The organism is Streptomyces sp. NPDC001822 (genome assembly GCF_042892135.1).
Lineage (GTDB): Bacteria > Actinomycetota > Actinomycetes > Streptomycetales > Streptomycetaceae > Streptomyces.
The window spans coordinates 437,482-491,870 of the sequence record NZ_JBIATW010000001.1 but is presented as its reverse complement, the minus strand read 5'-3'; the positions used below and the strand labels follow the sequence as shown (position 1 = coordinate 491,870).

General features: G+C 72.1%; 60 protein-coding genes and 2 pseudogenes (1 of these 62 running past the window's edge). 29 read left to right on the top strand and 33 right to left on the bottom strand.

All coding sequences use genetic code 11. The features are described 5' to 3' along the window. The 11 genes from ACFYY2_RS02325 to ACFYY2_RS02275 form a co-directional block, all read right to left on the bottom strand. A protein-coding gene (locus ACFYY2_RS02325) for an MFS transporter (protein WP_388735836.1) crosses the window boundary here: on the bottom strand, positions 1 to 164 show its 5' end (the start). It extends 1,510 nt beyond the left edge of the window; the window shows 164 of its 1,674 coding nt (coding positions 1–164); its start codon is at positions 162 to 164; its stop codon lies off the left edge, out of view. A gap of 169 nt (positions 165 to 333) precedes the next feature. Beyond that, entirely contained in the window at positions 334 to 612 is a 279-nt protein-coding gene (locus ACFYY2_RS02320) for a gas vesicle protein K (protein WP_388735834.1), read from the bottom strand. Further along, positions 609 to 836 carry a gas vesicle protein gene (locus tag ACFYY2_RS02315; RefSeq protein WP_329042494.1) on the bottom strand — a complete coding sequence of 76 codons (228 nt, stop codon included), beginning with the start codon at positions 834 to 836 and terminating at the stop codon, positions 609 to 611. Before ACFYY2_RS02315 ends, ACFYY2_RS02320 begins: the two co-directional genes overlap by 4 nt. Before the next feature lie 2 nt (positions 837 to 838). Next, positions 839 to 1,690 (bottom strand): GvpL/GvpF family gas vesicle protein, encoded by an 852-nt coding sequence (locus ACFYY2_RS02310; RefSeq protein WP_388735832.1) that lies wholly within the window; start codon positions 1,688 to 1,690, stop codon positions 839 to 841. A 19-nt stretch (positions 1,691 to 1,709) separates the two neighbouring features. Continuing rightward, on the bottom strand, positions 1,710 to 2,048 hold the full coding sequence (locus tag ACFYY2_RS02305) for a gas vesicle protein (protein ID WP_388735830.1): 339 nt from the start codon (positions 2,046 to 2,048) through the stop codon (positions 1,710 to 1,712). Beyond that, a complete protein-coding gene (locus tag ACFYY2_RS02300; protein ID WP_388735828.1) occupies positions 2,045 to 3,148 on the bottom strand; it encodes an SRPBCC family protein in 1,104 nt (367 codons plus the stop codon). The genes ACFYY2_RS02305 and ACFYY2_RS02300 overlap by 4 nt, the downstream gene beginning before the upstream one ends. A 6-nt stretch (positions 3,149 to 3,154) precedes the next feature. Then, entirely contained in the window at positions 3,155 to 4,105 is a 951-nt protein-coding gene (locus ACFYY2_RS02295) for a histone protein (RefSeq protein WP_388735825.1), read from the bottom strand. Between the two features lie 7 nt (positions 4,106 to 4,112). Next, positions 4,113 to 4,367 carry a gas vesicle protein GvpG gene (locus tag ACFYY2_RS02290; protein WP_388735823.1) on the bottom strand — a complete coding sequence of 85 codons (255 nt, stop codon included), beginning with the start codon at positions 4,365 to 4,367 and terminating at the stop codon, positions 4,113 to 4,115. Position 4,368: 1 nt separating this feature from the next. Beyond that, positions 4,369 to 5,115, bottom strand: a complete 747-nt coding sequence (locus ACFYY2_RS02285) for a GvpL/GvpF family gas vesicle protein (protein ID WP_388735820.1) — start codon at positions 5,113 to 5,115, stop codon at positions 4,369 to 4,371. Between the two features lie 3 nt (positions 5,116 to 5,118). After that, on the bottom strand, positions 5,119 to 5,565 hold the full coding sequence (gvpJ, locus tag ACFYY2_RS02280; RefSeq protein ID WP_388735817.1) for a gas vesicle protein GvpJ: 447 nt from the start codon (positions 5,563 to 5,565) through the stop codon (positions 5,119 to 5,121). Positions 5,566 to 5,610: 45 nt separating this feature from the next. Continuing rightward, complete coding sequence (locus ACFYY2_RS02275) at positions 5,611 to 5,931, bottom strand: gas vesicle protein (RefSeq protein ID WP_388735815.1); 321 nt, start codon at positions 5,929 to 5,931, stop codon at positions 5,611 to 5,613. Between the two features lie 124 nt (positions 5,932 to 6,055). Here ACFYY2_RS02275 and ACFYY2_RS02270 point away from each other — a divergent pair, with 124 nt between their 5' ends. The 5 genes from ACFYY2_RS02270 (at position 6,056) to ACFYY2_RS02250 (ending at position 9,628) form a co-directional block, all read left to right on the top strand. Beyond that, positions 6,056 to 6,499: a hypothetical protein gene (locus ACFYY2_RS02270; protein WP_388735813.1), complete on the top strand. Its 444-nt coding sequence runs from the start codon at positions 6,056 to 6,058 to the stop codon at positions 6,497 to 6,499. 2 nt (positions 6,500 to 6,501) lie between these two features. Further along, on the top strand, positions 6,502 to 7,521 hold the full coding sequence (locus ACFYY2_RS02265; RefSeq protein WP_388736807.1) for a PHP domain-containing protein: 1,020 nt from the start codon (positions 6,502 to 6,504) through the stop codon (positions 7,519 to 7,521). A 150-nt stretch (positions 7,522 to 7,671) separates the two neighbouring features. Then, the gene (locus ACFYY2_RS02260) at positions 7,672 to 8,634 is read left to right on the top strand and encodes an iron-containing redox enzyme family protein (RefSeq protein ID WP_388735810.1); all 963 of its coding nucleotides are present in this window, start codon (positions 7,672 to 7,674) and stop codon (positions 8,632 to 8,634) included. A gap of 54 nt (positions 8,635 to 8,688) precedes the next feature. Beyond that, positions 8,689 to 9,384: a HemK2/MTQ2 family protein methyltransferase gene (locus ACFYY2_RS02255; protein WP_388735808.1), complete on the top strand. Its 696-nt coding sequence runs from the start codon at positions 8,689 to 8,691 to the stop codon at positions 9,382 to 9,384. Next, entirely contained in the window at positions 9,368 to 9,628 is a 261-nt protein-coding gene (locus tag ACFYY2_RS02250; RefSeq protein WP_388735806.1) for a CDGSH iron-sulfur domain-containing protein, read from the top strand. The genes ACFYY2_RS02255 and ACFYY2_RS02250 overlap by 17 nt, the downstream gene beginning before the upstream one ends. 34 nt (positions 9,629 to 9,662) lie before the next feature. Here ACFYY2_RS02250 and ACFYY2_RS02245 read toward each other — a convergent pair whose 3' ends face one another. Next, the gene (locus ACFYY2_RS02245) at positions 9,663 to 10,901 is read right to left on the bottom strand and encodes an aromatic acid exporter family protein (RefSeq protein ID WP_388735803.1); all 1,239 of its coding nucleotides are present in this window, start codon (positions 10,899 to 10,901) and stop codon (positions 9,663 to 9,665) included. Positions 10,902 to 11,028: 127 nt separating this feature from the next. Here ACFYY2_RS02245 and ACFYY2_RS02240 point away from each other — a divergent pair, with 127 nt between their 5' ends. Together ACFYY2_RS02240 and ACFYY2_RS02235 are read left to right on the top strand one after the other, a co-directional pair. Further along, a complete protein-coding gene (locus ACFYY2_RS02240) occupies positions 11,029 to 11,211 on the top strand; it encodes a DUF6480 family protein (RefSeq protein ID WP_388735800.1) in 183 nt (60 codons plus the stop codon). Beyond that, positions 11,208 to 11,519: pseudogene (locus ACFYY2_RS02235) on the top strand (endonuclease); the annotation flags it as partial. The gene ACFYY2_RS02240 and the pseudogene ACFYY2_RS02235, both read left to right, overlap by 4 nt. Before the next feature lie 65 nt (positions 11,520 to 11,584). Here the strand turns inward: ACFYY2_RS02235 and ACFYY2_RS02230 are convergent. From ACFYY2_RS02230 to ACFYY2_RS02195, 8 genes are all read right to left on the bottom strand, one after another. After that, entirely contained in the window at positions 11,585 to 12,334 is a 750-nt protein-coding gene (locus tag ACFYY2_RS02230; protein ID WP_388735797.1) for a hypothetical protein, read from the bottom strand. A 162-nt stretch (positions 12,335 to 12,496) separates the two neighbouring features. Continuing rightward, positions 12,497 to 12,691, bottom strand: a complete 195-nt coding sequence (locus ACFYY2_RS02225; protein WP_327111797.1) for a hypothetical protein — start codon at positions 12,689 to 12,691, stop codon at positions 12,497 to 12,499. 137 nt (positions 12,692 to 12,828) lie between these two features. Continuing rightward, on the bottom strand, positions 12,829 to 13,719 hold the full coding sequence (locus ACFYY2_RS02220) for a phosphatidylinositol-specific phospholipase C/glycerophosphodiester phosphodiesterase family protein (RefSeq protein WP_388735795.1): 891 nt from the start codon (positions 13,717 to 13,719) through the stop codon (positions 12,829 to 12,831). Positions 13,720 to 13,927: 208 nt separating this feature from the next. Then, positions 13,928 to 15,046 carry an acyl-CoA dehydrogenase family protein gene (locus tag ACFYY2_RS02215; RefSeq protein WP_388735792.1) on the bottom strand — a complete coding sequence of 373 codons (1,119 nt, stop codon included), beginning with the start codon at positions 15,044 to 15,046 and terminating at the stop codon, positions 13,928 to 13,930. Further along, positions 15,043 to 16,242, bottom strand: a complete 1,200-nt coding sequence (locus ACFYY2_RS02210; RefSeq protein ID WP_388735790.1) for an acyl-CoA dehydrogenase family protein — start codon at positions 16,240 to 16,242, stop codon at positions 15,043 to 15,045. The genes ACFYY2_RS02215 and ACFYY2_RS02210 overlap by 4 nt, the downstream gene beginning before the upstream one ends. Continuing rightward, positions 16,239 to 17,207: an NADPH:quinone oxidoreductase family protein gene (locus ACFYY2_RS02205; RefSeq protein WP_388735787.1), complete on the bottom strand. Its 969-nt coding sequence runs from the start codon at positions 17,205 to 17,207 to the stop codon at positions 16,239 to 16,241. The genes ACFYY2_RS02210 and ACFYY2_RS02205 overlap by 4 nt, the downstream gene beginning before the upstream one ends. A gap of 103 nt (positions 17,208 to 17,310) precedes the next feature. Continuing rightward, positions 17,311 to 17,910, bottom strand: a complete 600-nt coding sequence (locus ACFYY2_RS02200; protein ID WP_388735785.1) for a helix-turn-helix domain-containing protein — start codon at positions 17,908 to 17,910, stop codon at positions 17,311 to 17,313. A 35-nt stretch (positions 17,911 to 17,945) separates the two neighbouring features. Then, complete coding sequence (locus tag ACFYY2_RS02195; RefSeq protein WP_388735782.1) at positions 17,946 to 18,902, bottom strand: GlxA family transcriptional regulator; 957 nt, start codon at positions 18,900 to 18,902, stop codon at positions 17,946 to 17,948. 222 nt (positions 18,903 to 19,124) lie between these two features. Between ACFYY2_RS02195 and ACFYY2_RS02190 the strand changes: the two genes are divergently transcribed. From ACFYY2_RS02190 to ACFYY2_RS02180, 3 genes are all read left to right on the top strand, one after another. Then, positions 19,125 to 19,766 (top strand): DJ-1/PfpI family protein, encoded by a 642-nt coding sequence (locus ACFYY2_RS02190; RefSeq protein WP_388735779.1) that lies wholly within the window; start codon positions 19,125 to 19,127, stop codon positions 19,764 to 19,766. 46 nt (positions 19,767 to 19,812) lie between these two features. Continuing rightward, complete coding sequence (locus ACFYY2_RS02185; protein WP_388735777.1) at positions 19,813 to 20,268, top strand: hypothetical protein; 456 nt, start codon at positions 19,813 to 19,815, stop codon at positions 20,266 to 20,268. A 217-nt stretch (positions 20,269 to 20,485) separates the two neighbouring features. Next, a complete protein-coding gene (locus tag ACFYY2_RS02180; RefSeq protein WP_388735774.1) occupies positions 20,486 to 21,259 on the top strand; it encodes a maleylpyruvate isomerase N-terminal domain-containing protein in 774 nt (257 codons plus the stop codon). Positions 21,260 to 21,376: 117 nt separating this feature from the next. Here the strand turns inward: ACFYY2_RS02180 and ACFYY2_RS02175 are convergent, their stop codons facing one another. Further along, the gene (locus tag ACFYY2_RS02175) at positions 21,377 to 22,111 is read right to left on the bottom strand and encodes a PIG-L deacetylase family protein (protein ID WP_388735772.1); all 735 of its coding nucleotides are present in this window, start codon (positions 22,109 to 22,111) and stop codon (positions 21,377 to 21,379) included. Between the two features lie 214 nt (positions 22,112 to 22,325). On the opposite strand from ACFYY2_RS02175, the gene ACFYY2_RS02170 reads away from it, so the two are divergent. Further along, positions 22,326 to 22,898: a rhodanese-like domain-containing protein gene (locus tag ACFYY2_RS02170; protein ID WP_388735770.1), complete on the top strand. Its 573-nt coding sequence runs from the start codon at positions 22,326 to 22,328 to the stop codon at positions 22,896 to 22,898. A 52-nt stretch (positions 22,899 to 22,950) separates the two neighbouring features. On the opposite strand, the gene ACFYY2_RS02165 is transcribed toward ACFYY2_RS02170, so the two are convergent. Next, on the bottom strand, positions 22,951 to 24,252 hold the full coding sequence (locus ACFYY2_RS02165) for an alpha/beta fold hydrolase (RefSeq protein ID WP_388735767.1): 1,302 nt from the start codon (positions 24,250 to 24,252) through the stop codon (positions 22,951 to 22,953). Between the two features lie 297 nt (positions 24,253 to 24,549). Here ACFYY2_RS02165 and ACFYY2_RS02160 point away from each other — a divergent pair, with 297 nt between their 5' ends. Next, positions 24,550 to 25,374, top strand: a complete 825-nt coding sequence (locus tag ACFYY2_RS02160) for an aldo/keto reductase (protein WP_388735764.1) — start codon at positions 24,550 to 24,552, stop codon at positions 25,372 to 25,374. Between the two features lie 100 nt (positions 25,375 to 25,474). Here the strand turns inward: ACFYY2_RS02160 and ACFYY2_RS02155 are convergent, their stop codons facing one another. Beyond that, positions 25,475 to 25,918, bottom strand: coding sequence for a nitroreductase family deazaflavin-dependent oxidoreductase (locus ACFYY2_RS02155; RefSeq protein ID WP_388735762.1), 444 nt, complete (start codon positions 25,916 to 25,918; stop codon positions 25,475 to 25,477). A 321-nt stretch (positions 25,919 to 26,239) separates the two neighbouring features. Between ACFYY2_RS02155 and ACFYY2_RS02150 the strand changes: the two genes are divergently transcribed. After that, positions 26,240 to 27,601, top strand: a complete 1,362-nt coding sequence (locus tag ACFYY2_RS02150) for an FAD-dependent oxidoreductase (RefSeq protein WP_388735759.1) — start codon at positions 26,240 to 26,242, stop codon at positions 27,599 to 27,601. A 162-nt stretch (positions 27,602 to 27,763) separates the two neighbouring features. Here ACFYY2_RS02150 and helR read toward each other — a convergent pair whose 3' ends face one another. Further along, on the bottom strand, positions 27,764 to 29,911 hold the full coding sequence (gene helR / locus ACFYY2_RS02145) for an RNA polymerase recycling motor ATPase HelR (RefSeq protein WP_388735757.1): 2,148 nt from the start codon (positions 29,909 to 29,911) through the stop codon (positions 27,764 to 27,766). 401 nt (positions 29,912 to 30,312) lie between these two features. On the opposite strand from helR, the gene ACFYY2_RS02140 reads away from it, so the two are divergent. The 3 genes from ACFYY2_RS02140 to ACFYY2_RS02130 all read left to right on the top strand — a co-directional run bounded on the left by ACFYY2_RS02140 (position 30,313) and on the right by ACFYY2_RS02130 (position 31,857). Further along, positions 30,313 to 30,933 carry an L-threonylcarbamoyladenylate synthase gene (locus ACFYY2_RS02140; RefSeq protein ID WP_327111826.1) on the top strand — a complete coding sequence of 207 codons (621 nt, stop codon included), beginning with the start codon at positions 30,313 to 30,315 and terminating at the stop codon, positions 30,931 to 30,933. A 107-nt stretch (positions 30,934 to 31,040) separates the two neighbouring features. After that, positions 31,041 to 31,232, top strand: coding sequence for a DUF6381 family protein (locus ACFYY2_RS02135; protein WP_388735755.1), 192 nt, complete (start codon positions 31,041 to 31,043; stop codon positions 31,230 to 31,232). A gap of 235 nt (positions 31,233 to 31,467) precedes the next feature. Next, entirely contained in the window at positions 31,468 to 31,857 is a 390-nt protein-coding gene (locus ACFYY2_RS02130) for a DUF2267 domain-containing protein (protein ID WP_388736806.1), read from the top strand. A gap of 57 nt (positions 31,858 to 31,914) precedes the next feature. Here ACFYY2_RS02130 and ACFYY2_RS02125 read toward each other — a convergent pair whose 3' ends face one another. The 6 genes and pseudogenes from ACFYY2_RS02125 to ACFYY2_RS02100 all read right to left on the bottom strand — a co-directional run. Further along, on the bottom strand, positions 31,915 to 32,928 hold the full coding sequence (locus ACFYY2_RS02125) for an MsnO8 family LLM class oxidoreductase (protein ID WP_388735753.1): 1,014 nt from the start codon (positions 32,926 to 32,928) through the stop codon (positions 31,915 to 31,917). A 159-nt stretch (positions 32,929 to 33,087) separates the two neighbouring features. Beyond that, the gene (locus ACFYY2_RS02120; protein WP_388735750.1) at positions 33,088 to 33,978 is read right to left on the bottom strand and encodes an endo alpha-1,4 polygalactosaminidase; all 891 of its coding nucleotides are present in this window, start codon (positions 33,976 to 33,978) and stop codon (positions 33,088 to 33,090) included. Positions 33,979 to 34,214: 236 nt separating this feature from the next. Beyond that, a complete protein-coding gene (gene manD / locus ACFYY2_RS02115; RefSeq protein ID WP_388735748.1) occupies positions 34,215 to 35,429 on the bottom strand; it encodes a D-mannonate dehydratase ManD in 1,215 nt (404 codons plus the stop codon). A 468-nt stretch (positions 35,430 to 35,897) separates the two neighbouring features. After that, a complete protein-coding gene (locus tag ACFYY2_RS02110) occupies positions 35,898 to 36,614 on the bottom strand; it encodes a hypothetical protein (RefSeq protein WP_388735746.1) in 717 nt (238 codons plus the stop codon). After that, positions 36,611 to 37,324 (bottom strand): DUF2470 domain-containing protein, encoded by a 714-nt coding sequence (locus ACFYY2_RS02105; protein ID WP_388735744.1) that lies wholly within the window; start codon positions 37,322 to 37,324, stop codon positions 36,611 to 36,613. Before ACFYY2_RS02105 ends, ACFYY2_RS02110 begins: the two co-directional genes overlap by 4 nt. A gap of 111 nt (positions 37,325 to 37,435) precedes the next feature. Next, positions 37,436 to 37,636, bottom strand: a pseudogene (locus tag ACFYY2_RS02100) (siderophore biosynthesis protein); the annotation flags it as partial. Positions 37,637 to 37,748: 112 nt separating this feature from the next. On the opposite strand from ACFYY2_RS02100, the gene yhfZ reads away from it, so the two are divergent. From yhfZ to ACFYY2_RS02060, 8 genes are all read left to right on the top strand, one after another. Next, the gene (yhfZ, locus tag ACFYY2_RS02095) at positions 37,749 to 38,687 is read left to right on the top strand and encodes a GntR family transcriptional regulator YhfZ (RefSeq protein ID WP_388735742.1); all 939 of its coding nucleotides are present in this window, start codon (positions 37,749 to 37,751) and stop codon (positions 38,685 to 38,687) included. Between the two features lie 95 nt (positions 38,688 to 38,782). Then, the gene (locus ACFYY2_RS02090) at positions 38,783 to 39,169 is read left to right on the top strand and encodes a transcriptional antiterminator (RefSeq protein WP_388735739.1); all 387 of its coding nucleotides are present in this window, start codon (positions 38,783 to 38,785) and stop codon (positions 39,167 to 39,169) included. Positions 39,170 to 39,242: 73 nt separating this feature from the next. Further along, entirely contained in the window at positions 39,243 to 39,599 is a 357-nt protein-coding gene (locus ACFYY2_RS02085) for a DUF2620 domain-containing protein (protein WP_388735737.1), read from the top strand. 43 nt (positions 39,600 to 39,642) lie between these two features. Then, the gene (locus tag ACFYY2_RS02080; RefSeq protein WP_388735734.1) at positions 39,643 to 40,980 is read left to right on the top strand and encodes a YhfT family protein; all 1,338 of its coding nucleotides are present in this window, start codon (positions 39,643 to 39,645) and stop codon (positions 40,978 to 40,980) included. A gap of 49 nt (positions 40,981 to 41,029) precedes the next feature. Next, entirely contained in the window at positions 41,030 to 41,977 is a 948-nt protein-coding gene (locus ACFYY2_RS02075) for a phosphotriesterase (protein ID WP_388735732.1), read from the top strand. Between the two features lies 1 nt (position 41,978). Further along, complete coding sequence (locus ACFYY2_RS02070; RefSeq protein ID WP_388735730.1) at positions 41,979 to 43,094, top strand: aminotransferase class V-fold PLP-dependent enzyme; 1,116 nt, start codon at positions 41,979 to 41,981, stop codon at positions 43,092 to 43,094. Between the two features lie 2 nt (positions 43,095 to 43,096). Next, positions 43,097 to 44,260 carry an alanine racemase gene (locus ACFYY2_RS02065; RefSeq protein WP_388735726.1) on the top strand — a complete coding sequence of 388 codons (1,164 nt, stop codon included), beginning with the start codon at positions 43,097 to 43,099 and terminating at the stop codon, positions 44,258 to 44,260. A 10-nt stretch (positions 44,261 to 44,270) separates the two neighbouring features. After that, the gene (locus ACFYY2_RS02060; protein ID WP_388735724.1) at positions 44,271 to 45,512 is read left to right on the top strand and encodes a phosphopentomutase; all 1,242 of its coding nucleotides are present in this window, start codon (positions 44,271 to 44,273) and stop codon (positions 45,510 to 45,512) included. Between the two features lie 34 nt (positions 45,513 to 45,546). Here ACFYY2_RS02060 and ACFYY2_RS02055 read toward each other — a convergent pair whose 3' ends face one another. After that, positions 45,547 to 46,818 carry an alpha-L-fucosidase gene (locus tag ACFYY2_RS02055; RefSeq protein WP_388735721.1) on the bottom strand — a complete coding sequence of 424 codons (1,272 nt, stop codon included), beginning with the start codon at positions 46,816 to 46,818 and terminating at the stop codon, positions 45,547 to 45,549. A gap of 129 nt (positions 46,819 to 46,947) precedes the next feature. Here ACFYY2_RS02055 and ACFYY2_RS02050 point away from each other — a divergent pair, with 129 nt between their 5' ends. Both ACFYY2_RS02050 and ACFYY2_RS02045 read left to right on the top strand, forming a co-directional pair. Further along, on the top strand, positions 46,948 to 47,736 hold the full coding sequence (locus ACFYY2_RS02050) for a helix-turn-helix domain-containing protein (protein ID WP_388735719.1): 789 nt from the start codon (positions 46,948 to 46,950) through the stop codon (positions 47,734 to 47,736). Between the two features lie 155 nt (positions 47,737 to 47,891). Next, a complete protein-coding gene (locus ACFYY2_RS02045) occupies positions 47,892 to 48,758 on the top strand; it encodes a SigB/SigF/SigG family RNA polymerase sigma factor (protein WP_388735717.1) in 867 nt (288 codons plus the stop codon). Between the two features lie 149 nt (positions 48,759 to 48,907). Here the strand turns inward: ACFYY2_RS02045 and ACFYY2_RS02040 are convergent, their stop codons facing one another. Together ACFYY2_RS02040 and ACFYY2_RS02035 are read right to left on the bottom strand one after the other, a co-directional pair. Continuing rightward, positions 48,908 to 49,699, bottom strand: a complete 792-nt coding sequence (locus ACFYY2_RS02040; protein ID WP_388735715.1) for an integrase — start codon at positions 49,697 to 49,699, stop codon at positions 48,908 to 48,910. Positions 49,700 to 49,830: 131 nt separating this feature from the next. Further along, positions 49,831 to 50,856 carry a MerR family transcriptional regulator gene (locus tag ACFYY2_RS02035; RefSeq protein WP_388735712.1) on the bottom strand — a complete coding sequence of 342 codons (1,026 nt, stop codon included), beginning with the start codon at positions 50,854 to 50,856 and terminating at the stop codon, positions 49,831 to 49,833. A gap of 324 nt (positions 50,857 to 51,180) precedes the next feature. Here ACFYY2_RS02035 and ACFYY2_RS02030 point away from each other — a divergent pair, with 324 nt between their 5' ends. The 3 genes from ACFYY2_RS02030 (at position 51,181) to ACFYY2_RS02020 (ending at position 54,238) form a co-directional block, all read left to right on the top strand. Next, entirely contained in the window at positions 51,181 to 52,026 is an 846-nt protein-coding gene (locus ACFYY2_RS02030; protein WP_388735710.1) for a DUF4397 domain-containing protein, read from the top strand. A gap of 292 nt (positions 52,027 to 52,318) precedes the next feature. Further along, complete coding sequence (locus tag ACFYY2_RS02025; protein ID WP_388735707.1) at positions 52,319 to 53,809, top strand: FG-GAP repeat protein; 1,491 nt, start codon at positions 52,319 to 52,321, stop codon at positions 53,807 to 53,809. Positions 53,810 to 53,887: 78 nt separating this feature from the next. After that, entirely contained in the window at positions 53,888 to 54,238 is a 351-nt protein-coding gene (locus ACFYY2_RS02020; protein WP_388735704.1) for a hypothetical protein, read from the top strand. Positions 54,239 to 54,389: the final 151 nt, after the last annotated feature.

Below are 54,389 nucleotides of genomic sequence, written 5' to 3'. Positions count from 1 at the left end.
AAGCCGAGCGAACTCTGGATGTGCGGCAGAGCGATGTTGACGATGGTGATGTCGAGGACCACCATCAGCTGACACGAGGCGATGACGAGCAGCGCAATTCCGTTGCCGTGTCCCCCCTTCGGGGATTCGGCAACGGTTGCGGAATGTGATCCGGGATGTGTCATAGCGCTCCGTGCCATACGAGTCGGCATTGCTCGGAATCGTTCACTCGTTGACGTTAAAACGGACCGGACAGGTCCGCCATTCGAACACCGGCGAGGCCCAGCCATGCGGCCAAAGGGCTGATCGGAGCACCCGCAGAGACCCCGGCGCGTCCCTTTGCCCGCGACGAGGTCAGTCGCGGGGCAAGAGCGTGCCCAGCGGACCGAGGTCGAGGTTGAGGTCCTCCGGGCGCACCCCGTGCTGCTCACAGAGCTCGGCCATGCGCTGATCGAGCATCATGAGCGTGGTCCCGATCTCGTCCACCTGACTCTCGGACAGGTCGCCCTGGTCGATGCGGCGGATCGCCTGCCGTTCCATGAGCTGCCGCAGCAGTTCGACCACCGTCAGCACGAGCGCGACGAGGTCCCTGCCGAGCCGGTCGGAGTCGAGGTCGACGCGTGAGTCCGTCACAGCGGCCCTCCGTCCGCCCAGGGCGCGGGCACACGTTCGTTCACGGAGGAGAGGAGGGCGTGCAGGGACAGCCGCACCAACGGCACGTCCGCGATCGCGATGACGAGGTCACCGCTGATCACCACGCCGGTCGCCAGTACCCGGTCGAGCAGGTCGACCAGCGGCACCCCGATGGGTCCGCTCAGCGGCTCGGGGTTGTCCCAGGGCACCACGTCGTGCGGCATCCCTACACCTCCCCGACAAAGGAGTACGGCACCCAGGGCCCCGAGACCTCGATCCGCGCACCGGTCGTCTCCCGCAACGCCCGGACGAGCCGGCCGAACTCGGCGGCCCGGGACTCCTCGACCAGATAGGTGGCGTTCAGTACCTGGACCCGGCAGTCCCCTCCGAGCTCAGGGGCATGCGGCCTCAGCCGGCGACCCGCGGTGGCGACGCCGTGGAACGCGGCGTCCACCGATTCGGCGAGCCGGAGGGAGTCCTCCTGGCGCCGTTCGCGCTGCGCCTGCGCACCGCGCTTGCGCTCCAGATAGGCGAGGCCGGCCCCGGGGGCGGGCCGGGCCCGTCCTCCGGTGGCCGGCGCGCTGCGCGGAGCGGTGTCGGCGGCAGGTGCCGGAAGCTCGGCCGCGTAGACCTTCACACCCCATTCGGAGCGGCCTGCCGTGCGTTCCAGGGCGGTGCGGAAGCGTTCCGTTTCGGCGAGCAGCGCGTGCCGGGCACGCCCTTCGTCGTGATAGAGCGTTGCCAGCGGGAGCGGGACCGTGGGGCAGGAGGCAGCGGCAGCCGACACCACGAGGTGGTGGGCACGCGCGTACTGTTCCAGCTCGGCACGGTCGGACAGCCGGGCCTCCCACACCTCGTCCGTGAAGTCGGCCGCCCGGACGCTCTGCACGAGCGCGGTCAGCTCACCGAAGTGCACCTGCCGCAACGGGCCGCCCCCGGTGACCCCGGACAGACCGAGGACGGCCTCCGGAACCGGGGAACCGCACACGGCGAATACGTAGAGGGCTCTGCCGTCCGCCGACTCGCCCTCACCGGACGTCGTGCTGTCGTCCGTGGGTTCTGGACCCCGCTCCGTCATCTGGCTCGCTTCTCCTTGCTCATCGGTCGGCGGCCTGCGTCTCGTCCTTCGCGGATTCGAGTGCTTCGAGCCGCTCGCGCAGTTCACGGTTCTCGTCCTCCAGGGAATCCCGGGCGGCGCGTGAACTCAGTGCCGGATCCGTCTCCCACCAGTCGATTCCGGCCTTCTTCGCGGTGTCCACGGAGGCGACGAAGAGGCGGAGACGGATGGTGAGCAGTTCGATGTCGAGAAGGTCGATCTTGATGTCGCCCGCGATGACGATGCCTTTGTCGAGGACGCGTTCGAGGATGTCGGCCAGATTGGTGTTCGGGGGCCCCGGAATGGCATAGGCGTCCCGGCCGACGTCGAGATCGGTCACCTCGACGCCCTCCGTCGTGACCGCTTCCGGGGCGCACTGTCCTCCTCGGGTTCCGCCTCTTCCTCCTCGTCGTCGGGCTCCTCCTCCTCATAGTCCTCGTCGTCCTCGTCCTCGTCCGGCTCTTCCTCGTCCTCGTCCTCGTATGCCTCGTACTCCTCGTCGTCCTCTTCGTCTTCGTCGTCCTGCGGCTCTTCCTCGTCCTCGTACTCCTCGTTCTCGCCCTCCTCGTCCTCCTCGGGTTCGGAGTCGTCGGCCCCGTTCTCCTCGTTCTCCGCCTCCTCTTCCTCCATGGCGTCTTCGTGCGACTGCACGACCTCGCCCTCGCGGATCTCACCGCGCCAGCCCTCGGGCTCCTCGTCGGTGAGCGTCACGAACCGCTGGAAGTGCTTGAAGTCGAGTCGCATGCGACGGCCCTGCACACGCCACAGATTGCCGGTCTTCTCGAAGAAGCCGGAGGGGTAGTACTCCACGACCAGGACGATCCGGGTCAGGCTCGGTGCGAGTTCATGGAAACTCACGCAGCCGCGCGTGGAGCCCTTGGAGCCCTCGGAGGTCCACACGATGCGGTCGTCGGGCACCTGCTCCTGGACCGTCGCCTTGAAGCTGCGCGAGGACGGGCCGATCTTGACCTTCCAGTCGCTCTCCATCTCCTCGTCCATGGAGACCGACTGGACGCCCTTGGTGAAGCTGCCGAACTTGTCGTAACGCGTCCAGTGGTCATAGGCGGTTCGCAGAGGCACACCGACGTCGAGGACCTCGATGATGTTCATGGACTTGCCACTGCCGGACTGGCTCTTGCCCTTGCCCCCGCCGAACGCGTCCTTGGCCTTGTCCACGACTTTGTCCTTGACACTCCCGGCCTTCTCGCTGACGAACGCCTTCACGGGTGATTCGCCCTTGAGGACGCGGGAGGCGACCGACGGCAGGCCCCCACCGTTCTCGGCCATGTCGGTGAGCTGGTCCGTGAGACCCGTCAGCTTGTCGCCGGCCTTCTGCGCAAGCTTGTCCGTCTGCGCGCCGAGGAAGCTCGAGAACTCCCCGCGGAGACGGTCCATGCCCGACTCTTCCGCCTCGGGCTCTTCCTTGTCCGTCCTGGCCATGGCTGCCTACCTCCGCCGTCCGCCGCGGGACGCGGCTCGCTTCGATGACGATGTCTTCTTGGCCGAAGCGGACTTGCGCGCCGCCGCCTTCTTGGCCGGTGCGGTCTTCTTCGCCGCCTTCTTGGCCGTCTTCCTGGCCGGGGCGGCCTTCTTCGCCGCCGCCTTCTTCGCAGGTTCCGCCTTCTTGCCAGCGGCCTTCTTCGCGGATGTGGCCTTCTTCGCGGGTGCGGCCTTCTTCGCGGGTGCGGACTTCTTCGCAGTCGCCTTCTTGGCAGACGCGGTCTTCTTCTCAGCCGCCTTCTTCGTGGGTGCGGCTTTGCGGGAAGCGGCCTTCTCGGCCGGTGCCGCCCTCTTCGCCGGAGCGGACTTCTTCGCCGCCGCCTTCCGGCCGTTCCCGCGGCGAGGGCTCGGCGCCGGCTCCTCTTCCTCCTCCGGTTCCTCTTCCTCCTCCGGCTCCTCTTCCTCCTCCGGCTCCTCTTCCTCCTCCGGCTCCTCTTCCTCCTCCGGCTCCTCTTCCTCCTCGTCTTCGTAGCCCTCTTCCTCTTCCTCCTCGTCCTCGGGCTCGCCCTCTTCGTACTCCTCCTCGTCCTCGTACTCCCCCTCGTACTCCTCGCCTTCGCCCTCGTCCTCGTCCTCGTCGCCGCGCCCCCCGAGCCGCGCCGTGCGGTCGCTGAGGGCGTCGGCCAGGGAGTTCATGCCTCGGTCCGCTGCCGCCGTGAGCGCCTTCTTGCCCGACTCGAGCACGTCACCGCGCAACTGTTCCTGCAGCTCGGCGAACTGCGGGACTTCGCTCAGCCTGCGTACACCCTCGGCGGCGAGCTGGCGCGGCTCCAGGCCGAAACGCCTGCCCGCCAGATAAGTCGCGATGGAGAGCGCGAGCCGGCCCTTCTTGGTACGGCCGAGTACGTAGCCGCCCACCAGGGCCGCCGCGAGTGTCGCCTTCGTCTGGTCTTCCATGAGTACGTCACCTTCGATGGTTCGGCGCGGAGCGGATTCGTGCGGCATGCAGCCGGTCGAGCAACTTCTCCTCTTCCCGTTCGAACACCTCCAGGCTGATCCTTCCGTTCTCCAACTCCTCATTGAGTGAGGCAAGTTGAGCTCGAAGAACACCCGGGTCGTGCAACTCGCGGTCGGCCGCCTCGTTCACCTTCTCGGCGACCCAGGCCACACCGCGGACCGGTGCCAGCGGCAGTAGCAGGAGGCCGGAGACCAGTCCCATGTCAGACACCGGCCGATGCACGCGGGGCGCGGGAGGGGACGAAGCTGTAGCAGGGCAGCGGCCCGGCGAGACGGAGGTCGACGCGCTCACGGTGCGCGTCGGCGAAGCGCCGCACGGTCGTGCCGAAGGCGTCGCCGCGGCTCCGGTCGACGAGGAAGGACACGTTGATGACGCACCCGTGCACCTCCGGCCCGGTGGCCACCGCACGTGCCCCGGCGGTGAGTTCGCGCACAAGCTTGGCCCCCGCGTCGGCGGCCCTGCGTGACAGGGCGGTGGCCACGGCCTCACCCAGTCGGACGTTCGCTTCGTATCCGGGGCGCCTGCGGACCTCCTCGCGCAGTCGCCGCACCGTCTTCTCCTCGGCCACGACGGCGGCGAGCGCGTCCTGCGCGGGCAGCGCCTTGAGGTTGAACTCGACCCCGCCGGCGAGGTGCTCGAGCGTCGCCAGGTGCTCCGCCTGCGACCCGGCCAGCGAGTGCCGCAGGGAGTCCTCGTCGGGTGCGATCACCCCGAAGCGCATGGGCAGGACCGGACCGTCGTCGGAGAGCCGCAGCAGAAGGTCCTGGTGTGCCATCAGGTCTCGTCTGCGGGCGCGCAGTTGCGGTGGCGCGTCGCTCACGACCGCCCGAACCTTCCCCTCCCCGACAAGCCTCACCGGGGCCGGCGGGCCGCCCACTCCCGCGATGCCGGGCGGGAGCGCGGCCCGCGCGGGAACGATCGCGTACACGTACACACCGCTGGACGTCACGACTCACGCCTCCGCACGCCGGCGCCGGCTGGATCCGTCGCGTGCGGGCGCCCGGCGCTTCCTCGGACGCTCCTCGCGTGCGTCGTCGTCCTCGTCGTCACCGCCTCCCACCGCCTTGCGCACCGAGTCGCCCACGGACTCCGCCGCCTTGCGGACCTTGCGCTTGCCGACGGACTTGGCCACGCCCCCACCGAGCAGCTCGGGGATGGTGGTGCTGCCCGAGTCGCGCTCCAGGTCGAGCCGGTTGCACGCCTCGGCGAAGCGCAGGTAGGTGTCCACACTCGCGACCACGATGCGCGCGTCTATCTTGAGGATCTCGATGCCGACCAGGGACACCCTGATGAACACGTCGATGACCATTCCGCGGTCGAGGATGAGTTCCAGGACGTCGTAGAGGGTGCCGGCCCTGGGCGGGCAGGGGACGACTTCGTCTGCGTACATGGTGGTCATCTGGCGTCCTTCCGGGTGAGGGGCGAAACGGTGGGGCGAAACGGTTCACTCGTCGGCGGAACCCCGCCGGTAGCGGCGGACCCTGCTGTACTCCATGAGCTCGCCCCGCTCGTCGATCTGCACCTCGTAGGAGGCCAGCAGGCTCGTCGTGTCCGGGATGCGGGGTACTTCGAGGACGTCGACGACCACGCACCATCCGTCGTCGTTCCTGCGTACAGCGGACACGCCCTCAGCCGTGTGGGAAATCAGCCGTTCGAGGCTCTCGCAAGCGGCCCGTGCGGCATGCTCGGGCCCTCGCCGTGACGAGGCGCGGGGGGCTGCGGTCTTCGCTGGGCTCCCGGATCGGGCGCGACGATTCTCTGCCATGCGATCCAGTCTGGTCAGCTTCGGATACACCGCATCTCGGCGCCGCCCGCGAGGCGCGCGGAGGCCTCACCCTTTCGGCCTCCCGGCGGGACGCATCCGCGACGGTGCGTGCAGAGTCGTAGGCATGAGTGACACCTCTGAACCGACCGGGCCCGACGACGAACACGTACGGCCGCACGGGGTGGACGACGCCGCGGTCGAGGCACTGGGAGCGCTGTCTGAGGCGCTGGAGACGGTGGAGCGCGCCCGGGGCCGGCTGTACGACTTCCACCAGCTGACGGGCGGCGCGGACCTGACCCTGGACCGGGCGGTCGAACTGCTCCGAATGGGGGGTTACACGGAGCAGGCCGATCTGGTGGAGCGGGAGATCCTCGGCCGCAACGTGCTTCCGGGGCGCTGGACCTTCCAGGTGGTGGAGGCGTACGACGACACCTACTACCGGCCGTTCGTCGAGGTCGAGCGGCAGGTGCGGGAGGAACTCGCGGGAGGACGGCGCCACTTGTACGAGGCCGGGATGAAGGAGGCCCGCCGTACGCACGGGCACCCCCATCACACCGCGAGGCCGTGACCGTGGATCCGGGGGCAGCCCTGCGGCGGATCGCGTTCCTGCTGGAGCGCTCCCAGGCGGCGACGTACCGGGTGAAGGCCTTCCGCACGGCCGCGGACGCCGTCGGCTCGCTGGGCGGCGACGAGGTGGCGGAGCGAGCGGCCCACGGATCGCTGGAGGCCGTCCGCGGCATCGGGCCCAAGACCGCCCAGGTGATCAAGGAAGCGCTGGACGGGGTGACACCCCGGTACCTCGAACGGCTGGAGGACGAGACGTCGGGACCGCTGGTGTCCGGCGGCGAGAGCCTTCTCGCCGCGATCCGGGGTGACTGTCATCTGCACTCGGACTGGTCCGACGGCGGCAGCCCCATCCCGGAGATGGGGCGTACGGCGAGGGAACTGGGCCACGAGTGGGCCGTGCTCACCGACCACTCGCCCCGGCTGACCGTGGCCAACGGGCTGACGACCGAGCGGCTCCTGCGACAGCTGTCCGTCGTGGCGGAGCTCAACGAACAATGGGCGCCTTTCCGCCTGCTCACCGGCATCGAGTGCGACATCCTCGCCGACGGCTCGCTCGACCAGGACCCCGAAGTGCTGGAGCGGCTCGACGTGGTGGTCGTCTCGGTCCACTCCAAACTGCGGATGGACGCCGCGGCGATGACGGAACGGATGCTCACAGCCGTACGCAACCCCCACGCGGACATTCTGGGGCACTGCACGGGCCGGCTCCTGGGCGGGAAGAAGCGTCCCGAGTCCGGGTTCGACGCGGACCGGGTGTTCGCGGCGTGCGCGGAGTCAGGGACGGCCGTGGAGATCAACTGCCGCCCGGAGCGGCTCGACCCACCGCGTCGGCTGCTCCGCAAGGCGGTCGCCTCTGGCGCTCTCTTCTCGATCGACACCGACGCCCATGCCCCGGGGCAGCTCGACTGGCAGCCCTACGGCTGTGCGCGCGCCGAGGAGTGCGAGGTGCCGGCCGAGCGGGTCGTCACCACCTGGTCAGCCGAGCGCCTGCTGGACTGGACGAGGGACGGGACGCGCTCCTGAGCCCGGCCGGCGCGGAGCGGTGTGCAAGGGCCCCTTGAGCCACGGGCGCCGGGTCGTGGCGGGCAGGACGGGCCGGTCACCGCCGTTCGGCGTACAGTCGATCTACGTCGTCCGTGTGACTCCGGGGCATGAGGGGGCAGGAGGAAACCCATGTCAGGTATCGGCACAGGCCCTTCTCTTCCGCGCACCCGGGGCCCTCTCTCCGACGGCGTGGTCGGCTTCCTGCGCGGCGGCGGGGCACTGCCCGATCCCGCCGGGGCCGGGGACGCCGATCCGTACGGTGACGATCTCCAGCTCGCCCTCTACGTCTGCTACGAGTTGCACTACCGGGGGTTCCACGGCGTACGCCCGGAGCTGGAGTGGGACCCGCCCCTTCTCGCGGTGCGTGCGGCGCTGGAGGACCGTTTCCTGACGGCCCTGCGGCGCGACGCCACGGGATCGGCGGGTCCGGACGAGCTGCTGGACGGGCTTCTGGTGGAACCGGTCCGCGGGAGCGGTGTCTCCTGGTTCCTCCAGGACCGGGGCGAACTGCGCCACCTCCGGGACTACGCGGCCCAGCGGTCCCTCTACCACCTCAAGGAAGCCGACCCGCACGCCTGGGTCCTCCCGCGGCTCTCGGGGCGGGCCAAGGCGGGCATGGCGGCCGTCGAGTACGACGAGTTCGGGGCGGGCCGGGCGGATCGCGTCCACGCCCGGCTGTTCGCCGGTCTGATGGACGACCTGGATCTGGACACCACGTACGGCGGCTACCTCGACGAGGGCCGCGCTCCCATGCTGGCACTGGTCAACATGATGTCCCTGTTCGGCCTGCACCGCAGGCTGCGCGGGGCGCTCGTCGGGCATTTCGCCGCCGTCGAGGTCACCTCCTCCCCCGCGTCGCGGCGCCTCGCGCACGCGATGAAGCGCACGGGCGCCGGACCCGCGGCGGAGTTCTTCTACACCGAGCACGTCGAGGCCGACGCGGTGCACGAGCAGGTCGTACGCCGTGACGTCATCGGCGGCCTGCTCGCGGACGAACCGGACCTGGCGGCCGACGTCGCCTTCGGCATCACCGCCACCTCGTTCCTGGAGGACCGGCTCGGAGAACGGCTGCTGGCCGACTGGCAGGCCTGATCCGACGTCCCGCTCCGGGCACCCCGCACGGCGTAGCAGCGAAGGGAGTCACAGATGCCCGCAGACACGGCCGAAGCAGCCCGTTCCACCCGGTTCTCCTCCCGCCTGATGACACTTCCGGGGGTGTACGCGCCCCAGCACGACACCCGGCTGCTCGCCGCGGCGCTCGACCGGGAGGAGATACACGCCGGCGCCGAAGTGCTCGACCTCGGGACGGGCAGCGGGGCGCTGGCCCTGCACGCGGCGCAGCTCGGTGCCCGGGTGACGGCCGTGGACATCGCGTGGCGGTCTGTGATGACGGCCAGGCTCAACGCGCTCCTGCGGCATCACCGCATCACGGTGCAGCGCAGCGACCTGCTCTCGGCGCTGCCGGGCCGGTCCTACGACCTGGTGATCTGCAACCCGCCCTACGTGCCCTCGCCCGTCGGCCCGCCCTCCGGCCACAGCGCGGCGCGCGCCTGGGACGCCGGCCTGGACGGCCGGGCGGTTCTGGACCGGGTCTGTGCCACGGCTCCCGCGGCGCTGCGCCCCGGTGGCAGGATCCTGATGGTGCACTCCGGACTGTGCGACAGCGCCGTCACCGTGCGCCGGCTGGAGGACGCCGGGCTGCGGGCCCACGTCAGCGTCCGCGCCCACGTGCCCCTGGGGCCCGTCCTGCGGTCCCGGCTGCGGTGGCTGCGCCGGGCGGGTCTGATGGGCGACCGCGACACGACCGAGGAACTGGTGGTCATCCGTGCCGAGCAGCCCTGAGCGCCCCCGGCGGATCTCACTGGAGGACGACGGGCCCCTGCTGGTCGAGGGGCCCGTCGAAGTCACGTGCGCGGACGGCTCGGTCGCCGTGTCGGAACGGTTCGTCGTCGCGGTCTGCATGTGCCGGCGCAGCCGGATGTACCCGTGGTGCGACACCAGCCACCGGCGTCGCGCGAAACCGGCGGACGTCCGGCCTGCCGGGGAACCGTCGGAGACCCGCCCTGCGGGGGAACCGGCGGACTGACCGGCCTCCTCGGGTCAGTCACGGCCTCCTCGGATCAGTCACCGGACCGGATCGGCGAGGGGGCGGCTCCCCGCAGCCGTCGGGAGACCGCTCGCAGGCGGCGGTGGTGTTCGTGCATCTCCGCCGAGCGGCGGTCCAGCTCCTCTGCCAGTCGTTCGGTCCGTTTGTCGATGTCGAGTTCGTCGAGGATGCGGTCGACCTCGGCCAGCAGCGCGCCGTGCAGCTGCCACTGCCTGGGGTGCTCCTGCACGTCCTCGAGCAGGAGGTCCGCCACTCGGTCGCGCGCCCTGCGGCTCCGGGCCAGCGCGTCGGCCAGACGGTCCTCGGCCTCCTCCCCGCTCTCCGCGATCGACGTGGTGATCAGATCGGCGAAGCCCTCGATGGCCTCGGACATGTGAGCGAAGAGTTCCCGCAGGCACGCGGCCACGTCCTCGGGGAACAGTGACTCGTCCGTGCGGGCCTTGGCCAGGTCCGTCAGGGTGCGGGTCAGGACGCGGAGGACCACGGCGCAGATCTCCAGCGTGTCGAGGCCGGTGCGCAGCACGACGCGGTAGAGCAGTCCTTGCCGGACGCGGGGGTTGAGCGTCAGGCTGTCCTCGGCCTGCCGCAGGGACGCGTCGACCTCCACGATGTCGTGGTCCAGCCGGCGGGCCTCGTGCAGGCGCTCGGCGGCTTCCCCGACCGGGAGGTTTCCGCTCACCTCGTCGCCCAGGGCCCGGAACATGGTGCCCATCCGCTCCCCCAGGCCGCCGATCGACGCGCCCGCGGACTCGACCCAGACCGGTGGTGCGAACAGCAGGTTGAAGAGGAGGCCGACACCGGCGCCGATCAGGGTCTCCAGCACCCTCTCCCAGGCGGTGTTGGCGACCTGCGCGACGCCGAGGACCAGCATCGCGCTGATCGCCACCTCGGGCACGAACTCGTTGACCCGTACCAGCCGTCCGATCAGCAGGGCGCTGAAGATGGTCAGCCCGAGGCTCCACCAGCTCAGCCCGACGAGAGAGCTGAACGCACTGGCGATCAGCACCCCGACGACGACGGCGTTCACACGCCGGATCCCGGTGGTGAGCGTGGCGTAGAGCGTCACCTGGACCACGAGCAGGGCGGTGAGGGGGGCGGTGAGGGGCGAGGGGTGGGGATCGGGCAGGACCCACTCGGCCACCGCGAAGGCGATGACGGCCGCCGCCGTCGACCGCAGCGTCTGTGTCGCGGCCGGCTCGGTGGTCCGCTTGACGAGTTTGACGACGGGCGCGGGCGTGGAAACGGCAGGCATTCCTTGACGGTGCCCCGATCCGGGCCTCCCCAGCGCCTACGGGCCGCGCCGGACTCCGTACGGACGCACGCGTGCGTCCATCGGCTGCGGCCGCGCGCTCCGGGCCCTGCGGGTGGATGGTGGATTCATGGCTATTCCACTCACGCCGCCCGGGGAGACCCCTCCCGCCGAGGGCTGCATAAGCGAGGCACACGTCGAGCGCCCGGACGGCGGTATCTGGGAGCACCCCGTCTTCTGGGCCGTGATCGTACTGCTGGGCTCGGCGGTCTTCGCCGGCTACTTCATCGCCCGCATCTTCGGGTTCGCGTGACCTCTCGCCGCCCGCTCGACGAGTTGCTGGAGCGGCACGGCACGACGTACGCGGACGAGGCGGGCGCACGCCTGCGCGACAGGCCCCAGCCCTTGTACAAGCTGCTCGTGCTGAGCCATCTCCTGAGCGCCCGGATCCACGCGCAGATCGCGGTGGCCGCTGCTCGGGCCCTCTTCGCGCACCGGCTGAGCACACCGCGCCGGATGGCCGACGCCACCTGGCAGGAACGCGTGGACGCACTGGGCGAGGGCGGCTACCGGCGCTACGACGAGCGCACGGCCACGCAGCTGGAGGACGAGGCCGTGCTATCCGGCCCTGGTGGCGGCGGCTCTGGTCCGCGGTGCGCTGGACAGGAGCTGAGCGTCTGCCGGGGTCAGGCCTGCGGCCGCCGCTTGCCGGGCTTGGTGGAACGGCCTTCGACAAGGGCCCGCCTGATCCGGGCGGCGGTCGCCCGGGCGTGCTCGGAGGTCGCCGTACGGTCGGCGACCGAGGTCACGAAGCGGTGGGTGGGCCGCAGGCACCGGTCGCACGGCGTGTCCGTGGTGATCAGGTAGCCGTCCTCGCACTGCGGGTTCGTGCAACGGCTCGGACCGACGAGTGCCTCGGCGATCTCCTGCGGGGCCCAGCGGCGCCGCCCGTCCTCGTCCTTCTCGTGCAGGGCGTGCGACCAGCGGACGTTCCACCTGCGCTCCAGCCGCTCCAGGAGCTGGTCGGGAGTGCGCCTGGCCAGCTCCTGGTGGAGCAGGTCGTGGACCGTACGGGGATGGCGGTGGCCGAGCGCCTGGACCAGCGGTTGCGGAAGTGCCTGGAGGATGTAGGCGACGGGGTCGCCGGCCGCCCGCTCGCGCCACCTGCGGCAGGTGCACGGCCCCTCGGCGGGCAGGGCGCGCTGGCACCGGCCGCACCGGCCGCGGCATTCCGCGCAGAGACCGTCGTCGAGTCCGTCCACATGGGGGGCGGGTGCCCGTCCGCAGTCACGGCAGCAGGCGGCGCAGGGACCGCAGAGCCGCTCGTCGCCGAGCTTGGTCGTCCACTGCCGCTGCTGGCAGCGGCAGCACAGGGCGTTGTTGCAGTACTCGTGGTGGGCGGCGCCCGAGTGCCGTCCTGGGGGCGGGAATGACATTGCGGCGTTTCTCCAGTGCGTGGCGTGGAGCGGTCAGGTCCAAGCCATGTCGACGAAGCGCGCGCAGGGGCCTTGAGGACGACCGTACCGCCCCGTGCCGGTGCCGCGTCGCGCTCCGTCCCGATCGGAACGCCATTCTCCCGCACCGGGGCGGCGAGGAGGTCAGGGCCTCAGTCCGCCGACCACGTTCGCGGTGGCGCTGATCCCCTCGTGGATGGTGGGAGCCATGCTCGTACCGGCGAGGAAGAACCCGAGCAGGGCGCAGACGATCGCGTGCGACACCTTGAGCCCGCCGTTCCGCAGGAAGATCACCGCGAGAATCAGCATGAGCAGTACCAGTGAGATCGAAATGGCCATGGCCAACCTCCTCCGCCGCGCCGCAATTGCGGCATTCGGCGGCCAGTGTGGCGCAGCGCGGGGGCCGTTCGGCGGACCGGCGTGTCCGCCGAACGGGTGTTCACGCACGGTCACCGGAGGCTGCGGGCGGGACCCCGTCAGCCGCTTCGGCGACCGGTGCCTCCGCGCCGCCGGAGGAAGGATTCGAGCCCTTCGAGATCGTCGCTGTTGAGGTGGTCGACGCCGGCGGCGACGAGCTCGGTCCAGACCGCGTCACGCTCCGGCCCCGGGGTGTCCGGGGTGCCCCAGAAGCGGACCCGCCGGCCGGCGGCATGGGCCGTCGAGACGAAGGTGCGAAGCCTCTCCCGTTCGGCTGCGGGGAAGGGCCCTGCCCCCGTCCAGGTGAAGCTCTGCGTCCAGTTGCCGCTGATGAGCGGGATGAAGGAGGCGGGAGCCGGGGTGCCGAGATCGTCCGGCCTGCCGTCGTAGAAGGCGTAGCGGGTGGACTGCGCCTCCATCGGGACGCGGGCGGCGCGGTCGCCGGAGACGACGGCTGTCACGGCTGCCGTCCGGACGCGTCCGTGGGCGAAGTGGCTGAGCATGTGCCGGTGGCTCCGGAGCACCCGGTCGAGCGCGAGGTAGGTGGCGGCGCCCTCGGTCTTGATGTCGATCAGCAGTTGCAGCGGCTCGTGGTGTCCGGGGTGGACGGATCCGTGGTTGGCGCGTACCCGGGCCGCCAGGGGATCGAGGTAGAGGCCGGTCAGGGTGCGCGCGGGGTCGAGGCTTCCGGCCTCGTGGGCGACGAGCAGTTCGCCGTCGACGAGGAAGATGTCCGCCTCGACGCTGGTGAATCCGTGTGCGAGCGCGTCGTGGAGCGGGCGCGGATGCAGGTAGTCGTTGTGCGCGTGGGCCCGCGCGAGCGGGCGGGGGCCGCGGGGCCGGGTCTGCGCCGCGGGAGCCGCGGTTGCCGTCTGGGCGGGGATGAACACGCCGGCGGCCGCGGTGGCGAGAGCGGTGGTGACGACGCTGCGACGGGTCAGGTGTGCCATGGGGGTCTCCTGAGGCGGTCGGGCGGGCAACGCGACGAGTATGGCCGCACGGGCGCCCCGACAGGCAGGTACCTGCCAAGAGTTGGGCAGGCCGTCGTCGGCGGGACAGCCCTCGGTCGTCCGCGATGCGCCTGCCGGTTCCCCCGCGCCCGCCGCGTCCGAGACCGGGCGGGAAGTCGCGTGGCCACGCCTTCCCGCCCGGTCGGGCCTACGGTGCCGGAAGCTCCATCAGCTCGGCGACGGTGTCACGGTGCCGCCCGGCGGAGCCGTACGCGATCGAGTCGGCCTTGGCCCGCTTCAGATACAGGTGCGCGGGATGTTCCCAGGTCATCCCGATGCCGCCGTGCAGCTGCACGCACTCCTCGGCGGCATGGACGGCGACCTTCGAGCAGTACGCCTGCGCCACGGCCACGGCGAGCGCGGCGTCACGGCTTCCGGCGGCCAGCGCGTCGGCGGCGTTGCGCGCGGCGGCGCGCGCGGAGACGACCTCCAGCCAGAGCTGGGCCATCCGGTGCTTGAGCGACTGGAACGAGCCGACGGGCCTGTTGAACTGATGGCGCTCCCGGGTGTACCGGACCGTCTCGGTCAGGCACCACTCGGCCAGGCCCAGCTGCTCGGACGCGAGCAGGCCGGCGCCTGCCAGCAGCCCCCTCGTCACGGCCGCGGCGGCCGGCCCGGCCTCGGCGAGCCGGGTGCCGGTCGCGCCGCTCAGCGTGACCGAGGCGAGCGGGCGGGTCAGGTCGAGGGGGACGAGTGGCCGGACGGCCACGCCGTCGCCACCGGTCTCCACGGCGTACAGCCCCTCGCCGGTGGGCACCAGCAGTACGTCGGCGGCCACCGCGTCGGCCACACCGGTCACGGTCCGGTCGAGCGTGCCCGTCAGTGCCCCTGCGCCGTCGGCCGGTGCCGTGCCGAACGGCAGGGCGAGGACCGCGACCCTGCGCCCGGCCGCGAGATCGGCGAGGAGCCCACCGGCCGGCCCGTCGTCGGTGACGAGCGCGAGCAGCACCTCCGTGGCGACCACGGCACTGGTCAGATACGGGGCCGGTACGACGCTCCGGCCGAGCTCCTCGATGACCACGGCGGCCTCGCGGTGGCTCGCGCCCTGCCCGCCGAGCTTCTCGGGCACCAGCAGCCCCGCGGCCCCGATCCCGGAGGCCAGGGAATTCCACAGCCGCTGGTCGTACGGCGTGTCGGACTCGATCGAGGCGATCACCTCCGGCGCGTCGGCACGGTCCGCGAGCAGCGAGCGGACCGCCGACCTCAGGTCCTCCTCGGCCTCCGAGTAGAGCAGGTCCGGCGCGTGGGCTTCGGTCTGTGCGGTCATCGGGCGAGATCCTTCCAGGCTGCGTCCTTGTCGTTGCGCGGCTCGACGGGGAGGCCGAGCACGCGTTCGGCGACGATGTTGAGCAGCACCTCGCTCGTACCGCCCTCGATGGAGTTCCCCTTCGACCGCAGGTAGCGGTATCCGGCGTCACGTCCGGTGAAGTCGACCAGCTCGGGGCGCCGCATGGTCCAGTCGCTGTACAACAGGCCCTCGTCGCCGAGGAGTTCGACCTCCAGCCCGCTGATCTCCTGGTTGAGGCGGGCGAACGCGAGCTTCATGCCCGAGCCCTCGGGTCCGGGCTGTCCGGCGACGAGCTGCTGGCGCAGCCGCTCGCCGGTGAGCCTGGCCACCTCCGCCTCGACCCACAGGGTGAGCATCCGCTGGTGGAGATCGTGGGTGCGCAGTCCGGGCTGTTCGCGCCAGGTCTTCGCGACGGTGCCGATCATGCCGCCCTCGCGGGGGATGCGGGCCCCGCCGATCGAGACGCGCTCGTTCATCAGGGTGGTCTGCGCGACCTTCCAGCCGTCGCCGACCGGGCCCAGCCGCCTGTTGTCCGGGATGCGTACGCCGGTGAGGAAGACCTCGTTGAACTCGGCCTCGCCGGTGATCTGGCGCAGGGGACGAACCTCGACCCCCGGGTCGGTCATGTCGCAGATGAAGTAGCTGATCCCCCGGTGCTTCGGCACGCCGGGGTCGGTGCGGGCGATGAGGATCGCCCAGCGGGCGACGTGGGCACTGGAGGTCCAGACCTTCTGCCCGTCGACCACCCAGTCCCCCGTCCCGTCCTCGTCGCGGACGGCCCGCGTCGCGAGAGCGGCGAGGTCGGAGCCCGCGCCGGGCTCGCTGAAGAGCTGGCACCACACCTCCTCGCCGACCCACAGCGGGCGCAGGAAGCGATTCTTCTGCTCGTCGGTGCCGTAGCCGAGGATCGTCGGGGCGGCCATGCCGAGTCCGATGCCGATGCGGCGCGGATCGTTGTCGGGGGCCCCGGCGGCGGCGAGTTCGGCGTCGACGACGGGCTGCAGGGAGCGCGGCGCGTCGAGTCCGCCGAGGCCCACGGGGTAGTGCACCCATGCGAGGCCGGCGTCGAAGCGCGCCTCCAGGAACGCGGTGCGGCCGGTGGTGGCCGGCGGGTGGGCCGCCAGCAGTTCCCGGGTGAGACGGCGGATCTGCGCCGCGTCGACGGTGCCGCTCATCGGGCTCCTCCTGCCGGCAGGACGACGATGCGACCGGTGCTCGTCCCGTCCGCGACCCGCTGGACGGCCTGCGCCGCACCGGCCATCGGGACGCGCTCGCTGACGAGTGGTCTGACGGCGCCCTGTTCGGCGAGCTTGGTGAGTTCGTCGTGACAGGCGCGCACCGCGGCGGGGTCCTTGGTGTTGTACAGACCCCAGTGGAGGCCCATGATCGTGTAGTTCTTCACCAGGGCGTGGTTGAGCCCGGGCGCGGGGATCGAGCCGCTCGCGAAGCCGACGACGACGACCCGGCCCTCGAAGGCGATGCACTTGACGGACTTGGCGTAGGCGTCTCCGCCCACGGGGTCGTAGACCACGTCCGCACCGCGCCCCCCGGTGGCCTCCTTCACCGCCGCCACGATGTCCTCGCTCCTGCGGTCGATGACCAGGTCGCAGCCCAGCTCGCGGGCGACGGCGGCCTTCTCGGGTCCGCCGGCCACGCCGATGACGGTGGCTCCGGCCGCCTTGCCCAGCTGGACGGCCGCGCTGCCGACGCCGCCGGCCGCCGCGTGCACCAGCAGCGTCTCGCCGGCCCGCAGGTGCGCACGCCGGTGCAGTCCGAACCAGCCGGTCTGGTAACCGATGTGCAGTGCGGCCGCTTCGGCGTCGTCGAGGGCGTCGGGCGCCGGCAGCAGGGCCGCCTCGTCAGCGACGACGTAGTCGGCGAAGCCGCCTCGCGGAAGGGCGGGGGTGGCGAGCACCCGGCGGCCGTCCTCGGTCGTGCCGCAGATCTCCACCCCCGGGGTGAAGGGCAGCGGGGGCCGCACCTGGTACTGGCCCCGGCACAGGAGCGCGTCGGGGAAGTTGATGTTCGCCGCGCGCACCTCGATCAGCACCTGGCCGTCGCCGGGAACGGGCCGGTCCGTCTCCTCGAGCTCCATCACCTCGCTCGGCTCGCCGTTCCGGTGCACTCGCCATGCCTGCATGAGGGGCCTCCACAACACTGTCGGCATTACCACTGCTCCGGCGCATACTAAGCGGTCGCTTGCCCCTCTGGGAACACCCGCGCGCACACCGGGACCGCCCCGGTCACGGCCGTTTCGGCTTGGCCCTCACGTGCATCCGCTCCCCCTGCGGCCCGAAGAGGCTGAGGAACTCGACCGGCTCGTCGCCCACGGGACCGAACCAGTGCGGCAGGCGCGTGTCGAATTCGGCGGCCTCTCCCGGCACCAGGACGAGGTCGTGCTCGGCGAGCTTGAGCCGCAGCCGCCCATTGAGCACGTACAGCCACTCGTAGCCCTCGTGGGTCCGCTGCTCGGGCACCTCGGTGCAGGGCGCCTCCTGGATCACCTTGTACGCCTGGAGGCCCCCCGGCCGGCCGGTGAGCGGCAGGGACGTCTTCGTGCCCTGGACGATCGGCTTCGCCCGGACCCTCGGATCGCCGACCGGCGGGGCGCCCACGAGGTCGTCGAGCGGCACCTCGTGGGCGCGCGCGATCGGGAGCAGCAGTTCGAGACTGGGCCGCCGGCCGCCCGATTCCAGGCGCGACAGGGTGGAGACGGAGATCCCCGTCGCCTCGGACAGCGCCGCGAGCGTCACCCCACGGTCCTTGCGCAGCCGCCGCAGCCGGGGTCCGACGCCGGTGAGCACGGCGTCCAGTTCGGGGTCGTCCTGGTTCTGTTCCTTCATGCGACCATTGCAGAATCGGCAAAGGCGTTTGTCAATCAGGGTCGTCGGACCGCACCGCGGAAAGCCCGTCGGTACGCGTGAGGGCTGGTCCCCACCACGCGCTTGAAGCGGTCCCGGAATGCCGTCGGCGACCCGAAGCCCACGCGTACGGCGATGTGGTCGACGGCGTGCGGCGTCGTCTCCAGGAGGTGCTGCGCCCGGCGGATCCGCGCCCGGTGCAGCCACTGCAGCGGCGTGGTGCCCAGCTGCTCCCTGAAGCGGCGGTTCAGCGTGCGCGTGCTCATGCCGGCCCGGTCCGCGATGTCGTCCAGCGTGAGCTCCCGCCCGGCGTTCTCCTCCAGCCAGTGCAGCAGCGGTTCCAACTCCGCACCGCCGGGCGCGGGCGGCTGGGCGTGGACGATGAACTGCGCCTGGCCGCCCTCTCGTTCCAGGGGCATCACCGACAGGCGCGCCGCATCGGCTGCGACCGCCGAACCGTGGTCGCGACGGATCATGTGGAGGCAGAGGTCGAGCCCCGCGGCGGCTCCGGCCGACGTCAGGAACTGCCCGTTGTCGACGTACAGCACGTCGGGGTCGACTTCGATCTCGGGGTGTCTCGCGGCCAGGAGCCCGGTGGCCATCCAGTGGGTCGTGGCCTTCAGCCCGTCGAGCAGCCCGGTGGCCGCCAGGACGAGAGCGCCCGCGCAGATCGAGGCAATCCGGGTCCCGCCGGCGGCGGCGGCCCTCAACGCGTCGAGGGTGTGGGGCGGGACGGGGAGCGACGGGTCCGCGCAGCCCGGAACGATGATCGTGTCGGCCTCGGCCAGGGCGTCCAGTCCGTGTGGGGCGCGGAGCACGAACGCCCCCGCGTCGACCTCCTCGGTGGCGGCGCAGACCCGGACCCGGTAGGCGGGACTGCCGTCGGGAAGCCGGGTGCGCGAGAAGACCTCGATGGGGGTGGACAGGTCGAAGGCGATGACGCCGTCCAGCGCGAGTACGGCCACGGTGTGCATGACGCCATCCCATCAGATGCCGGCTTCCGGCCGGGGCCCCATACCTGCCGGGCCACCCGTGGACGCGAGCGTATGGCCAGGTCGGAGGCGTGGAGACGGCGATGGCGAGAATCCGTTGGAAGGTGTCATTTTCGCCACTGCCCTGCTCCTGCCCTGCGCCGTAGCGTCGGCTCCGGCCGTACCGGACCGGGTGCGGCCGCTCACCGAGAGGACACATGCCGGATGCTCGCCCAGATCGTCCTGTTCGACGGCTTCGACCCGCTGGACGTGGTCGCGCCGTACGAGGTGCTGCACGCAGGGGGCCTCGCGGCCGGCGGAGCCCTGACCGTGGAACTGGTGTCGGCGGAGGGCTCGCGCGACGTGCCGAGCGGGATCCCGGCGCTGTCCCTCCGCGCCACCGGCCGGCTCGACCCGGCCCGGGCGCGGCTGGTCGTACTCCCGGGCGCGGCCGGCCGGATGCCCGGGGGTCCGGGTCCGGACGGGGACGACAGCATTCCGGCGGTCCTGGCACGCGCCTTGGGCACCGGGCTGCCTCCGCTGCTCGACGAGGCCATGGGCCGGCCGGAGGTGTGCATGGCGACCGTGTGCGGGGGCTCGCTGCTCCTCGCGATGGCCGGGCTGATCGGGGGGCGCCCCGCGGTGACCCACCACGAGGGCATGGGCGCCCTCGCGGACGCGGGCGCCAGTCCGGTGGCGGCACGGGTGGTGGACGACGGCGACCTGGTGACCGCCGGGGGCGTGACGTCGGGCCTGGACCTCGGGCTGTACCTGCTGGAGCGCGAACTCGGCCCCGAGACCGCGCTCTCCGTGGAGCGCCTGTTCGCTCACGAAAGGCGTGGTGTGGTGTGGCGGTCCGCCGCGTGAGCACCGTCCACCCCGCCCCGACCCCTGGAACGGAACCCAGTCTCCCGTGACCACCTTCCTCCTCGCCGTCCACGTCCTGGCGGCCATCGTGGCTGTCGGCCCCGTGACCGTGGCGGCCAGCATGTTCCCACCCGCCGCTCGGCGCGCACTGGCCGACCCCGCGGACCCACGGGCATCGGCCGTGGTGCAGACCCTCCACCGCATCTGCCGTGTCTACGCCGGTGTCGGCGTGGCCGTCCCCGTGTTCGGGTTGGCGACAGCAGCCGGTCTGGGAGTCCTGCGCGACGGCTGGCTGATCGCCTCCATGATCCTCACCGCACTGGCGGCAGCCGTCCTGGTTCTGCTGGTCCTCCCCCGGCAGGAGGCACTGGCCGTGCCCGACTCCCCGGCAGCGCCGGGCGGAACGCGCCGACTCGGCATGCACACCGGCCTGTTCAACCTGCTGTGGGCGACGGTCACGGTACTCATGATCGTCCGTCCCGGCTCGACCACAGGAGTGTGATCACTCCGCGCCCGCGCCCCTCCGGCAGCAAGTGGACAGCCGGCCTGGCGGTCGCGCCGGTGCCTGGGCCCGGACGGCAGGTCCAACAGAGGTCGAAGTCGCCCTGACCGTGCAGGAGTCAGGGCGGCTTCGGCAGCCGGCGCCCCTCCCGGTCGTCGACGCGTTCGTCCGGCAAATTCGTTATCCGTCGGCCGGAGCGCCGTGATACACCACCGTCGTGCAAAACATCCTGGAGTTCCCCGATGTCCTGCGGCTGATCGAAGACCGCTCGGCCGCGTTCCGAGCCGCGATAGCGGCCGCCCCCGACCTTGACGTCCAGGTCGCGACCTGCCCGGACTGGACGCTGCGCGAACTGGCGCAGCACCTCGGCGACGGCCGCCGCCGCCAGGCCGCCGTCGTCGCGGCGGGCCCGGGCGCCGAGCCCCCGGCGAGGACGGACCCGAAGGGCGCCCCGACCGCGCCGCGCGACCGCGAGGCCCTGGACACCTGGCTCGCCGAGGCGACCGAGCTCATGCTCGACGCGATGCGCGAGGCCGGCCCGGACCGCGGCTGCTGGACCTGGTGGGGCCGCTCGCAGGCCCCGGAGACCAGCGGAGCCGTGGCCCGGCACCAGATCCAGGAGATCGCCGTCCATACCTACGACGTCCAGCTCACCCAGGGGAACGCACGGCCGCTGCCGACGGACGTCGCGGTCGAGGGCGTCGACGAGTTCCTGACGACCGTCTCGGCGACGACCGTTCCCTGGCCGTTCAAGCCGGCGACCATCGACCTGCACACGACCGAGGGCCGCTCCTGGCGCCTGACGCTCGACGCCGACGGCGTCCGCTGCGACGACCTCGCCGCCGACGCGGAGCCGGGCGACATGGCGATGCGATGCACAGCGAGCGACCTGGTCCTCTACCTCTACGCACGCATCCCGCTCGACGGCCTGGAGACCACCGGCGACACCGAGCCGATGGAGCGGCTCGCGGACTGGGACCCGAACGCGTAGACGCGCAGTCGCGACGCATCCGTCGGCGGTGCGCGCTTCCGAGGGCACTGGGCCGGGGGGTGCGGACATCGCGCGGCTGCGGGCCTGCTGTCCGCGGCCGGATGCCCCCGGCCCGGCTCAGCGGCTGAAGACCTCGAACGCGACGGCCGGGCGGCCGCCGAATCGCTCGGCCGCGCCCTCGGTGGCGCCGGCGAGGAACCTGCGGCAGTACGCCTCCGGCTCCTCGTCGGTCAGCACCTCGATGTAGGTGCGGTGGGCGAGGAGCGACCGGACGGCGCGTTCGAACCCCGGGGTCGCGTCGACCGCGTGGGTGGGCCGGTCGGTGCCGGCCACGGCGACCCAGCGCACGCCGTCCCACGGCTCGAGTCCCCGATCCCGGAGTTCGGGGAAGATCCAGCGGTTGCCGGCGTCGCCGGCCGCGTCCAGGGTGGCCCGGCCGACCGCGCGGTGGTCGGGGGTGTTCCAGGCGACGCCGCCCCAGGTGTCGCGGTGGTTGAGGGTGATGAGCAGTTCGGGCCGGTACCGGCGGATGGCCGCGGCGATGTCCCGGCGCAGCGCCGTGCCGTATTCGATGACGCCGTCCCGGTGGTCCAGGAACTCCACGGCGGTGACGCCCACGACCGAGGCGCTCGCCCGCTGTTCCCGTTCGCGCAACGGCGCGCACTCCTCGGGGGCGAGCGTGTCGATCCCGGCCTCGCCCCGGCTCGCCAGGAGGTAGGTGATCTCCCGGCCCTCGTCGGTCCAGCCGGCCACGGCGGCGGCGCAGCCGTACTCCAGGTCGTCGGGGTGGGCGACCACCGCCAGCGCCCGCTGCCAGTCCGCGGGCATGGGTTCCAGCTGCTGCTGTGTCATGCCGCGAAGGCTATCCGGGAAGCGATCACGGATCTGTGCATTCCGGGAGCGGTTCGGGGCAGGTGCGCTGCAGTCGCCCGGTCGGACGCGCCTCGCACCGAGCCGCGCCGAGCCGCAGCGAGCGGGACGAAATACCCCCGGGGGTATTGTTGCCTTCCGGAAGCCGGGACGAGCCGAGCCCCCGCCGCTCCGGCGACCGAAAGGAGTTACGCCCGTGATCAGCCCCGCATCCCTCTCACCCGCCCAGGCCGCGGCCCGTCTGGAGGAGTTCACCGTCATCGACGTACGGGCCCCGGGCGAGTACGCCTCGGGACACGTGCCGGGCGCCCTGAACATCCCGCTCGACCGGCTCGCCGAGGCGCTGCCCGCCCTGAAGTCGGCCTCGGCCCGGGGTTCCCTGCTGGTGGTGTGCGCCTCCGGGGTGCGTTCCGTCCGGGCCTGCGAGATCCTCGCCGACGCCGACATCGACGCCGCCACCCTGACCGGCGGCACCTCGGCATGGGAGGGCGACGGGCGCGGCCTCGACCGCCCGGCGGGAGCGCGGACGACGTGGCCGATGGAGCGCCAGGTGAGGTTCGCCGCCGGGTCGCTGGTGGTGGCGGGCCTGCTGGCCGGCCGGCGCCTCCCCGCGGCGCGCTGGCTGTCGGCCGGGGTCGGCGCCGGCCTCGTCTACTCGGCGGCGAGCGACACCTGCGGCATGGCGGCGGTCCTGGGGAAGCTCCCGTACAACCGCGCGCCGAAGGCGGAGGCCGGACTGATCGCAACCCTGGACGCGCTCCAGGGCTGAGCCCGGACGGCGCCGGGGCCACGCGGGCCCCGGGCGAGCTCCTGCTCCGGCGCTAGCGGTCGCTGTCGCCCCTCACGAGCGCGAGCAGCCGGTCGAGTACACGCGGCCCGCCCGCCCGCACCCCGTCGTGCTCGAACTCGCTGGTCACCCACGTCCGCAGTCCGCGGATCGAGGACGCCGTGCGCAGCGCGTGCTCCGTGTCGACGTACATGTCGTCGTGGTAGACGGCGGCTGCCACCGGCACCTTGTTGGCCGCGAGCCGCTCGGTGTCGTACAGGACGGGCCAGTCGGTCCGGGCCGCCAGCAGTTCGGCCGTCTCTCGCAGCGGACGCAGTGCGGGATCGACGTCGAAGTGCCAGGGGTGGATGCTCTCCCCGGTGAACAGCACCGGCCCGTCGCCGGCCAGGGCGGTGCCGGCGTCGAACTGCGGGAACTCGGCGCGGACGCGTTCGGCCGCCCAGCCGGTGGGCCGCGGGCCCTGCCCGTAGATCGGTTCGTGCATGAGGGCGTACAGCGGGTGCCCGGCGAACGACGTGGCGGTGCGCACGGCTTCCTGGAAGGCGTCGGAGAGCTCGCGTCCGTGTGCGCCGTCGACGAAGGCGTTCTCCAGGAGGTAGTGCAGCTGGTGGCTGCCGTTGCCGCCGCCGAGCATGATGCCCAGCGACTGGAAGCCCTCGGGAGTCAGCCGGTGACCCGCGCTGTCGGGACGGTGCTCCGCGAGGTATGCGGCGATCGCACGGGCGCGGGCCACGTCCTGCGGGTAGCGGGCGTAGTGCGCGGCGACCTTGCGCTCGATGCGCGGGTACGCGGCCCGGTAGACGTCGTCGGCGTGCGCGTCCAGCGACGGCAGCCCGCCGGTGATCAGGACGGTGTGGAGTCCTTCCGGTGCGGCGGACAGGTAGTGCACGGCGCAGAACCCGCCGTAGGACTGCCCGAGGACCGTCCACGGAGCGCCGCCCGTGAGCTGCGGGCGGATCAGCTCGCAGTCGCGGACGATGCTGTCGGCGCGGAAGTGCGCCAGGTAGGCGGCCTGTTCGCGCGGGCCGCCGCGCGAAGGGAGCGTCTGCCGGTTCGCCGGGGTGGAGAGACCCGTACCCCGCTGGTCGAGGAGCAGCACACGGAACTCCCGCACCGCCCGGCCCAGCCATGCCTCGTCACCGATGAACCGCCGGGCACCGAACCCCGGGCCGCCTTCGAGGTACACCAGCCAGGGCAGGCCCTCGCTCGACTTCCCGGAGGCGACGGCCTCGCGGGCGAAGATCTCGATCGCCTCGCCGCCCGGGTCGTCGTGGTCGAGGGGGACCGTGAACCGGTGGTCCGTGAGGACGAGACCGGGCTGGCGATAGCTGTTCAAGGGGACTCCTGCATCGGGTTGTTCCCGACAGTTCAGCACATGCCCGCGCCCTGACCGGTAGCGGGCCGCGCGGGATCCGCCCGGGCGGATCCCGCCGGGCCGCCCGACCGTCGCGGTGACCGGTCCGGGAGTCCGGCGGGAACGTCCGGCCCGGTGAAGCCGGTAGCGCGAGGCGCCGGACGGGCACGGATTCCCTGATGGGCGACGCTTGCCATTAACCCGCGCGTGCAACTATTGTCGACGCCTGTAACCGCCGCACGCGCAGCGGTTTGCCCCAGCGCTACGAGAGGCTCCACCATGCCCACGGTCCCCACCGTCACACTCAACAACGGCGTCAGGATCCCGCAGCTCGGCTTCGGCGTCTTCCAGGTGCCCGACGACGAGACCACCGCGGCGGTCACCGCCGCACTGGAGGCGGGATACCGCTCCATCGACACGGCCACCGTCTACGGCAATGAGGCAGGCGTCGGGCGGGCGCTGGCCGAGTCCGGACTCCCCCGCGACGAACTGTTCGTCACGACGAAGCTCTGGAACGCGGATCAGGGCTACGACGCCACACTCGCCGCCTTCGACGCCTCACTGGCCGCACTCGGCCTCGACCACGTGGACCTCTACCTCATCCACTGGCCGACTCCCGCCCGCGACCTCTACACCGAGACCTGGCGCGCCCTGGAGAAGCTGTACGCCGACGGCCGGATACGGGCCGCGGGCGTCTCCAACTTCCAGCCCGCGCACCTGCACCGCCTGCGCGAGGAGAGTTCACTCGTGCCCGCCGTCAACCAGGTCGAGCTGCACCCGGGCCTCCAGCAGAGCGAACTCCGCGCCGTGCACGCCGAGGCCGGCATCGCCACCGAGGCGTGGAGCCCGCTGGCCCAGGGGGCGCTGCTGGACGACGAGGTGCTCACCTCGCTCGCGGAGCGCCACGGGAGGGCACCCGCCCAGATCGTCCTGCGCTGGCACCTCCAGCTCGGGAACGTCGTGATCCCCAAGTCGGTCACCCCCGCGCGCATCGGGCAGAACATCGACGTCTTCGACTTCGAGCTCTCCGCCGCCGACATGGACGCCATCGCCGGCCTGGACCGCGGCATGCGGACCGGCCCCGACCCGGACGTCGTCAACTGACCCCGGTCCGCGGACATCCACCAGCCGCGCGGACCGGGACCGGCCGGCCCCCCGTGGACGGGGGACCGGCCGGTGCGCCTGCGGACTTCGCCCGGTCGCGTCAGCCCTTCTCGGCCGGGGTGAGGACGAAGACCGGGATCTCCCGGTCGGTCTTCCTCTGGTACTCGGCATAGTCGGGGAAGGCTTCGACGGCCCTGTCCCACCACAGCGCCTTCTCGTCACCCGACACCTCGCGGGCCACCATGTCCTGCTGGACCGTGCCGTCCCTCAGCTCGACCTTCGGGTCGGCGAGGACGTTGTAGTACCAGACGGGGTGCTTGGGGGCGCCACCGAGGGAGGCGACAATGGCGTACTGACCGTCGTGCTCGACCCGCATGAGCGGCGACTTGCGGACCTTGCCGCTCCTGGCGCCGCGCGTCGTGAGGAGGATGACGGGCATACCGCGCAGGGTGGTGCCCTGCGTCCCGCCGGAACTCTCGATGAGCTCGACCTGCTCACGAACCCATGTGGTCGGGCTCGGCTCGTACTCGCCCTCGATCGGCATGGCACCTGTCCTCTCGTCGGAGTGCTGCGTCGTGCCCCCATCATGTCTCCGCCCGCGACCGGTGGCACGCAGAGACACCAGCGGCGAGGCTTCGCGCAGGGTTCCGTCTCAGCCTCTGGAACCACACGGGACGACCCGAGCGGAATCCGCTCACGAAAATGAGTCCGATTCCTACCGTTACATCACGTTATTTCCTTCACGTACTCATGCCCCGCTCCAGGGAGGCCGGAGAACAGGGCATACCGTGGAGAGCAGCGGAGTAAGTCAACCCTTACCCCGCTGCTCTCTGCCCGCGACCGCCGCCCAAAGGAACAACACTCCATGACACGCCCCGTCCGCGTCGCCATCGTCGGAGCCGGTCCCGCCGGAATCTACGCAGCGGACGCGCTTCTCAAGTCCGAGGTCGCCCAGGAGCCGGGCGTATCGATCGACCTCTTCGAACGCATGCCCGCCCCGTTCGGCCTGATCCGTTACGGTGTGGCGCCCGACCACCCGAGGATCAAGGGCATCGTCAAGGCGCTGCACCAGGTCCTGGACAAGCCGCAGCTGCGACTGTTCGGCAACGTCGACTACCCCAACGACATCGGCCTGGACGACCTGCGGTCGTTCTACGACGCCGTGATCTTCTCCACCGGTGCCGACGCCGACCGCGCGCTCGACATACCGGGCATCGAGCTCGACGGGTCCTACGGCGCCGCCGACTTCGTGGCCTGGTACGACGGTCACCCGGAGGTTCCGCGCACCTGGCCGCTGGAGGCCGAGAAGGTCGCCGTGCTCGGCGTCGGAAACGTCGCCCTGGACGTCGCGCGCATCCTCGCGAAGACGGCGGACGAGCTGCTCCCGACCGAGATTCCCGCCAACGTGTACGACGGCCTCAAGGCGAACAAGGCCCTGGAGGTGCACGTCTTCGGACGGCGCGGACCGGCCCAGGCGAAGTTCAGCCCGATGGAGCTCCGCGAGCTGGACCACTCCCCCAACATCGAGGTCATCGTCAACCCCGAGGACATCGACTACGACGACGGCTCGATCGCCACCCGCCGGGAGAACAAGCAGGCCAACATGGTGGCCTCCACCCTGGAGAACTGGGCGATCCGGGACGTCGGCGACCGTCCCCACAAGCTGTTCCTGCACTTCTTCGAGTCCCCCGTCGAGGTCCTCGGCGAGGACGGCAGCGTCGTCGGTCTGCGGACCGAGCGCACCGAGCTCGACGGCACGGGCAACGTCAAGGGCACCGGCCGCTTCACCGACTGGGACGTGCGGAGCGTCTACCGCGCGGTGGGCTACTACTCGGAGGAGCTCCCCAAGCTGCCCTTCGACGTGGTGTCCGGCACCGTCCCGCACGCCGCGGGACGCGTGCTGGCCGGCGGCGAGCCGATGTCCTCGGTGTACGTGACCGGCTGGATCAAGCGCGGCCCGATCGGTCTGATCGGGCACACCAAGGGCGACGCCAACGAGACCGTGGCCTGCCTGCTGGAGGATCACGCGGCCGGCCGCCTGCCCGCCCCCGGACGGCCCGAAACCGATGCGGTCGTGGACTTCCTGGAGCAGCGCGGCGTGCGCTACACCACCAAGGAGGGCTGGCACCGCCTCGACGCCCACGAGCAGGCGCTCGGCGCCGAGCAGGGCCGTGAGCGCGTCAAGGTGGTCGAGCGCGCGGCCATGCTGGACGCCTCGGGAGCCTGACCCCGACCGCTCCGCGGCCCGCGCCCCCGGAACTCCGTGCAGGAGTTCCGGGGGCGCGGGCCGTCGGTCGCCGGGCCACGCGCCATTGGCCGCGGCGCCCTCTCATCGGCCGCGGCGTCCCCGAGTCCGCGGTGGCGGTCACGGCGTGGTCCCGGCCGGACCTCACGGACGGGAGAGGACGACGAGTTGCCGGGTCGCCCGGGTCATGGCGACATAGCGGTCGACCGCACCTTCGACCCCCTCGCCGAACGACTCCGGGTCGACGACTACGACCAGGTCGAATTCGAGCCCCTTCGCCAGTTCCGGGGTCAACGACCGGACGCGGGGTGCCGGCCTGAACGAGGGGTCACCGATGACACAGGCGGTGCCTTCGGCGTGGGCGGCGAGCCACGTGCCGAGGACCGCATCCAGATCCGCCACCGCTCCGTGGACCACCGGGAGACCGCCGCTGCGGACCGAGGCCGGCACGTTGGCGTCCGGGAGGACGGCCCGGATGACCGGTTCGGCCTTCCGCATGATCTCCTGGGGAGTCCGGTAGTTGATGCTCAGCGAGGCCATGGTGATCCGGTCGAGCCCGATCCGTCCGAGCCGGTCCTGCCAGGACTCCGTGAACCCGCGTCTGGCCTGGGCGCGGTCACCGACGACGGTGAAGCTCTTGGAGGGGCACCGCAGCAGCAGCATCTGCCACTCGGCGTCGGTCAGTTCCTGCGCCTCGTCGACGACGACGTGCGCGAAGGGGCCGGCGAGGGGGTCGGACTCGGCACCGTGCCGGGCGTTTCCGTCTACGAGCGTGTCCTTCAGGTCCTGCCCGTTCAGCATCGTCACCAGCCCCTCGCCGTCGTCGTCCGCTTCGAGCAGGGCGTCGACGACCTGGGCCATCCGCTCCCTCTCGGCGGCCAGGGACGCCCTGTGCCGCCTGCTTCGCCGGGACGCCTCGGGATCGCCGAGCCGCTGCCGCGCGGCGTCGAGGAGCGGCAGGTCGGACACCGTCCACGCCTGGGCGTCCGTCCTCTGCAACCGCCGCACCTCGTCCGGGGCGAGCCAGGGGGCGCACGTGCGCAGGTAGGCGGGCACCGACCAGAGGTCGCCGACCAGCTCGGCCGCGTCGAGCAGGGGCCACGCACGGTCGAAGGCGGCGGCCAGGTCCCTGTTCAGGCCCAGCGACCTCCGCAGCTGTTCCTCCGGCGCATCGCCCTCTTGCTTGTCCACGAGGATCGTGATGAGTTCCTCCCAGACCTGGTCGCGCGCCTCGTTGTGCGGGGTGCTCGGTCCCGCCGCTTCGAACGCCAGGGCCCAGTCGTCCGCGCTCAGCCAGATGTCCGACCAGTGGGTCTCGACCGCCATCCCCTCGGACGGCGCCTCCTCGTAGAACCCGACCGCCGCCTCGACGGCCCGCACGAGTTCCGCGGAGGACTTCAGCCGGGCCACCTCGGGATCGGGCTCGCCCGTCGCCGCGGCGCCCTCGGGGACCAGGTCCCGGAGGGTGCAGGTCCGCACGCCCTCCTCCCCGAGACCGGGCAGGACGTCCGCCACGTAACCCAGGTAGGGCTGGTGCGGACCGACGAACAGGACCCCGCCCCTGCGGTTGCCGAGGCGGGGATCGGCGTAGAGGAGGTAGGCCGAGCGGTGCAGGGCCACAACCGTCTTGCCGGTGCCCGGGCCGCCGTCGACGACGAGCGCGCCGCGGGACCCCGCGCGGATGATGGCGTCCTGGTCGGCCTGGATGGTTCCGAGCACGTCCCGCATGCGCGCCGACCTGGTGCCGGCCAGTCCGGCGATGAAGGCGGACTGGTCGTCGAGCGCCGCGTGGCCGGTGAGACCGTCCGGTGTGAACACCTCGTCCCAGTAGTCGCTGATCCGCCCGTCGCTCCAGCGGTACCGGCGACGGCTCGCGAGGCCCATGGGGTTGGCGTGGGTGGCCCCGAAGAAGGGCTCGGCGGCCGGTGAGCGCCAGTCGATGAGCAGCCGACGTCCCGCACTGTCCTTGAGGCCGAGACGTCCGACGTACACGGGCCCGGTCCCGTCCGTACCGGCCATGTGTCCGAGGCAGAGGTCGAGCCCGAACCGCCGCAGTGTGCGCAGCCGGCCGGTGAGCCGGTGGATCTCCGCGTCCCGGTCCATGGCCTGCCGTCCCGCGCCGCCCGGTGCCCGTCGCTCGGCGGCGAGACGGCCGGACAGCTCGTCGGTCAACTGATCAAGACACTCCGCGACGGCGGCGAAGTGCTCCTCGTCGCCGGCGACCAGTGAGGGGACGGCTTTGCGGGCAAGGCGCTCAGGCAGGTCGAACGCGCTGGTGGTCACGGGGTTCACGTCAGCTTCTCCGATTCGGGGGGTCGCTCGCGGAGTGTGCGAGCAGGGGGCGTCCGGACCGCTGCGACCGCGATGCGCGGCGGGCGGCCTCCCCGGCCCCGGAGGGGCATCTCACCGACAACGAGATACGCAGTCACCGCACCCGTTCCGCAGGTCTCCGGGCTTCGGCCGATGATTCTGCGGCAAGGAGGGGGCCTTGCCGCAAGGCCCCCTGTGCGCTATAAGTTGAGAGTGGAAAGAGGTGCATACTCCTTCTTTCCGCCCCTGTCGGCTCCGGGTCGACGCCCGTCCGCTCCGGGTCGCCGCTCCCGTAGGACCACTCTCCGCATCCGATGTGTCCGACGCCGACGTGTGCCTGCCGCAAGCGGAACTCCCGTACCCGCAAGCCGTAGACTCGCCGGATGGCGAAGTACTTCGATGTGCACCCCGAGAATCCCCAACGCCGCACCATCAGCAACGTGGCCGACAGCATCCGCTCCGGCGCCCTCGTCGCGTATCCGACCGACTCCTGCTACGCCCTGGGTTGTCAGCTCGGCAGCCGGGACGGGATCGGCCGCATCCGGTCGATCCGCAACCTCGACGACCGGCACCACTTCACCCTCGTGTGCCAGAACTTCGCACAGCTGGGGCAGTTCGTGCAGGTGGACAACGACGTCTTCCGCTCCATCAAGGCGGCGACACCCGGTAGTTACACCTTCATCCTGCCGGCCACCAAGGAGGTGCCCCGGCAGCTGCTGCACCCCAAGAAGAAGACCGTCGGTGTGCGGATCCCCGATCACGCCGTCACGCAGGCGCTCCTCGCCGAGCTCGGTGAGCCGCTGCTGTCCAGCACCCTGCTCCTGCCCGACGAGAAGGAACCTCTGACGCAGGGCTGGGAGATCAAGGAACGCCTCGACCACGTCGTGGACGTCGTCCTCGACTCCGGCGACTGCGGTACCGAGCCCACCACCGTCATCGACTTCTCCTCCGGAGAACTGGAGATCGTGCGCCGCGGGGCCGGCGACCTCTCCCGCTTCGAGTAGTTCCGTCACGGTCACTCCGCGTTTCCGGCGGCCCCGCTGAGATGCGCGCACCCCCGGGTGCCTGGTTCGGTGGAGGTGTTCCGCCCGCACACCGCCAGGGAGTGATCATGAGTGAGTCGGACGACCTTCGGGGCCGTGCACGGCAGATGCACGACAAGGCGAAGGAACTCGAGTCCGCGGCCGAACAGGCCACGGACGCCGGTGAGCGCCGGCGCCTGCAGGAGAAGGCGCGGCGTCTCGAATCGCAGAGCGAGCAGATCAGCGACATGGCCAGTGGGGACATCTATCCCATCGAGTAGGCGGGCCGTCGAGCCGGCAGGCCGCGCCGTCCTGTCCTCCCGTCGAGCAGGAGGCCGGACGGCCGTGGTCGCAGCGCCGCGGAGTCGACGAGCTCCCCCGGTTGCCGACGGCCGCGCACCGTGTTAGTACCGGAATGAGGTGACATGCGGTGGATACGCGGAGGGCGGGGCACGGGCTTCCCCTCCCCCGCCCCGCTCTCCGCCCGCGCTCCGCGAAGGGGGCCCGGTGACGTACATCAGATGGCAGGCGTTCCTGGAGGCCGTCGAGGAACGCGGGGCGTACCGGTCGGCGCTGGAGGCGGAGCGGGCAGCACGCGTGGTGCTCGCGCTGCTGGGCGCTCACATCGTCGGTGAGGAGCGAAACGAGCTGGCCGCGAGGCTGCCCGAGACCTTCGCACTCATCCTCCTGAACCCCTTGCAGGCCGCGGAACCCCTCAGCCCCGAACGATTCGTGCGCGCGGCCGCCGCCTGGATCGACGGGGCCACCGAGCGGACGGCCGCGTGGGACACGAGCGCGGTGCTCAGCGTGACGGCGGACGCCGCGGGTGACGAACTCCTGGAGCGCCTCCTGCTCCAACTTCCCCCGGGATACGACCTCCTGTTCGGCCACCCCAGCAGCGAATGACCTTCGGGACACGCCCGGCGCGTCCCTCGGCCTTCCGGTCCGCGGATACGCCGACGGCTAGCGGGCCCGCAGACCCGCCAGCTCGGACAGCCGTCGCATGGAGTCCAGCAGGGCTTCACGGTCGTACGTGCTCGTGGTCACCAGCAGTTCGTCGGCGCCCGTCTCCCCGATGACGCGCTCCAGGCCGGCCGACACCGTGTCCTGCGTGCCCGCCAGGTGGCCACGCAGGCCCTCCTCGTACAGTCCGCGCTCCTTCTCCGTCATGGCCAGCGCTTCGATCCGCTCGGCGGACACCAGCGGCGGGAACGACCCACGGGTCCGCGCGACCGCCATGGACCAGGCCTCCGGCACCAGCAGCCGTCCCGCCTCCTCGTCCGTCCCCGCGACGGCGACGGTGCCCGACACGACCACGTACGGCTCGGGGGACCACGCCGAGGGGCGGAACGCGCTGCGGTATCCGTCAACGGCGCGCATCAGCCTGTCGCGGTTCCTGAGATCGCCCACGACGAGGGGCAGCCCGGCCGCGGCGGCGATCTCGGCGCCCTCGCCGATCGCCAGGACGAACGGGGGGACGCGCAGTCCCTCGGCGGGGAGTGCGTGGACCTGGGGGTGGACCTGCTGGCTTCCGTCCATCCAGCCCAGCAGTTCGGCCAGCTGACCGCCGAAGGCCCGCGCGTCCTCCTTGTCCTTTCCCAGGGCTCGGCGGATCCCGTCGGTGAAGCCGACGGAACGCCCCAGCCCCATGTCGATCCGCCCGGGAAAGAGGGAGGCGAGCACGCCGAACTGCTCGGCGACGACGAACGGCTGGTGGTTCGGGAGCATCACACCGCCGGTCCCCACCCTGATCGTGGTGGTGGCCGCGGCCACGGCGGCGGCGAGCACCGTCGGTGCCGAGCCGGCCACTCCGGGCACACTGTGGTGCTCGGACACCCAGAACCGGTGGTAGCCGAGCTCCTCGGCCGTCCTGGCCAGTGCGACCGTGTCCCGCAACGCCTGGGGGGCGTCGTACCCCTCACGCGTGCGCGAGCGGTCGAGGACGGAGATCCGGATCGAATCGAGGAGAGTGCTCACCCCTCTCTCAACGCCGCAGATGCACCAGGATTCCCGGCCCGGCCCGCGCCGCCGGCGCCGGAGGGCCGGAACGGGCTGATCAGCGGGTCCCGGCACGGGCTCCAGTGACCGCCTGCGGTCCGGCCGCCGCTGGGGCTGTCGTGCGATGCGGGGACGTCCTCAGCAGGAGCGGTAGACGTATCCGTCCTCCGAGGCCGGCAGGACGTCGAGGTCACGGAGCACCAGGGAGACCCGGTCCTGCCAGGTCGAGCAGCTCTCGTCGAATCCGACGTCGCCCTCCCCCTCGTACTCGACGGCGAACACGCGGCCGTCGTACGCCTCGGCGTAGGCGTCGCACTCGTCGAACTGGGCGCACTCCTCCGTCACCGCGAAGTCGAATCCGATGGTGCGGTGCCGGGGAAGCAGGTCCGTCGTGTTCTTCTGCCCGATCGCGAGGCCGGACTCGTGCGCCCGTCTGGCCAGCATGGCGGCGAACGCGGCATTCTGAGCACGCGTCAGCTTCCCGTGTGAGCGCTCGTACGAGTCGAGGTTGTCGGGCTCCACGGCCTGGAACCCGCTCTCGGCGCAGCCGTCGACCCAACCGCCGACGATCTCCGCGAGCCTGGTGCGCTTGGCGGCCGTCGAGGTGTCGAGGAGTACCTCGTCCCAGCCCTCGTCGATCACGGGCTCACCGTCATCGTCCCGCAGGAGCAGGTCGGGGTCGGTGTCCTCCCACCGCTTCAGCTCACCGGGCTGGGTCTGGAAGGCGTTGACGTAGCAGACGTTGTAGAGGCCGTCGGCGGGCTCGTCCTCGCGGTCGCGGGACACCGCCTCCACCCCGGGCGGCGGTGCGTAGCCGCCGCCGATCTGATAGTCGAAGGCCATGCCCGCCGTGGGCCGCACCACAGCGGGTGACTCCGCACGCCGTTCGGACGCGGAGCCGCGCGCAGGGCCGTCCGTCACGGCGCAGCCGGCCTGCGCGAGCGTGGCGACGGCGCAGACGACGCCTGCCGCCGCGCGGGCGGTCGCGCGCCGACGGCTGACGGACGGGAACAGGGCACGCACGGCCACGCGGTACTCCAGGGGTCGGGGATCCCGGAGAAGGTCTGCACATGCTCCGGCACCGCTCCTGAGCCTTTCACGGCCTCCGGCCGGGCAGGCGGACGGGTCCGCCGTCCACGGCGAGCGCCAGACCCGGGAACGGCAGACCCGGGAGCGGCGAAGTGGTGTGGTTCACCCGTTCGCTGCCGTGACGTGGACCTCGCCGCGTGAGCCACGCGACCGGGACGAGCGGGTTCCCCGGCCGCTCACCAGTCGTGCACCGTCCCGTCCTGGAGCCGGTTGACGGGGAGGTACGCGGCTTCGTACGGATGCGCGGCGGCGAGCTCCTCGTCGAGTTCCACGCCGATCCCGGGCGTCTCCCCGGGGTGGAGGAAGCCGTCCGTGAACGTGTACGCGTGGCGGAACACCTCCTCGGTGAGCGGGGTGTGGCCCGAGTACTCCTGGATGCCGAAGTTGTGCACGGCCAGGTCGAGATGCACGGCGGCGGCCATACCCACCGGGGAGATGTCCTCCGGTCCGTGAATGGCGCTCCTGATCTGGTACTGCGCGGCGAAGTCGAAGAGCTTGCGCAGTGGGCTGACGCCGCCGAAGTGGGTGACCGCGGAACGCACGTAGTCGATCAACTGCTCGGTGACGAGGGTCTGGTAGTCGTACACCGTGTTGAAGACCTCTCCGACGGCGAGCGGTGTGGTGGTGTGCCGGCGGACGACGCGCAGCGCCTCCTGGTTCTCGGCGGGCGTGCAGTCCTCCAGCCAGAAGGGGCGGTACGGCTCGAGGTCCTTGCCGAGCCGGGCGGCCTGGAGCGGGGTGAGCCGGTGGTGCGCATCGTGCAGGAGGGGAAGTTCGGGGCCGAACTCGGCGCGTACCGCCTCGAACACGGCCGGCGTGTGACGGAGGTAGGCCTCGGTGTCCCAGTCCTCCACCAGTGGCCTGGCCTGCTGGTGGAGCACGGGTGAGCCGTGGTCGTCCGTGCTCGACACGCCGTAGACCGCCTTCAGACCGGGAATCCCGGACTGGATGCGGACCGCCGGGTATCCGTCGGCGAGACGGGCCCGTACCGAGTCGAGGAGTTCCGGGATGTCGCGGCCGTTGGCGTGCCCGTAGGTGCCCACGCGGTCGCGGCTGGCGCCGCCGAGCAGCTGGTAGAGCGGGAGCCCCGCGGCCTTCGCCTTGATGTCCCACAGCGCGACGTCGACCGCGGCGATCGCGGCCATCGTGACCGGTCCGCGCCGCCAGTAGGCACCTCGGTAGAGCGACTGCCAGGTGTCCTCGATGCGATGCGGGTCGAGACCCGCGAGGAGGGGGACGACATGGTCCTGGAGGTAGCTGACCACGGCGAGTTCGCGGCCGTTCAGCGTGGCGTCGCCGAGGCCCGTGAGCCCTTCGTCCGTCGTCAGCTTGAGGGTGACGAAGTTGCGGCCGGGGTTGGTGACCAGGACCTGCGCGTCGACGATCTTCATGGAGACACTTTCTTCCGAATGCGGGGATTACGGACTGTTCAGTCCTCGGTGGCGCCCGAGATGAGGCCCGCCACCGGTGTTTCCGTCGGCGAAGACGAGCGCGACGAGGACGAGCGGTCCGGTCCGGTGCATCGCGTACCGCCCCACCGCCCAGGAGGCCTGCACGGCGATGAGGGCCGGGGCGCGTGGGTGACGGTGGCGCTCAGGCGGTCTTTCCCTCCGCTCCGGCGGCGCAGGTGCACCACGACGCCGACGAGAGCGGACGGCTGCCATCCCCGCAGCGTACAGCCTGGTCCGGGGCCCTATCCGGCCGATCCGGCCCCTCGCCCCGGGCGCCGGACAGGCTGTCGGCGGACGGCCACTGACCCGGGCGCGCACCCGCCGCCGACGACGACGGTCGGCCGCGCCGGGTCCGCAGTCCTCGGAGCGCGTGAGCACGGCCCGCCCTGCAGGGCCCGCACCGCATCGTCAGTGCCCCGCGGCAGCCTTGACCAGGGCGACCGCCACGCCGATCGTCGCGTCGAGCAGACCGGCGAGCAGCGCCAACGGCACGCCACCGCCCAGGCGCAGCCCGCCCGCGCAGCCCCACGCGAAGAGCGAGGCGACCCCGACACCGGCGGCGGTCAGCAGGGCGGCGGACAGGGACAGCACGTCGAGTGCCGCGAGCCCGATCATGACGGCGGGGGCGGCCGCGCACGAGAGCAGCGGGCTGCTGACGTACAGCATCCTGCGCAGGTCCCGGCCCGTGGCGAGGTGGCGGTGCACGGTGCGGTGCGCCTGCTGGTCGGCGACGAGGGCCGCGAGCCAGAGCCCGAGTGCCGTCGTCAGGACCGTGGCGAGCGCCCCCGTGGCACCGGCCTCGCTGAACGACAGCCCGACGACCACGGCGATCATCGTGATCGTGGCGTAGATACGCTCCTTCAGCCGGTCCGCCGTCACGCTCACGTCGGCCCCGGGCTTCCGCCCCGCGCGTCCGCCTTCCTGGTCCTCCGGCACCTGACTCCTCGTCATGTCGTGGGACGGGGCACGCCCGGGCCCGGTGGCGGCACCCGCGCCCCGTACGGCCGCGGCGATCCCGGCCACCAGGATGCCCGTGCCGTCGCCCGGATCGACGGACCACGAGGATGCCCGGCGGCGCGGCGGATCGCTCAGGCGTACCGGAGGGGCGGGGGACCTCCGGGTCACATGCGGGTGGCGCCCCCGCGGTGGCGGGCCCGGTGGAGAAGCGCCTCCACCTGTGCGCCGACCTCGGAGGCGTCGCGCACCGGGGCCGGGAAGAGGAGCCGCGCGTCGCGGTGTCCCTGGGCGTACTCGTAGCGGAGGGTGAAGCCGTAACGGTCCAGGGCGTACGGGCGCACGTCGACCACGCCCCGGCGGACCTCGGGGGCGGCCAGCCGCGCGAGCCGGGCGACGACGTCACGGTGGTCGTCGTCCAGGTGGCCGAGCATCGCCGCCTCCTCCAGGGCCAGTGCGTCGGGTGCGGCGCCGAACACCTCGTCGGGGTGCACGTGTTCCACCCGGCCGTGCCGCTGGATGCCGGCCCGCGCGAGGTCCAGGGTCAGGACCATGACGCCCTCCTGCCGGGCGCCGGAGGGGGTGAGCTCACCCGAGAGCATGACCCGGGCACGGATCCGGTCGCGGGCCCGGACGGGCGCGACGTCCGTGAACTCGGCCAGCGCGCCCAGCGTCCCGTGCGGTGCGCACACCATTTCCACGGCGAGCGGGGTGTCGTCGGGGACTCGGAGCACGAGCCTCCGGTCGTCGACCAGGTGCATGGCGACGAGGTCGTACGACGCACCGGCGGTGGTCAGACCGAGCGAGGTGGCGGCCGCGACGACGGAGCGGATCCGCTCCGCGTGCGAGAGCTCCACGGTACGGGCGGGGGCGACTGTCATACCATCTCCTTAGGCAAGGCTTACCTAAGTTAGCACCTCCTCGGGAGCTTCCGTCCCCGCCCCGCCGAGAAAGCGGAAGACAGGCGGCGGGTGCATGAGGAAGTCACGGTGGGAGATGTGGGTGATCACCGACCGGTGGTCGCGTACGTCACAGTCCGCCACCTCGACGTCCGGCCCGAGGGCGGCGGGCGGGCCGTAGGCATCGGGCCGGTCGGTCAGGAGGGTCACGGACGGTCCGGGGCGCGCAGCGGCCGGAAGGAAGCCGCTGACCACCGAATCGGTCGGGTTGAGGGCGAGCAGGTACGTCTGCATGAGCGGTCCCCCGCCGGGTGACGGAGCCCGGCGGGGCGGCACATGACGCGCACCCCCGCCCGGGCCGCCCGGACCCTTGTCAGTATCCAGAATCCTGTTTACTGTTTGGGCCGTGAACGACTTCGACGCCCGCTTCCTGTCGCGCAACGGCCTCGCCGCCCGGCAGCTCGCGGTCCTGCTCCTTCACCACGAGCCGGACACCCGACTGCCCCGCGTGCGTGACTTCGCGGAGGAACTGGGCTGCGGGAACGGCACCGTCCAAGCGGCCCTCCAGCTGCTGGAGGAGTCCGGCGCGATCTCGACGACCGCACGCGGCCACCTCGGCACGTTCCTGGCACACTCCGACCGGTCGATCCTGTGGCGGCTCTCGGGCATGGGCACCCTGCTCGCGGCGATGCCGCTCCCCTACTCCCGCCGCTACGAGGGTCTCGCGACGGGACTGCGCGGCGCCTTCGAGGAAGCGGGCGCCCCGTTCGCGGTCACGTTCATGCGCGGGGCCGGGGCCCGGACCGCCGCACTCCTGGAGGGCAAGGTGGACCTGGTCGTCCTCTCGCGCTTCGCCGCCGACCAGCTGATCGGCCGGCACCCCGTGGAGCTGATGGCCGACCTCGGACCCGCCACCTACGTCGGGGCGCACGGCATGCTGGTCCGCCGGGGCGTCGACCTGGACGCACCGGGGCTGCGGGTGGCCGTCGACCACACCTCGGAAGACCTGCGCATGCTCGTGGAGCGCGTCTTCGCCGGCCGCGACGACATCGAGTGGCGGGAGGCGTCGTACATGCAGCTGCACGACCTCTTCGCCCGTGACGAGGTGGACGCGACCGTATGGAACCTGGACGAGGCGCGGCACCGGATCGGCGAAGGCGTCGAGGTGCGGCCGCTCGGTGACGAGGTCACGAGGGAGCTGGCACTGCGCAACTCCAGCGCGGCGATCATCTGCCGGACGGACGGCGCGAAGGCGCTGGCCGCGATCCGCGACACGCTCGACCTGTCCCTGGTGACCCGGCTGCAGAGCGACGTACTGAAGGGTGATCGCATCCCCTCGTACTGAGGCGCACCCGACGGCCGGACCGCCGAGGCTCCCGAGAGGGCCGCCCGACATCAGAATACAGAATCCTGGTTTCTGTCGATTTTAGGAGGATCATCATGGACGACCAGCTCGCACTGCGGATCCGGCTCTTCCGCGAGGGCGGCCAGGTCCCGCCCGGGGTGGTCGACTTCGTCGCCGCCGAACTGTCCGCGCTCGAGGACGAGGGGCACGTCGTCACCGAGGCGTCGGCCGGCATGCTGACCAGCCATCTGATGATGGCGCTCGGACGGCTCCTCGACGGCGAATCGATCGAGCAGTTCCCCACCGACGAGCAGGTCGCCTCCGAACTGGCCGGACACCCCGGGGCGGTCGCGCGCGCACGCGCCGTCTCGTCCCGCGCCGAACAGGACCTGGGAGCGGCACTGCCCGAGTCCGAGATCAACTTCCTCGGCATGCACCTGGCGGTGCTCGGCGGGCGTTCCCCGTCCGCCCCCGCCAGTTGACCGGACACCCGGCGGGCAACGGACCTGCTGCCGTGCCCCGCACCGACACAGCCAGACAGAGAGAAGGACAGTCATGACGAAGATCCTCACCGGAGGGGTCGGCAAGGTCGAGGTCACCAAGGCCATCGCCGATCTCGGCATCGACACGCTCGACGTCGTCCAGTCCAGCGACATGGACGCCGCGATGAAGCTCAGGGCCGGACAGGCCGACTACTTCCTCGGTACCTGTCACACGGGCGCCGGAGCCTCCCTCGGCGTGCTCGTCGGCCTCATGGGCAGCGCCGCCTGTCACACCTTCGGACGGGGCGTGCCGACCGAGGAGGAGGCCGGCACCCTGCTGGCGGCCGGCAAGAAGGTCTTCGGCTTCTCGATGGACCAGATCGACGTCATCGCCCCGCTCCTGGCCCGCGCCATCGCGGCCCGCGGCTGACCGCCGCCCCTTCCTCGTCGTCCCGGGCTCCTAGGAGTGACTCGTGAGCACCACACTCGCCGCCGGCGCCGGTCTTGACTTCACACTGGCCCAGCAGCTGACCGTGATAGCCCTCTGTGCGCTGACCGCCTTCATCTCGCACATGGCCCTGGCCGTCTTCAACGACGGGGTGCGTCCCTTCCTGCTGGACTTCGTCCAGGGCCGCACCACCCGCAGCGCGACGACGGCCGTCTCCTTCGGGCTCTCCGCCGGATTCATCTTCGGACTCGGCGCCCCGATGGCTCTCTCCACCGGTGTGCTGAATCCGTGGTTGGTCTTCCTGCCCACGGACATCCTCGGCATGCTGGCGCCGAGGAAGTGGATCGCCCCGATCCTCGGCGCCGCGTGGGGGGCGGTGGTGGTCTTCGGGCTGAACGGCGCGAACGACGCCGCGCACGATCTCCCGGTCGACTTCCTGACGGCGATGCAGCAGATGTCGACGCCGATCCTGTTCCTGTTCACGCTGTTCCCGGTGCTCGCCATCACCAAGCAGTTCGGACGCGGGTGGGGCGGCGTCGCGGGGGCCCTCGAAGTCGCCCTCGTCGTCACGACCATGAAGCTGTGGCCGAACATGTTCGCCGGAGCGCTGGCCATGGCGGCCGGCGTGCTGCTGCTGATCGGGCTGGCCGTCTCCAAGGATCTCCGGCAGCGGCGTGCCGACCGGGAGGCAGGCACCGCCGAACCCGTCCTCGCGGACGACGACCCGATGATGTCTCTGTTCAGCGCGAGCGCGGCCCGTCTGCGCAGGTTCCTGCCGCTGTTCATGGTGCTCGGGGCAGGGGTGTGCGTGCTCGCCCAGATGCACATATTCGGCGGCGGCGAGGCGACGAGTTTCCTGATCGCCAAGGGGCACTACTCCGAGGCCGCCCAGGTCGACTTCTACCGGGTTTTCGGCTTCATCCCGCTGATCGCCACGACCGCCCTGGCCTCCGGCGCGTACGGCATCGCCGGATTCACGCTGGTGTACCCGATCGGCTACCTGATGCCGAACCCGTGGCTCGCCGCGATCGTCGGCGCGCTCGTCTTCGCCGCCGAGGTGCTGGCCCTCACCTGGATCGGCAAGGTCCTCGGCAGGCTTCCGAGTGTCCGGGACTCCTCGGAGCACCTGCGCAGCGCCATCGGGGACACCCTGCAGCTCGCGATCCTCTTCGGGTCGCTGATGGCCGCGAACGCCATGGGCGGCGGGCTCGGCATCCTCCTCGTGGGTGGCCTCTACCTCCTGAACGAGTCGATGGGCCGGCCGGTCGTGAGGATGGCGGCGGCGCCCGCGGCCGTCATCGTCGGCGGCGTCCTGCTGAACGTCCTGTACTGGCTCGACCTGTTCACTCCGGTCAAGGGCTGAACCGCCCCGCGACCCGAACCGGGCCGTACGCGAAAGAGAGACCCCCACGATGAACCGCCCCGCAGCGCGCACCGTGCGCACCGTCTCCGGAGAGCTGGCGCCCGGCTCCGTGCGCGGCCCCGTCCTCGCCCACGAGCACCTCGTCCTCGACCTGGACCACCGGGGCGACGGCGCGGCCGTCCTCGACCCGCGGCGTCACTGTCCAGCTGTGACGGCCGAACTCGCCTCCCTTCGGGAAGAGTTCGGACTCGCGCTCGTCATCGAGCTGACCTGCCGCGGGATGGGCCGGGACATCGGCACCCTCGCGAGGATCGCGGAGGAGGCGCAGGTCGCGGTCGTCGCGGCGACCGGCTGGTACTACGAGCCCTTCCACACGCCGGAGATCGACGGACACGGCGTGGACGAGCTCGCCGGGACCCTGGTCCGCGAGATCGAGGACGGGATCGGCCCGACCGGTATCCGGCCCGGCGTCCTCGGTGAGATCGGCAGCCACGGGGACGTGCCGACGGCCCCCGAGGCCAAGGTGCTCCGGGCTGCCGCGAGGGCGGCGCGGGCCACCGGGCTGTCCGTGGCCACACACGCGCAGCTCGGCCGGGGCGGCCTCGCCCAGCTGGAACTGCTCACCGGTGAGGGCCTGCCCGCCCACCGCGTCAGCATCGGCCACCAGGACCTGCTGGACGAGCCCGGGGTCCACCGCGAGCTCGCCGCGAGCGGCGCGTACGTCGCGTTCGACACCGTGGGCAAGGCGTCCTACCGCAGCGACGGCGACCGGCTGCGGCTGCTGCTGGCCCTGCTGGAGGCGGGTCACGCCGACCGGGTGCTCCTCAGCTGCGACATCTCCCGTCACGGGTACCTCATCGACGAGGGCGGCCAGGGCTACGGGCACCTCTTCCGGGACTTCCTCCCGAAGCTCCGGGCGGCGGGCGCCGACGACGACCTGGTGGATCTGCTGACCCGCCGCAACCCCCTGCGATTCCTGACCGGCGAGGAGCACTGACATGAATCCGGCACTTCCCCGGACGTTCCCCCTGGCGACGGTCCCCCTGGAGAACGCCGTCGCGACACAGTTCCGGCTGATCGAGGCCACGGCCGCCCACTTCGAGGGCCACGAGCTCTTCACGGCCGACGCCGGAGTGGTCCCCGGGCTGGGTCGCCCCCGCGCCACCGCCCGCGTCGAGGCCGTGCTCGCGGACTTCTTCGGGGCCGAGGACGCCGCCTTCGTCCAGGGCGCCGGTACGGGGGCGATCCGGGCGGCCCTCAACGCGGCGGTCCGGGCGGGCGATCCGCTGCTCATCCACAGGGCACCGGTCTACCGGACCACCGAGGTGACACTCGGGGGCATCGGCGTCCGGACCGTCGAGGCGGACTTCAACGACCCGGAGGAACTCGGCGAGGCCCTGTCGTCAGGCATCTTCCGGTGGGCCTACATCCAGCACACCCGGCAGCGGCTCGCCGACTCCTACGAGCCGGCCGAGGTGATCGCCGCCTGCCGGGCGGCCGGGGTCCGCACGATCGTCGACGACAACTACGCCGTCATGCGCACCCCGGCGGCAGGAGTGGAACTGGGCGCCGACGCCTCGTGCTTCTCGCTCTTCAAGCTGCACGGTCCGGAGGGCGTCGGCCTCGTCGTCGGTGCGGGCGACGTGGTCGCGGACGTACGCCGCGACAACTACTCCGGCGGCGGGCAGGTCCAGGGCCACCAGGCGCTCGACGCCCTGCGTGCCCTCACCCACGTCCCGGTCATGTGGTCCGTGCAGTCCCGCGTGGGCGCCGAAGTGGCGGAACGCCTGGCGGCCGGCGAGGTGGAGGGCGTGGCCGAGGTGCGCATCGCCAACGCCCAGGACCGCTGCCTGCTCGTCAGACTCGACCGGCCCGTCGCCCGCGATCTGCCCGCCGTGGCGGCCCGCTTCGGAGCGGCCCCCTACCCGGTCGGCTCCAACTCGCGCTACGAGATCGCCCCCCTCTTCTACCGCATGTCCAGCTCGGCCCTCGATGACTCCCCCGAGCTCGCCGACTGGACCGTGCGCATCAACCCGATGCGGGCGGGCGCCGACCTCGTCATCGGCATCCTGCGCGACTCGCTCGCCGCACTGGCCGCACCGGAGGTCGACTGACCGTGTTCCTCGACACCCTCCTCACCCGCAATCCGGGGCTCGTCGACGCCGCGGCCGCCCTCCACCGGGACGGCGAGATCCCGCCGGACACCTACGTGATGGACCTGGACGCCGTCGAGGCGAACGCGGCGCTGCTGGCGGCCGAAGGCGAACGCCTCGGCATCGGGCTCTGGTTCGTCGTCAAGCAGCTGGGCCGCAACCCGGAGCTGATCCGCGCCGTCGCCCGCCACATCCCGCGCTCCGCCGCCATCGACACGGCCGAGGCCCGGCTCCTGCACGCCGCCGGCGCGCTGCCCGGAAACGTCGGCCACCTGGTCCAGGTCCCCCGGCGGGCGCTGCCCGAGGTGCTGGCATGGCGTCCCGAGGCGGTGACGGTCTTCGACCTGGCCAACGCCCGGGCGGTTTCCGGTGCGGCACGGGAACTGGGCTTCGTCCAGGACGTCCTGATCCGGGTCGAGGGCGCGGACGGCGCGGGCTATCCCGGCCAGGAGGGCGGTGTGCCGCTCGACCGGCTGGACGAGTTCGCCGCCGCCGCCGAGGCGCTGGACGGTATCCGTATCGCCGGGCTCACCGGCTTCCCCTGCGTCCTGTGCGATCCGGCGACGGGCGTGCCGGCCGCCACGGCGACCTTCGACCAGGTGCTGAAGGCCCGCGACCTCCTGGCCTCGCGCGGTCACCACGGCCTGAAGATCAGTGCTCCGAGCGCGACTTCCATGGCCTCGCTGCCGCTGCTGGCGGAACTCGGCGCCACCCACGGCGAACCGGGCCACGCCCTCACCGGCACGACCCCGCTGCACGCCCTCGACCCGGCCCAGCCCGAGAAGCCGGCCTACGTCTACGTCACCGAGGTCGCCCACACCCTGGCGGACGGCCGTCCGGCGGTGTACGGGGGCGGCTTCTACGCCCGTTCGCACATCCGCGGCGCCCATCTGCCGCGTACCGGCACACGCCTGGGCGTGCAGGGGGCGCCCGCCGAGAACATCGACTACTACCGGCTGCTCGACGCCCCCGCCGACGGGGCGGACGTACGTGTCGGGGACACCGCGCTGCTGGCCTTCCGCACCCAGATCTTCGTCACGCGTTCGACCGTCGCCGTGGTCTCCGGACTCTCGTCCGGTACCCCCCGGCTGAACGGGCTGTACGACGCCCAGGGCCGAACCCTGTAAGGAGCACCTCATGGCCAAGACCGTCATCGTCGTCGTCGACGGATTCGGCGTCGGCGCCATGCCCGACGCGGGCACCCTGCGCCCCGGCGACCTCGCCGCCGACACCTGCGGACACGTGCTCGACCACGCGCGCACCGCGCTGGGCCGGCCGTTGCGGCTGCCGGTGCTCGGGGCGCTGGGGCTCGGTCTGGTCCACCCGCATCCTGACCTGGCGCGCCGCACCCACCTGCCGGTGGCCGCGGGCCGGGCCGCACTCGGCTACCCCGGGGCCGACACCTTCGCGGGCCACCAGACCATGATGGGCGCCGACTTCAGCAGGGTGACGGTGGCGCGGCTCGCCGACCACATCGACGAGGTGGCCCAGGCCCTCACCGCGGCGGGACACCGGACCGAAAGGCTGGAAGGACTGCCGCTGCTCGTCGTCGACGGGACCGTTCTGGTCCACGACAACCTGGAGGCCGACCCGGGGATCAACTGGAACGCCTCGGGCCGCCTCGACGACCTCGCCTTCGACGGTCCCGGCGGCATTCTCGCCGTCGCGCGCACCGTGCGGGCCGTCGCACCCGTGGCCCGGGTCATAGCGGTCGGCGGACACGCGGACGGACCGCTGCCCGCGTACGTCCGCCCCGGAGACGGGGGGACGGTCGGTCTGGACACCCCCGCGACGGGTTTCTACCGCAACTCCGGTCTGCAGGTGCGGCATCTGGGCGCTCCCCTCGACCACACCCGCCAGCTGCCCGAACTGGCCGCGCGCGCCGGCATCCCGGTCACCCTGGTGGGCAAGGCCGCCGACATCCTGGTGTGCGGTCCGGCGCTGCGTCACCCGGCCGTGGACACCGCCGAGGTCCTGGCGCGCACCCTGGACGCCGTACGCGCGGAGGGCGACGCCCTCGTGGTGGCCAACGTCCAGGAGACAGATCTCGCGGGGCACCAGCAGGACACCACGCGCTACGGGCGCCTGCTGGAGCAGGTCGACGCCGGGCTCGCCGCCCTCGTCGCGCTGCTCACCGAGCCGGGCGACCGGCTCATCGTGACCGGCGACCACGGCAACGACCCGGCGATCGGCCACTCCCACCACACCCGGGAGTACGTCCCCGTGCTCATCCACCGCCCGGGGGCGGACGGGGTCGAACTGCTGCCGGACGCGGGCAGTCTGGCGGACGTCGGCGCGACGGCCGCCGTGTCGCTGGGCCTGGACCCCGGCGGCCTGGCAGGGGGGCGCCCGCTCCGCACCGGCCGGCGCGCGGCCTGAGAGGGCCCCGCCCGTCCGGGCTGCACACTGCCGTCTACATACGGCCCTTGCCCCGGTACACATCAAGGTCATCGCCGAGCTCGACGGCCAGCACCGTGGCGTGCGGGTCCACCTGGTCACCGGTGGGCGCGTCGATCCAGAGCACCCCGGGTACGTGGCCGAGTCCTCCGGTCACCCTGTGCGCGAGCACGTCACCGGTGCCCAGCACCGTCACGCGCTCGACCGGCGTGCTCAGCCCACGGACCGAGACGGTTTCGTGCGGGGTTCCGAAGCAGACCAGATACAGCGTCCGGCCGTCCGCGGAGAGGGTGCTCGGGCCGTAGTGGTGGCCCGGTGGCAGGCCCGCCACCGTCCCGTGGACCGCCTCGGCGTGCCGGGTGATCCACGCCCCCAGCCCGAGCAGCCGGTCGGCCTGGGCCTGCGGGATGGTGCCGTCCTCCCTGGGGCCGACAGCCAGCAGCAGGTTCCCGCCCATCCCGATCGTCTCCGTGAAGTAGCGCACCAGCTGTCCGACCGACTTGTGGTTGTCGTCGGTGTGCTGGTGGCCCCAGGAGTCGTTGACGGTCAGGCACAGTTCCCACGGGCCCTCCGGGGCCTCGACGGGCAGTCCCTGTTCCGGTGTCGCGTAGTCGCCGTGCCCGGTCAGCCGGGCGTTCAGGACCGTCCGGGGCAGCAGCGAGACGACGTCCCGCGCCAGCGCGTCCATCTGCCACTGCTCCTCGGTGCGCTCCCACTCGCCGTCGAACCAGAGCAGGTCGGGGCGGAAGAGCTCGGCGACCTCGCGGACCTGGGCGGCGCGGAAGCCGAGGTAGCGGGCCCAGCGCGCCCGGTCCTCCCGGCCCTCCGGCGGCGTGCTGAAGCGGGAGTCGTTGACGGGCACCTCCTGCGGCGCGGGGTGCCGGAGCGTGGCGTAGTCGGGGTGGGACCAGTCGGAGTGCGAGAAGTACAGGCCCACCTTGAGGCCGCGTTCGCGCAGCGCGTCCGTGTACCCGGCGACCAGGTCGCGGCCGGCGGGCGTGCGCCGCACCACCGAGAGGTCCGAGTGGCGGGTGTCGAAGAGCGCCACGCCGTCGTGGTGCTTGGCCGTGAGGACCGCGTATCCGGCGCCGGCGCGCGCGAAGAGTTCGGCCCACGCGTGCGGGTCGTACCGCGAGGCGGTGAATCCGTGCAACTGGTTCATGTACTGCTCGTAGGTGACCGTCCCGTCGTAGAAGGACCAGGACTCCGCCACCCCGTCCACGGCGTAGATCCCCCAGTGCACGAAGATCCCGAGCCTGGCTTCGCCGAACCACTTCTGCATGGCCATCCCGCACGTCCCCTCGGTCGGGCGCCGTCGGACGTCCTGCGTCCGCTTGTTCCGCCCCGCCGCCCACGCTAGGAGTCGCGGGCCGTGCGACGCGTGGGCCTCCGTCACCACTGCTGGTAAATTCTCACCGTGCCGACGATCCACCTCGACCGGCCGCCCGAGGTCGCCGCCGCAGGGGTCGGCGTGCACGGCACGGCCACCGCGCATGACGTGTTCCGGCTGCCGGGCCTGTGGCAGCTCCATCTGTACGGATACGCCGGCCGGTTGACGGTGAACGGTGAAGTCCACGCCATCAGGCCCGGGCATGTGAGTCTCGTGCCGCCGGACACGTCCGTCGAGTTCCGCTATCTCGGGCGTTCGGAGCACCTCTTCGCCCACCTGTCGCTGTCGGGGGCGGGCGAGCCCCGTCAGGTGCCGGTGATGCAGGACGCGGGCGTTCACGCCACCGCGCTGTCGGAGCTCCTGCGCCGGGCGGCGGCGGCCGTGGCCGCCGCCGAGCCCGCCCAGGCGTCGGCCGAGATCTGGGCGGCGTTGTGGCGGGTGGCCCGGTTGCCACCGGTCGCGCCCCGCGTCGTCCCCCATCCCGCGGTCACCGGCGCGGTCGCCTACATAGAGGCGCGTCTGGCCCAGCCGTTGACCGTCCCGGAGATCGCCAGGGCCGCGGGCGTCTCGCACAACCACCTGTCCCGGCTCTTCAGGGCGGAGCGGGGCGACACGCTCGTCGCCTACATCAGACGCCGCCGGCTGGAGCGCGCCGGCCACCTGCTCCGTGAGTCCACACTCTCCATCCCGGCGGTCGCCGCCTCGGTGGGCATCCCGGACCTCCAGGCCTTCAACAAGGTGTGCCGCCGCGAACTGGGCGCGTCGCCGAGGGCCGTACGGGCGGCCTGGAGCCGAGCCGGAGCACCGGACGGCTGATTCCCCGAGCGGCGTCCTCCGAGATCCCTCAGCGTCAGAAAGCAGCGGAGTAGGCGCTTTTGTCTCGGATGGGGGTGTGAGCGGCATGCACCCGGGTAGGCGAACTCTGCGCGTGCGTAGTCGCAGACGCTGCCGGCCGAAGGAGTACGACCATCATGTCGACATCCGTACAGGCACCGATGGCAGAGAACGGTGTACCGACGGCGCTCCCGGAGATCCCTGATCCGCGGAGGGTCGCACCGAAGGACGCCCGCGCGCTCAACAGGCTTTTCTTCGACCGGCTGCAGGCCCTCGACGAGGGCACCGCCGAGTACCAGTACGCCCGCAACACCCTGATCGAGATGAACCTCTCGCTGGTCCAGTTCGCCGCCGGCCGCTACCGCAGTCGCGGCGACGGCCAGATGGAGGACATCCTGCAGGTCGGGACCATCGGCCTGATCAAGGCCATCGACCGGTTCGAGCTCGCCCGCGAGGTGGAGTTCACCTCCTTCGCGATTCCCTACATCGTCGGTGAGATCAAGCGCTTCTTCCGCGACACGACGTGGTCGGTCCACGTCCCGAGGCGGCTGCAGGAGCTGCGTGTCACCCTGGCGAAGACGAAGGAGCACCTCGCCACCGTCCTGGACCGGGACGCCACGGTCGGCGAGCTCGCGGAACACCTCGCCATCAGCGAGGAGGAGGTCATCGAGGGTCTCATCGCGTCGAACGGCTACACCGCGGGCTCACTCGACCTGCCCGTCGACGGAGCCGAGAACGAGAGCCCCGGAGCGGCGAGCCGTACGCAGAGCGACCTCACCGGCGACTGCGACCCCGGTATGGAACTGGTCGACAACCTCCAGAGCCTCGCGCCCCTGCTGGAGACGCTGGACGAACGCGAGCGCGCGATCGTGGGTATGCGTTTCGGCCAGGAGATGACACAGGCCCAGATCGGCGAACACCTGGGACTCTCCCAGATGCACGTATCCCGGCTGATCAGCCGCATCGTCGCGAAGCTGCGCGAGGGCATGCTGACGGAGGACTGAGCACCGCGGCCTCCGCGCCGGCTGCGCCGCACCGCCGCTGCCGGCCCCGGTTCCGCACGTTGCGCGAACCGCGCGGGTTCACGACTTGCGCGGGCCCCGCGGGCTCCGCGGGGCCCGGCGAACGGCCCGGGAGCGACACCGCAGACGTGTCAGGACCCGTCGAGTCCGGTGCAGTAGGCGATCGTCGCGTCATCCGCCGTCACCGCGCGGCCCGACTCCGCCCGCCGGACCCTCCGGACGACGTCGTCGGGTCCTCGTGACGCCAGGGTGGCCAGGACGTCCGGCCAGTCGGCGAGCCGGAACGGGTCCACGAGCCGGGCGGCGCCGTTGCTGAGCAGGGCGACGCCGGTGATCTGGGAGACCGGACGGCTCCCCGTGATCGCCTCGTCCGCCGCCCGGGGGTCGTCCTTGGCCACCCAGAACCCGCCGTGCCGGTTCCGGTTGGCGCGCATGTCTCGGAGCAGCCGGCCGTACTCGTCTCCGCCTTCCGGCAGGTCGGCGAGTGCGGACCGGTACGGGCGGCAGACGAGCTCCTCCCGAGGGTCCGACACCACCACCGGCGCACCGTCCCGCACGTCGAGCACGAGGACCGCATCGCCCAGCACCAGGTGGTCGACGTGTCCGGCCGCCGTCGTACGCATGACGGCCACTGCTGCCGACGGGGCGACGGGATCGGCGACGTCGCAGGTGTCCCGGTGCGCGTCCGTCACCCGTTCGACGGCCTCCGCGAGAAGCGCGGCGAGGCTGCGCTCCGGGGCGAGGGGCAGCAGGCCGAGGAGGCTGCTGCCCAGGCGCCCTGCGTACCAGGCGACGCCATGACGGCAGACGGCCCCGGTGCCCGGGATTCCGGCGCCGTCGATCAGCACCGCCGCCCCCGGCACGACGCCGACGAAGTCCTCGTTCACACGACCCGGCCTGGCGGCCTCGGTCGTCATGCTCACCCGCACGCCCGACACCTCTCCCCGCCGACCGATCTGGCGACGGCACCCGAGCCCCGTCGGCGCGGCGTGATCACGCTAGCGGTAGCGCGGAGCCATGTTCCACCGGGGGCGGCGTCGGGCGGCGGGGACGCTCATCGGCCCGCGATGTCCTCCACGGCGGCGACGGCCTCCGCCAGACCGTGCGGGTGCGGCAGTCCCGGCACGGACCGGCCCGCCCAGCCCGGCCCGAGGGTCAGGACGACGGGATTCCTGCGGGCCCCGCGCACACCCCACTCCATCGCGGCCACGTGCTGCGCCAGTGGACGACTCGCCGTGCCGCGCGACTGGGCCCACAGTCCGACCGCCGCCGGCCCTGTCCTGCGCACCGCGCTGACCAGGGACTCCACCGGCAGGGCACCCCCGAACATACGGACCGGGAGACCGCGTTCGGCGAGTGCGGCGACCAGGACCTCCAGCGGCAGGGTGTGGTGCTCCCCCGGCACGCAGGCCAGGACGGTGACGGCGCCGGCGCGATCGGCGACCGCGGGCGGCGCGTGGCGTCGGAGCGCGCCGGAGACGTGCCAGGACAGAAAGTGCTCGACCTCGACATACCCCTCGCCCGAACCCTCCCACTTGCTGCCGACCGCCTGCAGTGCGGGCATGATCACCTCCGACCACGCCGTGACCAGACCGTGCTCCTCGATCGCGACCGCCATGAGTGCGTCCAGAGCGGGGGCGTCGAGGCGCAGCGCCGCGTGGGCGACACCTCTGCACTCGCGCCGCACGTCCCCCAGCCGGAGGCCGCTGCCCGCCTTGCTGCGGCCTCGGTGCAATGGCGCCGCAGGGCCGGGCGCCGTGGCCGCGCGGGCCTCGTCCGCCGGGGACGGCTGCCGGTCCGGCGGCGCTTCTCCGCGCGCCTGGCGGGCGGCCTCGGCCGGAGGCACGCCGGTGGCCGCGAGGGCGCACATCCGCTCCAGCCGGGCCACGTCGACGGAGGTCCAGCGGCGATGTCCGCCGTCGGTGTGTCCGGGGGGACCCAGGCCGTAGCGGCGGTCCCATGAACGGACGGTGGTGGGGGCCACTCCGAGGCGCCGTGCGACCTCACCCGTGGACAGAGCGCCGCTTTCCCGCGGTTCCCGCAGGTGACCGCGATCCGCATCGTTCGCGTGGCCGCTCACACCGCCAGGATACGACGCACAAACGACGCATGTTGTCCGCGTCGCTTCACCTCCCGAGACTGGGATGTATGAGATGCCTGCCGCACACAGCGCGGGATCAGTGGGCCCCCCGGAGCGGCCCGCGGGTCCTGACCAGGTGAACGGCACGCCGTCGCACCGATCGGCGGGCGCTCGGACCCGGTGGCCACTCCCGGCCGGGGGTTCCCCGACGCGCACAGCCGTGGTCGACGGCACGTGGTCCCCTCGCTGTACGGCGGCACAGGTGACCGACGCAGGAACGTGACTCCGCAACCGGCGGACAGTCCGACCGAAGGAATGATCCCCATGACCACCCGGACCCCACTCGCCATAGCCGCAGCGGCCATCGGCGCCGGAGCCCTCACCCTCGGCCTCACCGCGCCCGCCGTGGCGTCCACCGGCACCCAGAACGCGGACAAGGCCATGGTGTCCGTGTTCCACGGCGTGCCCGGCATGACCGTGGACGTCTACGCCAACGGCGACCGGCTGCTCGGTGACTTCAAACCCGGCACCGTGACGGAACCGCAGGCGCTCGCCCCGGGCACGTACGACATCCAGGTGTTCGAGGCAGGACAGGGACCTGACGGCACACCGGCCATCGAGAAGAAGATCAAGGTGCCGGCGGACGCGAACGCGACGATCGCCGCGCACCTGTCCGCGAACGGCAAACCCGAACTGACCGCGTTCGTCAACGACGTCTCGAAGGTCGACGACGGGAAGGCACGACTGACGGTACGTCACGTCGCTGCCGCGCCCGCCGTCGATGTGCGGGCAGGCGGACAGCCGGTCTTCAGCGGGCTGGTGAACCCGGACGAGATGACGACCGAGGTCGATGCGGGGAAGCTCAGCACCGACGTCACCCTCGCCGGGACCGACACCGTGGCCATCGGCCCCGCCGATCTGAACCTCAAGGAGGGAACCAGCAACGTCGTCTACGCCTGGGGCAGTGCCGACGCCAAGGACCTGGCACTGAAGACCCAGACGTTCAGCACCGGGGATTCCGCACCGGCCGCCGTGCACGCGGGTGGCGGCGGTGCCGCCGCGGCCGGCCCGAACTCCCCGGGCGACTGGCAGGCCTGGGCCGCTGCCGCCGGGGTGGTGACACTCACGGGCGTCGTGGTGGCTCACAGGTACGCCGGCCGACGGGGCTGACGCGACCGGCCCGGCGCACGCGTGCCACGGCACGTGACGGCCCACCGGCCTGCGGGGAGCACCGGCGTCCTGACGCCGGTGCTCCCCGCCGGGTGTGGTGGTCGTGAGGCACCCTCGCGGCCGGGACGGGCGCAGCCCGCGCGCCGCGCAGCCGTACTCGGCGGTCGCGTACCCGTCCGCTGTATGTCACTGCTCCGCCACAGAACACCGGCCGGGCGGCAACCTCCGCCGCGTGCCGCGCATCCAACCAGTGACCGGCGGACCCGCCACCGGCCGGCACCAGGGAGCAGACATGACCCACAGGCGTCCCACGGCAGCAGCTGCCGCCTCGTTCCTGCTGCTGAGCGGCATCGTGATCACCACTGCGCCCCCCGCGACCGCGGGCACTCCGGGCGGCACCTATGCCGACGACCGCAACTGCGACTTCGACGGAGACGGCTACGACGACGTCCTCACCGGCGCTCCGGGCGGCACCGACGGCGGCAGGAAGGGGGCGGGTTACGTCACCGTCCAGTACGGCTCCGCGAGCGGCATGGGCACCGCGACCAGCATCCCGCGCGTCCGCACCGCGGTGTTCGGCCAGTCGACGCCCGGCGTGCCGGGCACCGCCGAGACCGGTGACGGATTCGGCACCGCTGTGGCCACCGGGGACCTCGACGCCGACGGGTACGACGACGCGATCATCGCCGCTCCCGGTGAGGACGAGGGTGCGGTCGCCGACGCCGGCAGGGTGGTCGTCCTCTACGGGTCGCGGGGCGGACTGTCCGCCGAGCGCGGCGCCACGCTGCGGGCGGCCGCACCCGTGGCGAACGCCCGCTTCGGCTCGGCGGTCGCCGCCGCGCACCTCAGCGGGGCGACCCCGGGTGACGACCTCGCCGTCGCCGATCGCACGGGCACCGACCTGTTCTCGTACGACGCGGGCGCACTGCGCGGAGCGGGGCGTCTCCCCGCGTCCGGTGCGCCCGGGCGCGAGTCGATCCGGCCGGCTGCGCTGACCACGGGGAACTACGACGGTGACGGCTATTCCGACCTGGTCGTGTCCGGCCTCGGTCTGGAGCAGGACGGCCGGGCCTGGTCGGCCGTCTACATGGGCGGCGCCGACGGACCGGTGTACACCCGTGACCTCGCCGGCGGCACCTCGTCGGCCTCGGGGGACATCGACGACGACGGATACGACGACCTGGTCTTCGGAAGGCCCGACAAGCCCGAGGACGAGAACGAACCCCTGACGGGCGGCATGGTCGGCGTGTTCCTCGGCACGGCCGACGGCATGGCGGACGTCGACGAGCTGGGCACCCCGGCGCAGGTCTGGACCCAGGACACCGCCGGTGTGCCGGGCACCGCCGAACTCGGTGACGCGTTCGGCGCCGACGTCTCCCTCGCCGACATCGACGGGGACGGTCACGCCGACCTCGCCGTGGGGGTGCCGGGCGAGGACGTCGGCGCCGTGCCGGACGCCGGTGGGGTGCGGCTGCTGCGCGGATCGACGACGGGCCTCACCGCGGCAGGCGCCAGGTCGTTCGACCAGAACTCGGCGGGCGTACCGGGCACTGCGGAGAAGGGGGACCGCTGGGGTGGGCAGGTCCGCCTCGCCGACACGGACGCCGACGGCCGCTCGGAGCTCCTGGCCGCGGCGCCGGGCGAGAACACGTCGGACGGAGTGGTCTGGTGGCTCGCCGCGTCGACGAACGGGACGGTCAGCACCGGCTCGTGGTCCTACGGCGGGGGTTCCCTCGCCGCCTCGGGCGCGGACGCGCTCTTCGGCGCGTCGGTCGACGAGTGAGGGGACCGGCGCACCGCCCTTCCGGCGGTCCGCGTGGCCGCACGGCGTCTCCGCCCGGTACGGGGCAGCATGGGCCCGATGGAATCCCCGACACAGCCGGAGCGGACGCCCGACGGCCGGTACATCGTGGTGAACGGCCGCCGTTGGCGGGCGACGGACCCCGGGATTCCCGAGCACGTCGCCGCGGCCCTGCGCCGTCACCTCATGTCGGCGCGGCGTGCGGTGGGCGCGGCACGCCGGGCCGGGGACGAGGTGGCGGAGGGCGCGGCACGGAGCCGGGTGCACACGGCGAAGGTGGCACTCGGCGAGCGCGGCACCCCGTGGTGGGACCAGTCCCCCGCGGAGCGGCGCGAACGCTGGACGAAGGGGGCCGCCGAGCTGGACGCCGCCTGCGGGGGTGACGGCGGCGAAGGTCATGCGGAGGCATGAAGGTCCGCGTTTCACGGACTGCGCACCGCTCGCGGTGCCGGCACGGCCACTCGTGAGCGGGTGCGGCGGGGACCGGCGTGAAGGACGCGCCCGGAGAAGTCGCTCCGTCCGGCCGAAGCGCCCCGATCGCTTCGGCCGGACGGGTGAGGGC

Coding starts and splice junctions, on each gene's coding strand:
- ACFYY2_RS02270 (WP_388735813.1), top strand. CDS start 6,056: ATGAGTGACACCTCTGAACCGACCGGGCCCGACGACGAACACGTACGG.
- ACFYY2_RS02155 (WP_388735762.1), bottom strand. CDS start 25,918: ATGCCGATCGAGGGCGAGTACGAGCCGAGCCCGACCACATGGGTTCGT.
- manD (WP_388735748.1), bottom strand. CDS start 35,429: ATGAAGATCGTCGACGCGCAGGTCCTGGTCACCAACCCCGGCCGCAAC.
- ACFYY2_RS02315 (WP_329042494.1), bottom strand. CDS start 836: ATGCCGCACGACGTGGTGCCCTGGGACAACCCCGAGCCGCTGAGCGGA.
- ACFYY2_RS02205 (WP_388735787.1), bottom strand. CDS start 17,207: ATGCAGGCATGGCGAGTGCACCGGAACGGCGAGCCGAGCGAGGTGATG.
- ACFYY2_RS02300 (WP_388735828.1), bottom strand. CDS start 3,148: ATGGCCAGGACGGACAAGGAAGAGCCCGAGGCGGAAGAGTCGGGCATG.
- ACFYY2_RS02240 (WP_388735800.1), top strand. CDS start 11,029: ATGGCTATTCCACTCACGCCGCCCGGGGAGACCCCTCCCGCCGAGGGC.
- ACFYY2_RS02140 (WP_327111826.1), top strand. CDS start 30,313: ATGGCGAAGTACTTCGATGTGCACCCCGAGAATCCCCAACGCCGCACC.
- ACFYY2_RS02070 (WP_388735730.1), top strand. CDS start 41,979: ATGAATCCGGCACTTCCCCGGACGTTCCCCCTGGCGACGGTCCCCCTG.
- ACFYY2_RS02200 (WP_388735785.1), bottom strand. CDS start 17,910: ATGAAGGAACAGAACCAGGACGACCCCGAACTGGACGCCGTGCTCACC.
- gvpJ (WP_388735817.1), bottom strand. CDS start 5,565: ATGACCACCATGTACGCAGACGAAGTCGTCCCCTGCCCGCCCAGGGCC.
- ACFYY2_RS02225 (WP_327111797.1), bottom strand. CDS start 12,691: ATGGCCATTTCGATCTCACTGGTACTGCTCATGCTGATTCTCGCGGTG.
- ACFYY2_RS02055 (WP_388735721.1), bottom strand. CDS start 46,818: ATGGCCATGCAGAAGTGGTTCGGCGAAGCCAGGCTCGGGATCTTCGTG.
- ACFYY2_RS02245 (WP_388735803.1), bottom strand. CDS start 10,901: ATGCCTGCCGTTTCCACGCCCGCGCCCGTCGTCAAACTCGTCAAGCGG.
- ACFYY2_RS02030 (WP_388735710.1), top strand. CDS start 51,181: ATGACCACCCGGACCCCACTCGCCATAGCCGCAGCGGCCATCGGCGCC.
- ACFYY2_RS02215 (WP_388735792.1), bottom strand. CDS start 15,046: ATGACCGCACAGACCGAAGCCCACGCGCCGGACCTGCTCTACTCGGAG.
- ACFYY2_RS02060 (WP_388735724.1), top strand. CDS start 44,271: ATGGCCAAGACCGTCATCGTCGTCGTCGACGGATTCGGCGTCGGCGCC.
- ACFYY2_RS02105 (WP_388735744.1), bottom strand. CDS start 37,324: ATGACAGTCGCCCCCGCCCGTACCGTGGAGCTCTCGCACGCGGAGCGG.
- ACFYY2_RS02210 (WP_388735790.1), bottom strand. CDS start 16,242: ATGAGCGGCACCGTCGACGCGGCGCAGATCCGCCGTCTCACCCGGGAA.
- ACFYY2_RS02310 (WP_388735832.1), bottom strand. CDS start 1,690: ATGACGGAGCGGGGTCCAGAACCCACGGACGACAGCACGACGTCCGGT.
- ACFYY2_RS02260 (WP_388735810.1), top strand. CDS start 7,672: ATGTCAGGTATCGGCACAGGCCCTTCTCTTCCGCGCACCCGGGGCCCT.
- ACFYY2_RS02045 (WP_388735717.1), top strand. CDS start 47,892: ATGTCGACATCCGTACAGGCACCGATGGCAGAGAACGGTGTACCGACG.
- ACFYY2_RS02275 (WP_388735815.1), bottom strand. CDS start 5,931: ATGGCAGAGAATCGTCGCGCCCGATCCGGGAGCCCAGCGAAGACCGCA.
- ACFYY2_RS02085 (WP_388735737.1), top strand. CDS start 39,243: ATGACGAAGATCCTCACCGGAGGGGTCGGCAAGGTCGAGGTCACCAAG.
- ACFYY2_RS02290 (WP_388735823.1), bottom strand. CDS start 4,367: ATGGGACTGGTCTCCGGCCTCCTGCTACTGCCGCTGGCACCGGTCCGC.
- ACFYY2_RS02190 (WP_388735779.1), top strand. CDS start 19,125: ATGCTCGCCCAGATCGTCCTGTTCGACGGCTTCGACCCGCTGGACGTG.
- ACFYY2_RS02230 (WP_388735797.1), bottom strand. CDS start 12,334: ATGTCATTCCCGCCCCCAGGACGGCACTCGGGCGCCGCCCACCACGAG.
- ACFYY2_RS02150 (WP_388735759.1), top strand. CDS start 26,240: ATGACACGCCCCGTCCGCGTCGCCATCGTCGGAGCCGGTCCCGCCGGA.
- ACFYY2_RS02020 (WP_388735704.1), top strand. CDS start 53,888: ATGGAATCCCCGACACAGCCGGAGCGGACGCCCGACGGCCGGTACATC.
- ACFYY2_RS02220 (WP_388735795.1), bottom strand. CDS start 13,719: ATGGCACACCTGACCCGTCGCAGCGTCGTCACCACCGCTCTCGCCACC.
- ACFYY2_RS02090 (WP_388735739.1), top strand. CDS start 38,783: ATGGACGACCAGCTCGCACTGCGGATCCGGCTCTTCCGCGAGGGCGGC.
- ACFYY2_RS02295 (WP_388735825.1), bottom strand. CDS start 4,105: ATGGAAGACCAGACGAAGGCGACACTCGCGGCGGCCCTGGTGGGCGGC.
- ACFYY2_RS02025 (WP_388735707.1), top strand. CDS start 52,319: ATGACCCACAGGCGTCCCACGGCAGCAGCTGCCGCCTCGTTCCTGCTG.
- ACFYY2_RS02135 (WP_388735755.1), top strand. CDS start 31,041: ATGAGTGAGTCGGACGACCTTCGGGGCCGTGCACGGCAGATGCACGAC.
- ACFYY2_RS02075 (WP_388735732.1), top strand. CDS start 41,030: ATGAACCGCCCCGCAGCGCGCACCGTGCGCACCGTCTCCGGAGAGCTG.
- ACFYY2_RS02195 (WP_388735782.1), bottom strand. CDS start 18,902: ATGCACACCGTGGCCGTACTCGCGCTGGACGGCGTCATCGCCTTCGAC.
- ACFYY2_RS02160 (WP_388735764.1), top strand. CDS start 24,550: ATGCCCACGGTCCCCACCGTCACACTCAACAACGGCGTCAGGATCCCG.
- ACFYY2_RS02175 (WP_388735772.1), bottom strand. CDS start 22,111: ATGACACAGCAGCAGCTGGAACCCATGCCCGCGGACTGGCAGCGGGCG.
- ACFYY2_RS02255 (WP_388735808.1), top strand. CDS start 8,689: ATGCCCGCAGACACGGCCGAAGCAGCCCGTTCCACCCGGTTCTCCTCC.